Annotated in this window: 34 protein-coding genes; 13 read left to right on the top strand and 21 right to left on the bottom strand. The window is 61.6% G+C overall.

Annotation, left to right across the window (positions count from 1 at the left end; translation table 11 throughout):
• Positions 1-150: 150 nt before the first annotated feature.
• Both ACEK02_RS19405 and ACEK02_RS19400 read right to left on the bottom strand, forming a co-directional pair.
• Entirely contained in the window at positions 151-1,125 is a 975-nt protein-coding gene (locus tag ACEK02_RS19405; protein WP_371423202.1) for a DMT family transporter, read from the bottom strand.
• Positions 1,126-1,281: 156 nt separating this feature from the next.
• Complete coding sequence (locus tag ACEK02_RS19400; protein ID WP_371423201.1) at positions 1,282-2,208, bottom strand: c-type cytochrome; 927 nt, start codon at positions 2,206-2,208, stop codon at positions 1,282-1,284.
• Between the two features lie 157 nt (positions 2,209-2,365).
• Here ACEK02_RS19400 and ACEK02_RS19395 point away from each other — a divergent pair, with 157 nt between their 5' ends.
• From ACEK02_RS19395 to ACEK02_RS19385, 3 genes are all read left to right on the top strand, one after another.
• The gene (locus ACEK02_RS19395; protein WP_371423200.1) at positions 2,366-2,788 is read left to right on the top strand and encodes a CHRD domain-containing protein; all 423 of its coding nucleotides are present in this window, start codon (positions 2,366-2,368) and stop codon (positions 2,786-2,788) included.
• 144 nt (positions 2,789-2,932) lie between these two features.
• A complete protein-coding gene (locus ACEK02_RS19390) occupies positions 2,933-3,148 on the top strand; it encodes a type II toxin-antitoxin system PrlF family antitoxin (protein ID WP_371423199.1) in 216 nt (71 codons plus the stop codon).
• Positions 3,135-3,488 (top strand): type II toxin-antitoxin system PemK/MazF family toxin, encoded by a 354-nt coding sequence (locus tag ACEK02_RS19385; RefSeq protein WP_371423198.1) that lies wholly within the window; start codon positions 3,135-3,137, stop codon positions 3,486-3,488. The genes ACEK02_RS19390 and ACEK02_RS19385 overlap by 14 nt, the downstream gene beginning before the upstream one ends.
• Positions 3,489-3,496: 8 nt before the next feature.
• Here ACEK02_RS19385 and ACEK02_RS19380 read toward each other — a convergent pair whose 3' ends face one another.
• The 5 genes from ACEK02_RS19380 to ACEK02_RS19360 all read right to left on the bottom strand — a co-directional run bounded on the left by ACEK02_RS19380 (position 3,497) and on the right by ACEK02_RS19360 (position 10,237).
• A complete protein-coding gene (locus ACEK02_RS19380; protein WP_371423197.1) occupies positions 3,497-3,943 on the bottom strand; it encodes a cytochrome c in 447 nt (148 codons plus the stop codon).
• A gap of 92 nt (positions 3,944-4,035) precedes the next feature.
• A complete protein-coding gene (locus ACEK02_RS19375) occupies positions 4,036-6,333 on the bottom strand; it encodes a xanthine dehydrogenase family protein molybdopterin-binding subunit (RefSeq protein ID WP_371423196.1) in 2,298 nt (765 codons plus the stop codon).
• A 102-nt stretch (positions 6,334-6,435) separates the two neighbouring features.
• The gene (gene murJ / locus ACEK02_RS19370; RefSeq protein WP_371423195.1) at positions 6,436-7,968 is read right to left on the bottom strand and encodes a murein biosynthesis integral membrane protein MurJ; all 1,533 of its coding nucleotides are present in this window, start codon (positions 7,966-7,968) and stop codon (positions 6,436-6,438) included.
• A 43-nt stretch (positions 7,969-8,011) separates the two neighbouring features.
• Entirely contained in the window at positions 8,012-9,163 is a 1,152-nt protein-coding gene (locus tag ACEK02_RS19365; protein ID WP_371423194.1) for a DegT/DnrJ/EryC1/StrS family aminotransferase, read from the bottom strand.
• 78 nt (positions 9,164-9,241) lie between these two features.
• Entirely contained in the window at positions 9,242-10,237 is a 996-nt protein-coding gene (locus ACEK02_RS19360) for a Gfo/Idh/MocA family protein (protein WP_371423193.1), read from the bottom strand.
• A 286-nt stretch (positions 10,238-10,523) separates the two neighbouring features.
• Between ACEK02_RS19360 and ACEK02_RS19355 the strand changes: the two genes are divergently transcribed.
• Positions 10,524-11,003: a hypothetical protein gene (locus ACEK02_RS19355; RefSeq protein ID WP_371423192.1), complete on the top strand. Its 480-nt coding sequence runs from the start codon at positions 10,524-10,526 to the stop codon at positions 11,001-11,003.
• Positions 11,004-11,124: 121 nt separating this feature from the next.
• Here the strand turns inward: ACEK02_RS19355 and ACEK02_RS19350 are convergent, their stop codons facing one another.
• The 8 genes from ACEK02_RS19350 to ACEK02_RS19315 form a co-directional block, all read right to left on the bottom strand.
• Positions 11,125-30,471 (bottom strand): VCBS domain-containing protein, encoded by a 19,347-nt coding sequence (locus ACEK02_RS19350; protein WP_371423191.1) that lies wholly within the window; start codon positions 30,469-30,471, stop codon positions 11,125-11,127.
• A gap of 619 nt (positions 30,472-31,090) precedes the next feature.
• On the bottom strand, positions 31,091-31,435 hold the full coding sequence (locus tag ACEK02_RS19345) for a hypothetical protein (RefSeq protein WP_371423190.1): 345 nt from the start codon (positions 31,433-31,435) through the stop codon (positions 31,091-31,093).
• A gap of 124 nt (positions 31,436-31,559) precedes the next feature.
• Positions 31,560-32,597, bottom strand: a complete 1,038-nt coding sequence (locus tag ACEK02_RS19340; RefSeq protein ID WP_371423189.1) for a transglutaminase-like cysteine peptidase — start codon at positions 32,595-32,597, stop codon at positions 31,560-31,562.
• A 221-nt stretch (positions 32,598-32,818) separates the two neighbouring features.
• Positions 32,819-34,153: an HlyD family type I secretion periplasmic adaptor subunit gene (locus tag ACEK02_RS19335; protein ID WP_371423188.1), complete on the bottom strand. Its 1,335-nt coding sequence runs from the start codon at positions 34,151-34,153 to the stop codon at positions 32,819-32,821.
• Positions 34,140-36,326 (bottom strand): type I secretion system permease/ATPase, encoded by a 2,187-nt coding sequence (locus tag ACEK02_RS19330; protein WP_371423187.1) that lies wholly within the window; start codon positions 36,324-36,326, stop codon positions 34,140-34,142. The genes ACEK02_RS19335 and ACEK02_RS19330 overlap by 14 nt, the downstream gene beginning before the upstream one ends.
• Positions 36,327-36,542: 216 nt before the next feature.
• A complete protein-coding gene (locus ACEK02_RS19325) occupies positions 36,543-38,126 on the bottom strand; it encodes a TolC family outer membrane protein (protein ID WP_371423186.1) in 1,584 nt (527 codons plus the stop codon).
• 396 nt (positions 38,127-38,522) lie between these two features.
• A complete protein-coding gene (locus tag ACEK02_RS19320) occupies positions 38,523-39,935 on the bottom strand; it encodes a mannose-1-phosphate guanylyltransferase/mannose-6-phosphate isomerase (RefSeq protein ID WP_371423185.1) in 1,413 nt (470 codons plus the stop codon).
• 9 nt (positions 39,936-39,944) lie between these two features.
• Entirely contained in the window at positions 39,945-40,943 is a 999-nt protein-coding gene (locus ACEK02_RS19315) for an NAD-dependent epimerase (RefSeq protein WP_371423184.1), read from the bottom strand.
• Positions 40,944-40,976: 33 nt separating this feature from the next.
• On the opposite strand from ACEK02_RS19315, the gene ACEK02_RS19310 reads away from it, so the two are divergent.
• Positions 40,977-41,105, top strand: coding sequence for a hypothetical protein (locus tag ACEK02_RS19310; protein WP_371423183.1), 129 nt, complete (start codon positions 40,977-40,979; stop codon positions 41,103-41,105).
• 94 nt (positions 41,106-41,199) lie between these two features.
• Positions 41,200-42,213 (top strand): glycosyltransferase family 4 protein, encoded by a 1,014-nt coding sequence (locus ACEK02_RS19305; RefSeq protein WP_371423182.1) that lies wholly within the window; start codon positions 41,200-41,202, stop codon positions 42,211-42,213.
• Here ACEK02_RS19305 and ACEK02_RS19300 read toward each other — a convergent pair.
• From ACEK02_RS19300 to rfaD, 3 genes are read right to left on the bottom strand one after another with little or no spacing between them, the layout of a single operon-like run.
• Complete coding sequence (locus ACEK02_RS19300) at positions 42,196-44,130, bottom strand: SDR family NAD(P)-dependent oxidoreductase (protein WP_371423181.1); 1,935 nt, start codon at positions 44,128-44,130, stop codon at positions 42,196-42,198. The two genes, ACEK02_RS19305 and ACEK02_RS19300, sit on opposite strands and share 18 nt — an antisense overlap.
• Complete coding sequence (gene rfaE1, locus ACEK02_RS19295) at positions 44,127-45,596, bottom strand: D-glycero-beta-D-manno-heptose-7-phosphate kinase (RefSeq protein ID WP_371423180.1); 1,470 nt, start codon at positions 45,594-45,596, stop codon at positions 44,127-44,129. Before rfaE1 ends, ACEK02_RS19300 begins: the two co-directional genes overlap by 4 nt.
• 22 nt (positions 45,597-45,618) lie before the next feature.
• Complete coding sequence (gene rfaD, locus ACEK02_RS19290; RefSeq protein WP_371423179.1) at positions 45,619-46,599, bottom strand: ADP-glyceromanno-heptose 6-epimerase; 981 nt, start codon at positions 46,597-46,599, stop codon at positions 45,619-45,621.
• A gap of 191 nt (positions 46,600-46,790) precedes the next feature.
• Between rfaD and waaF the strand changes: the two genes are divergently transcribed.
• Positions 46,791-47,864 carry a lipopolysaccharide heptosyltransferase II gene (gene waaF, locus ACEK02_RS19285; RefSeq protein ID WP_371423178.1) on the top strand — a complete coding sequence of 358 codons (1,074 nt, stop codon included), beginning with the start codon at positions 46,791-46,793 and terminating at the stop codon, positions 47,862-47,864.
• Positions 47,861-48,391 (top strand): HAD family hydrolase, encoded by a 531-nt coding sequence (locus tag ACEK02_RS19280; protein WP_371423177.1) that lies wholly within the window; start codon positions 47,861-47,863, stop codon positions 48,389-48,391. The genes waaF and ACEK02_RS19280 overlap by 4 nt, the downstream gene beginning before the upstream one ends.
• On the opposite strand, the gene ACEK02_RS19275 is transcribed toward ACEK02_RS19280, so the two are convergent.
• On the bottom strand, positions 48,373-49,401 hold the full coding sequence (locus ACEK02_RS19275; protein ID WP_371423205.1) for a glycosyltransferase family 4 protein: 1,029 nt from the start codon (positions 49,399-49,401) through the stop codon (positions 48,373-48,375). The genes ACEK02_RS19280 and ACEK02_RS19275 overlap by 19 nt on opposite strands.
• Before the next feature lie 145 nt (positions 49,402-49,546).
• Between ACEK02_RS19275 and galE the strand changes: the two genes are divergently transcribed.
• Positions 49,547-50,560: a UDP-glucose 4-epimerase GalE gene (gene galE, locus ACEK02_RS19270; protein WP_371423176.1), complete on the top strand. Its 1,014-nt coding sequence runs from the start codon at positions 49,547-49,549 to the stop codon at positions 50,558-50,560.
• Between the two features lie 24 nt (positions 50,561-50,584).
• Here the strand turns inward: galE and ACEK02_RS19265 are convergent, their stop codons facing one another.
• The gene (locus ACEK02_RS19265; protein ID WP_371423204.1) at positions 50,585-51,469 is read right to left on the bottom strand and encodes an AraC family transcriptional regulator; all 885 of its coding nucleotides are present in this window, start codon (positions 51,467-51,469) and stop codon (positions 50,585-50,587) included.
• Positions 51,470-51,892: 423 nt separating this feature from the next.
• On the opposite strand from ACEK02_RS19265, the gene ACEK02_RS19260 reads away from it, so the two are divergent.
• The 4 genes from ACEK02_RS19260 to ACEK02_RS19245 all read left to right on the top strand — a co-directional run bounded on the left by ACEK02_RS19260 (position 51,893) and on the right by ACEK02_RS19245 (position 56,634).
• Entirely contained in the window at positions 51,893-52,702 is an 810-nt protein-coding gene (locus ACEK02_RS19260; protein ID WP_371423175.1) for an outer membrane protein, read from the top strand.
• A 247-nt stretch (positions 52,703-52,949) separates the two neighbouring features.
• Positions 52,950-54,752: an ABC transporter ATP-binding protein gene (locus ACEK02_RS19255; protein ID WP_371423174.1), complete on the top strand. Its 1,803-nt coding sequence runs from the start codon at positions 52,950-52,952 to the stop codon at positions 54,750-54,752.
• Between the two features lie 78 nt (positions 54,753-54,830).
• Positions 54,831-55,529 carry a fumarylacetoacetate hydrolase family protein gene (locus ACEK02_RS19250; RefSeq protein WP_371423173.1) on the top strand — a complete coding sequence of 233 codons (699 nt, stop codon included), beginning with the start codon at positions 54,831-54,833 and terminating at the stop codon, positions 55,527-55,529.
• Positions 55,530-55,608: 79 nt separating this feature from the next.
• Positions 55,609-56,634, top strand: a complete 1,026-nt coding sequence (locus ACEK02_RS19245) for an LLM class flavin-dependent oxidoreductase (RefSeq protein ID WP_371423172.1) — start codon at positions 55,609-55,611, stop codon at positions 56,632-56,634.
• A 229-nt stretch (positions 56,635-56,863) separates the two neighbouring features.
• Here ACEK02_RS19245 and ACEK02_RS19240 read toward each other — a convergent pair.
• On the bottom strand, positions 56,864-57,671 hold an 808-nt coding region (locus ACEK02_RS19240; RefSeq protein WP_371423171.1), incomplete at its 5' end, for an adenosylhomocysteinase.

Here is a 57,671-nt window from a genome sequence, read left to right as displayed (position 1 = left end):
CACGGGATGCCGCGTGAAAGCAGCAAATGCATATAAATCCAGCCGCGTGGCAGGAGCAAGGCCCTGTGATTTTGCGCGCTTTCTAAAATCGGGATGCCGCAATTTGCCACTTAAAACGCGGTGTGCATTGCAGCAAAATTGAACAGGACATCAGCGCGACTTGACGCGAACGGCGATGGGCGCATCCGGATCGGCCTCATCATCGGCCATGGTGGAAATCGGCGACATCGGTGTGTCGCGCAGCCGCTTCAGGCCAAGATGCCGCTCGCGCAGGATGACGAAGATACCCGCCCCTGCGACGATCACCGCGCCACCAACCACATAGGGCGTCGGCACTTCGCCGAACATCCAGAAGCCGAGCAGGAAGGCCCAGAGCATCGCCGTATAGTCGAACGGTGCCAGGAAGGACGCCGGCACGTAGCGATAGCTCTCGGTGAACAGCATCTGGCCGAGCCCGCCGGAAATGCCGATACCGACCAGCAGCGCCAGTTCGAAATCCGTCGGCCAGCGCCAGCCGAATGGCGCGGTCAGCAGCGATGCCGTCATCACGATCAGCGTCATGAAGATCACAATGGCCGAGGACGACTCTGTCGCGGTCAGCCTGCGAATCTGGATGGTCGCGCCACCCGACGAGAAGGCGTTCAGCAACGCCAGCGAGAGACCGACGATCATCGATGTGGTCAGTGCCGCATGGTCGTGGAAATACGGCGACAGCATCAGGATGACGCCGGAAAAGCCGATCGCCACCGCCGACCAGCGATAGGCATGGACCTGCTCTTTCAGGAAGATGGCGGCGAACACCACCGTGATCAGCGGGGCGATGAAGGCAATGGCGGTGACATCGGCGATCGGCAATCGCGCCAGGGCGCCAAAGGTGCAGAACGTCCCGACCACGCTGAACGAACCGCGCACCAGATGCGCGGAGGCGCGGTTGGTGCGCAGCGCCCCCCGCAACTGACCGCGCCAGCCGAAGAACAGCAAGATCGGGATCAGCGCGAACAACCCGCGGGCAAACACGATCTCGCCAAGCGGCACGTCGCTGCCGAGATAACGGCCCTGGGCGCCCATAATGGCAAACGCCATGGTGCTGGCAATCTTCAGCGACACGGCTTTGAAGATGTTCATGAGGTCGGGGAAATGGAGATCAGGGGAATCGCGGGGGCGCTCATATTGCAGCACACAATCACGTGAGGCCCATCACGAAAACCGCCGATGCGACATGGCTTGGCGGGTTTCCATGCAGGGCTGCACCCGCCGCACCCCCACCTTGCGCGGGCAGTTTTAGCCCTTCTTGGCAGGCCGCGGCGGCCCCTCCACCGCGGGCAGCGACTTTAGATAGGTCGCCATCGCCGAGCGGTCCGCGGCGCTCAACTGGGAAGTATTGCGGATCACACGGGCCATGGAGCCACCGGCGGTATCGCCATCCGGCGTCTGTCCGGTTTCGAGGAAATAGGCGATGTCCTTCTCGCTCCAGTTACCGAGGCGCTTCTGGGTGATGTTCGGCACCCAGCCCTCGCCGTCCGGATTGGGACCACCCGCAAAACGCTGCTGCGTAACGACGCCGCCCAGCGCGTTGCGCGGGCTGTGGCACTCGGCGCAGTGACCCAACGCATTGATCAGATAGCTGCCGCGATTCCACTGCGGCGATTTCGACGCATCCGCCGCGAACGACTTGCCGTCGAGGAACAGCCATTTCCAGACGCCGAGGTTGCGGCGGATGTTGAACGGGAATGGCACGGCATGATCCGGCGCCTTGCTCGTAACCGGTGCGAGCGTCTTCAGGTAGGCGAACAGATCGCGCGCATCCTCCACCTTCATCTGCTGGTAGGACGTGTAGGGAAAGGCCGGAAAGTAATGCGAACCGTTCGGCGATGTCCCCTCCAGCAGCGCCGTCACGAAATCCGCCTCGGTCCAGCGGCCGATACCGGCGGCAGGATCAGGCGAGATGTTCGGCACATAGAACGTACCGAACGGCGATGTCAGGGGCAGCCCGCCGCCGAGCTTGAGCCGATCCTGCTGCGCCGGCGTCGCATGGCAGGACGCGCAGCCACCGGCATTGAAGACCACCGCGCCATTACCGGGATTGGGCGTGCGTGCCGGGAGCGTGCTTGCAGCCACCGTCGCGGGAATCGTCAACCACCAGAACACGCCGAGGCCGATGACGGCCGCGACAAGTGCAAGAATCAAAAGCCGTTTCAGCACGTGCATGTCCCATCGGTATCCTGGTCAAACTTCAGCAAATGCAGCGCGTCGAACAGCCGCTACTGGAACGAAACCGTGATCCATCCCTTAGTCCTTCAGGGGAAAAATTGGCGCCTCGGATGTTTCCAGCCATGACGACCTCACCATCATCAGGGAGAAAACCATGTCACCTCGTTCGATCATGCTCGCGTCCCTCGCACTCGGCGCCGGCATCGCCCTCGCCGGCCCCGCTTCCGCCGACAAGATGAAGGCGACCCTCGACGGCGCCTCCGAAGTGCCCGCCACGACCAGCGCCGGCAAGGGCACCGCCGATATCGATTTCGATCCCGCTACCAAGAAGCTGACCTGGAAGTTGACCTATTCCGGCCTCACGGGCCCTGCGACCATGGCGCATTTCCACGGCCCCGCCGAACCTGGCAAGAATGCCGGGGTGGCCGTACCGATCACACCAGCCACGTCCGGCTCCGAAGGCAGCGCCACGCTGACCGACGCGCAGGCTGCCGACCTGTTGGCCGGCAAATACTATATCAACGTCCACACCGAGGCGAACAAAGGCGGCGAGATCCGCGGACAGGTGACGAAGTAACATTCGAACCGAGTATCGTTTGAATGGGAGGGCGAGCGCTGCGGCGTTCGCCCTCTTTCTTTTTAACGGCTTCGCATTTCGGGGGCTTACCGTCCCCTTGCAAAAAGTAAGGACTTTCCTTACCCTATAAGCAAAGGACGCCCCATGATTACCAGCAAGATCACCAGTAAGGCCCAGACGACGATCCCGCAGCCTGTTCGCGCGGCGCTCGGCCTCAAGGAAGGCGACGAAATTGCCTATGCGATCGAAGAAGGCCGCGTTGTTCTGACGCGAGCTGAACAGAGTAAATCTGAAGATCCTTTCGCCACATTCGACGAATGGGATAGCGCGGCTGACCGGAAGGCCTATGGTCGACTTTGAGCAAGGCGACATCATCCGAGTGCCATTTCCTTATACAGATAAGGATACGAGGCAACGCCGCCCAGCCTTGATTGTCTCTTCTGGCCCGATCGGAGAAGCCAACGCACTGCTTTGGGTCGTGATGATAACGTCCGCAGAGAACAGGCCGTGGCTCGGTGACGTGTCGATACCGAACCACGAACGCAGCGGCCTCCCTGTCCCATCGGTTGTTCGTCCATTCAAGATCGCGACGATCGAAGCTCGCCACGCCGATCGAATTGGCAAGATCGCAAAACCGGCACTGCGAAATGTCATGCGCCAACTTCACGCGATCTTGTCAGTAGCCAGTTCTGCCGACTGATATTTGCCTCAGATCTTCAAACGAAACGTCTCGTGGCAGCCACCGCATGCCTTGCCGATACCGCCGACATTCGCCTTGAGGGTGTCGAGATCCTTGATCTTGGCCTTGGCATCGGTGACGACCTTAGCGAAGGTGACGATGTGGGCATCGAAACCGGCCTTGTCTTCCCAGACCTTCGGCGACGTCGAATAGTCGCCTTCGGCCTTCACGCCCTTGGTGCTGTCGGGAAACAGCGTCGGCAGCTTTTTGGCGGTGTCGTCCAGCACGGTCAGCGCGGCTTCGACCGCGGCCTGATCATAGGGCTTGTCACCCTTGGCCATGGCGCTGAGCGTGCCGCCGAGAGCACGACCATTGGACTTCATCAGCGTCTGGCGTTCCTTGACGATCTCCTGCTGGGCCGAGACTGCCCCCACACCCAACAGCAAAGCTCCGACAACGAGAAGCGCACGTTTCATCAACCAATACCCCTGTTTGGAATTCGATTAGGACAATTTAGCAACAACGAGATGAACCCCGCCGCCATTGAGCTATTCCCGGCGGCGGCGCTTTACAGCGTATGGAGCCGTTCGTGCTCGCGGATCGCCATCCACACCCGCTCAGGGGTTGCAGGCATATCAATGTGCTCGATTTTGTATTCGCGATAGAGACCATCGACGATAGCGTTCATCACCGCGGGACAAGAGCCGATGGCGCCGGCCTCACCGGCTCCCTTCACCCCTAGCGGGTTGGTGACGCAGGGGATGTTGTGGGTCTCGAACGAGATCGGCGCACCGTCGGCCGCGCGCGGCAGCGCATAGTCCATGAAAGTGCCGGTGACAAGCTGGCCATCCTCGGGATCATAGATCGCCTGTTCCATCAATGCCTGACCGATACCCTGCATGGTGCCGCCATGAACCTGGCCGGCCAGCAGCAATGGATTCAGCGTGACACCGAAATCATCGACGATGACGTAATTGACAATAGCGATCTTGCCGGTCGCGGGATCGATCTCGACTTCGACCAGATGCGTGCCGTTCGGGAACGTCCCGTCCGCGCTGCTGAAGGTCTCCGATGCACTGAGCTTCGACGGATCGGCCTTCCTGGCGAGATCTGCGAATGACACCGAGCGATCGGTGCCGGCGATGCGGACAACTCCTCCGTCGATCTCAAGGTCTGCCGCGCTGGTCTCCAACACGTCGGCGGCGAGCTCTTTCAGATTGATGCCGAGCTGCCTGGTGGCACGCTGTACGCTGACGCCGCCGGTCGGGATCGACGCCGAGCCGCCCGTGCCGAGACCGGTCGCCACCTTCGCCGTATCGCCCTGGACGATGTGGACGCGATCCGGCGTCACGCCGAACTGTTCGGCGACGATCTGGGCATAGGCCGTGTGATGGCCCTGCCCGGTCGACTGCGTGCCGATCAGGATGGTGATGTCGCCATCGGCGCCAACAGCAACATTGGCGGTCTCATCGCCCATGGTGCCGCAGACTTCCACATAGGTGGCCATGCCGATACCGCGAACCAGGCCATCCTTCTTCGCGGCCTTGGCGCGCTTCGGAAACTCCTTCCAGCCCGCGACATCCATCGCGCGTTTCATATGCGCGGCGAAATCGCCGGAGTCGTACACCTTGCCCGTCGCGGTCTTGTACGGCATCGCTTTCGGCGAGATGAAGTTCTTGCGGCGGATCGCATCCGGCGACATGCCGAGCTTGCGCGCGCATTGATCGACCAGACGCTCAACGACATAGGCCGCCTCGGGACGGCCGGCGCCGCGATAGGCATCCACCGGCACGGAGTTGGTGAACACCGTGCGCACGCGGCAATGGAAAGCCTGGATATCGTAGAGGCCCGGCAACATGCCGGCACCGCCATGCGGGATGTACGGGCCGAAGGTCGACAGATACGCGCCCATATCGGCCATCAGGTCGACATCCATCGCGAGAAACTTGCCATCCTTGTCCAAAGCCATGCGGGCATGGGTGACGTTGTCACGGCCCTGCGCGTCGCCGAGGAAATGATCGGTGCGGTCCGCCGCCCACTTCACATTCTTGCCGAGCTTCTTGGCGGCAAAGGCCACCAGCGCATATTCGCGATAGGGAAACAGTCGCGTGCCGAAACCGCCACCGACATCGGGACAGATCACGCGCATCTTGTCCTTGGGCATCTTCAGCACGTTGTCACAAAGGATATCGCGCAGACGATGGCTGCCCTGACTGCCGATGGTCAGCGTCATGTGATCGCGCTTGGCGTCGTATTCACAGATCGCCGCACGGGTCTCCATATAATTGATGATGACGCGCGGATTGACGATCTTCACTTCGGCGATCACGGGCGCCTTGGCGAAGACGGCATCGACCGCCTTCTTGTCGCCGATCGGCACATCGAACAGGATGTTGCCGGGATGTTTGGCCCACACCTGCGGCGCGCCATTGGCGACGGCATTGACCAGACCATTCACTGACGGCAGCGGCTTCCAGTCGACCTCGATCGCCTCAATCGCATCGCGCGCCTGCGCGACAGTCTCCGCAACGACGAAGGCCACGGCATCGCCGACATGGCGCACTTCCTTGGCGGCTAGGATCGGATAATCCGGTCCGGTGAAAGGGTGATCTTCGAGATTGAACAGACACGGCAGACCGCCAAGATCCTTGGTGTCCTCCCCCGTCAGGATCGCGGCGACGCCTGGAAGCGTGCGCGCCTTGGACACATCGATCGTAAAACTGGCGTGGGCATGCGGCGAGCGTAGCACAAGGGCATGCAGCGTGGCGGGCGCGTGATCGTCGGTATAGCGGCCACGGCCCCGAATGAGGGCGTCGTCTTCTTTACGCAGGACACTCTGTCCGACGCCGAATTTGATGGGAGCCATCGTTCCTCCGCTTGCAGTTTAGACTCAATCTACACTGCGGGAGGATGGCGGCAAGTGGTACGGGGCGCCGCACTGCCCGACTTTGGGACACGATGAAGCGAGCTATCTGGCGCGCAGCAGCGTGCGCAGCCAGGTTTTGCCGAAAAGCATCAGGACCAAAGTCGAATAGACCGGGACGGTCACGATGATGAGAACGCCCAGCGTCGCTTCGTCGCGGAGGCTGGCGAGGCCCGCAAGCTGCTCCGCCGCCAGGCGCCCAGCCCCCCACAACACCGCGGCGAGGACCACGCCAGTCAACGCGAATTTGCCGAGTGCCAGCAGGAACGCGCGATCAAATTCGAGATAGCCGGCCCGCATGGCGAAGAAGATGACCAGCAGCAGATTGATCCAGGCACCAGCTGCAGTGCCAAGTGCGAGGCCGATCTGCGCCAGAGGTCCCATCAGCAGAATCTTCAGGACGACGTTGACCGCGATGCCGGTCAGCGCGGCGATCATCGGCGTCTTGGTGTCCTTACGGGCATTGAAGGTCGCCACGGCGCTGCGGATCATCACAAAGGGGATGAGCGCAATGGCATAGGCGGCGAGCGTCGCCGCAGCGACTGCAGCATCCGCCTTGGTGAAGGCCCCGCGGGCAAACATCGCGCGCATGATGATGTCGGGCACCACGAGGAATGCGGCGACGAAGGGCAGCGAGAACAACAGCGTAAACAGGAAGGCGCGGCGTTGCGCGCCCATGGCGCCGACGTGATCGTCTGCCGCCATCCGCCGCGACATTTCCGGCAAAAGCACCGTGCCGATGGCAATGCCGATCACCCCGATCGGTAACTGGTTGAGACGGTCCGCATAATACAGCGCCGACAGCGCGCCGACCGGCAGGAAGGTCGCGATGATGGTGTCGGCAAACAGTGCGACTTGCGTGCCCATGGAGCCCAGCGTCGCCGGGCCGAGCGCACGGAAGAAGCCGCGCACGTCCTCGTCGAGACGCAGCGGCGCAAAACGTGGCAGCCCACCATGGCGCTGCAAGTCTCCGGCGAGCAGGAAATATTGCAGAAAGCCCGAAATCAGCACGCCCCAAGCCGCCGCGTGACCTGCACTCGGGAAGAATGCAGCCAGCGCCAGTGTCGCCATCATTGAAATATTGAGGAAGATCGAGGCCGCCGCAGCACTGGCAAAGCGCTGCATGACGTTCAGCATGCCGCCATAGAGCGTCACCAGCGTGATCAGCAGCAAATAGGGAAAGGTGATGCGTGTCAGCTCGATGGCAAGATGACGTTGCACGGGATCATCGGTGAAGCCCGGTGCCAGGACGCTCATCGCCTGCGGCATGAACAGGATGGCCAGGATGAGCAGCACGACCTGCGATGCAAACAACAGAGTGAAAATGCGGTCGGCGAACAAATGGGCCGATTGCGGGCCGCCCTTCCCCGTCACATGGGCATAGGCCGGGACGAAGGCGGCATTGAACGCGCCTTCGGCGAAAATGGCGCGAAAATGATTGGGCAGTCGCAGCGCCACGAAGAAGGCGTCTGCCACCGGACCGGCGCCAAGGATCGCCGCAAGCATGATGTCGCGCGCAAATCCCGTGATCCGCGAGAGCAGCGTATATCCGCCGACGGTGAAAATGCGTCCCAGCATCAGCCGCTTCTACAGCATGAAGCGGCGGTGCAAAACGCTCAACTTAGGCCGCCAGCGCGTCGCGCACAGCCTGGATGACGCGGTCCTGCGTGGCTTCGTCGAGATAGGCATGCACCGGAAGGCTGATGACATCGGCCGACAGCGCCTCGCAGACCGGCAGACCGCCATCGACGACCGGATAATCCTTATAGGCGGTCTGCATATGCATCGACTTCGCGTAATAGATCGCAGTCGGCACGCCCTGCGCCTTCAGCGCATTGGCAAAGGCGTCACGGTCCGTGCCCTTCGGCAGGCGGATCACGTAGCAGGCCCAGATCGACGTATTGCCCTCGGCGACCCGCGGCACCATGACAAGGTTGCCGAGGCTGCGGGCGTAGCGGTCGGCTACTTTGTTGCGGGCGGCGATTTCGTCGTCGAAGATCTTCAGCTTTTCCAGCAGCACCGCGGCCTGGATGGTATCGAGGCGCCCGGTGATACCGAGGCGGACATTGTCGTATTTGTCGGAGCCCTGACCGTGGATGCGGATGCTGCGCAGGTCCTCGGCGAGCTGGTCGTCATCGGTGAAGATGGCGCCGCCGTCGCCGAAGCAACCGAGCGGCTTGGCCGGGAAGAAGCTGGTGGTGGTGGCGAGCGCCGAGGTACCGACGCGCTTGCCCTTGTAAGTCGCACCGAAGGCCTGCGCGGCGTCTTCCAGTACGAACATCCCCTCGGCCCCGGCAATCGCGGAGATCGCATCGAGATCGGCCGGCTGGCCGAACAGATCGACCGGAATGATCGCCCGGGGCTTGAGGCCGGCCTTTTTAGCGGTGGCAATGCCACGTTTCACGGACTCAGGGCTGATGTTGAACGTGACTTCGTCGACCTCGACAAACACAGGCGACGCGCCGACCAGTGCCACGGCCTCGCCGGTTGCGCAGAAGGTGAAGGACGGGCACAGCACGGCATCGCCCGGGCCGATCTTTTTAGCCATCAGCACCATCATCAGCGCGTCGGTGCCGCTGGCGCAGCTGATCACATGCTTGGCACCGCAATATTTGGCGAGCTCGGCCTCCAACTTGGCGACTTCCGGACCATTGATGAACTGGCAGTGATTGAGCACGCGGGTGACCGCCTCATCGATCGACGTACCCAGCCGCTGACGCTGCGCATTGAGGTCGATGAAAGGAACGGGATCGATGCGCGTGTGCTGGTTCATAATGCCTGGCCTGCAGAGTGTCGTGTTGAAGTCTGGATACCGGAAACCGGCGCATGTTTGCGCCGGGTCGCGCTTGCGTCAGCCGACCACCTTGCGGGGGGCTGGGTGTGATGCTGTGGCCGCGCGCTTCTTCGGCGCTTCCAGGCATTGGATCGCGATCTCGAGGGAGGCGACGCCCTCCTCGCCGGTCACAGCGGGCACGCCGCCGGTCCGCACCGCATCGAGAAACGCCATCAATTCGGCGCGCAACGGCTCGTCCTGTCCGACCGGCAGATGACGCATCGAATAGCTGCCGTCGGTCTTGAAACCGAAACATTCGGTGACCTGACGGGTCAACAGATCGCCCATCACATACTTTCCGCGCGTCGCGACCGTGACCGTACGCGCCTTGAACGGCGTCAGCCAGTTGGTGTTGATATGGGCGAGCACGCCCGACGCCGTGCGGAACTGCAGCAGCGCGATGTCTTCGCGCTCGGCGACGGCGGAGGCCAGCTGCGGCTGCACCTCGACGATGTCGCTTTCGGTGAACCAGCGGATCAGGTCGATGTCATGCACGGCGAGATCGATGACAACGCCGACATTGGACATGCGCGGCGGAAACGGGCCGACACGGGTGATGCCGATGGAGAGAATGTCCTCGCCCTCGATCGCCTTCTTGATGGTGGCGACCGCCGGATTGAAACGCTCGACATGGCCGATCATCAGCATGACCTTGGCGTTGCGCGCGGCTTCAACGATCTCGCGTCCCTCTTCCACGGTCGATGCTATCGGCTTCTCGACCAGGACATGGATGCCCTTGGCGATGCAGGCCAGCGCGACTTCGTGATGCAGGTGTGTGGGCGCTGCAATGGTCACGGCATCGACGCCGGCGGCCAGCAGCGCGTCCAGATCCACGAAGGTCTTGCAGCCGATCAGTTTCTCGGCGCGGATGCGATGTTCGAGCATGGGATCGACGATGCCGATCATCTCGATGCCCGGCAGCCCGGCCAGCACGCGGCCATGATTGGTGCCCATGACACCTGCGCCTACGACGCCGACACGCAGCGTGCGAGCCGCATCCTTTGCTGCGGACATTTCTTTCGACACCATTCAATAAACCCCGGAATTCTTAAGGGCGCGCGGCGATTCACCATACCGGCGCCGGGAGTCTCCTAGCATGCCCGCCACAGATGTGGCGATTGCCCCGCGGAGCTACCCAAACACGTTTTGATTCAAAGAATTACACCATGTCGTGAGACCGGCCAACCGCCCCTCCTCGACACGGCCAATGGGCCTGCGATTCATTGATATGACAGCACTTTTGCTGCATCCTTGGGGTGTCGCGACGCGCTGTTTCCACCTGCCGATCGAGAGAAATTCCATGTTTCGCAAGCCGGTCGTCGCGCTGAGTCTCGTTGTCAGCACTCTGGCGGGAACCGCCGTCTGGGCGCAGACGCCCTCGCCAGCGCCGCCTGCCACGACACCGACTGTCGTCGAACGGACGGCCAAGGGACCGACCGCGCGCAACTTCCAGGTCGGCGTTTATCTCAATGTCCAGCCCGACTGCACCTCGGGCACCCTGCCCGCCTTGCGCATGGTCATCCCACCCGCGAACGGCACGATCAGCATCAAGCGCGGCAAGGTTAGCGCCACTAACTACAAGCAGTGCCTCGCGCTCGAAGTGCCCGGGTTCATCGCCTTCTATCAATCGAAGGCGGATTTCGTCGGCAGCGACGAAGTGACCATCGAAGTGAAGTATCCGGCCGGGCGCACGGAGGTGCAGCGGATCAGGATTGATGTGGGCGGAAGTGGCGGTGGAGCGCCCGCGGGGCCGAAGGCACCGGCGGGGCAGAAGATCTGACAGGCAAGTCCGCTCTCACCGCCCCCGTGCGGTCATTCCTTCAATTTACAACGCCCAACAAGATAAAATCGCCGGAGGTTATCCTCCGGCGATTTCTTTGTACTTTGCGGCTGTCGCAAAATCAGGCTGCGTTCGTCAACTGACGGGCCTGGCTTTCGAGCTGGACCAGCACGTGGTTGCTGACATCGCTGCTGATGTGGAAGTCAGCAGTCGAATACTGCCCGGCAAACGCGATGTTGGCCGTGTGAGCACCATCCGTCACCGTCAGAACACCGCCGGTGCCCTGAGCGTTTTCGGTGTAGTTCATCGACGCCGTGCTCCCGAGGATGTCGGCGAGATCAATGGTGTCGTTGCCATCGAAGCCCGAGAGCATGCCGTGGAAATCGGCGGAGTGATCGATCACCAGCGTGCCTTCGGCCGAGCTGTCGAAAGTGATCTGCTCGCTGAAGGAACCGCCAAGTTCGAGGCTGGCATGGCCCGACAGCAGCGCCGAACCACTGCCGCTGACATTGCCGTCGATATCGAGGTTGGCACCGTTCGCCCATAGCAGACCGTCATTGACGACGTCGCTGTGAACATCGAGACCACCGGTACCGGTTGCCTCCAATATACCGGCGTTGATCACCGCGTTGTCGCCCGTATCGATGACAAGCGCATTGCTGCCGGTGGCGTTGATCGTGCCCTCGTTGACCAGCGTGAGATGCCCATCGCCGAGATGGCCGGCACCCGCGATCACGTTGTCCACGTTCGTCAGCGTGACATCGTCGGCGCTGCCGAAGATGACATTCGACGAATTGTCGGAGAGCGTCACCGTTCCGCCACCAAGCAGCGTGAGACCACGCTGCACGATTTCGAAGGCGGTTTCACCACCGGTCGAAGCGAGGTGGATGCTGCCGGTGTTGTCGAGTACGCCGCTGAACGGCATCAATGAGCCATCGCTGAGCACGATATCGCCGGCATTGTGCGTGACCGGCGTCTCGTTGAACAAGAAGTCGTCCGCGCTGAGCGACGCAGCGCTGACACCGTTCAACGTGATTGTTTGACCATCGCCAAGCGTGATGATGGCGTTACCTGCCGCATCGGTGCCGAGATGCGCCTGAACGTCCGCGAAGCTTGAGAAGCCGGCGAAGCCGATCAGGTCGATCTTGTCGTGCACGGTATCGAAGTGGTGCACGACGTCGGTGCCGATCTTGTTGGCGAACACCAGCGTATCGGCGCCGCTCGACGCGGTCAGCGTATCGTCGCCCGACCAGGCAAAGATCGGCGCACCCTTCGCATAGGCCTCAACATTGTCGGCGACATAGACAGTGCCGGTCGAGCCATCGGCGTTGGTCCAGGTTTCCGTGACCTGGAGAACCAGCGCGCCGGTGTAACCGTCAGGCGACGTGACCGACAGCGACGACGGATCGCTGGTCAGGATCGACCAGGTGCCGTCAGCGTTGTGCGTGCCTTCGCTCAGCGTCCAGCCGGCGGCAAGACCCGCGATGGTGAGCGAGACCAAGCCCACGTGATCGGTCGGAGCGGTCAACGCGAGGTTGATGGCCTCGCCGGAGGTGCCGGCGGGACCCTTTCCAGTTGCGGTAGCGACATTGCCGGCCGCATCCGTCGCAGTAACGGTCAGATTGTGACCATTGTGGCTTGTTTGTGAGCTTCTGCTCCAAGTCGATCCGGAGCTGTTAAGGGCGCTGAACGATCCGCCACTACTATCAACCACATTGACCGACACGACACCCGATCCGCCGGTATCAGTCACATTGACCGAGAACGTGCCACCGGACGAGATCAGATTGTTGAAGTCCGATGCAGTGATTACGGGCGCCACCGTGTCGACCTTATAGTTGCCATTGTCCGTCACGCTCGCTGCGGCCAGCGTCGCATCGTTGCCCGCGGCGTCGCGAATTGTGCCTCCGTTCAGGCTCAACCCATTATTGTTGATGCTGATACCGTTACTATCGTTCTGAGTTGCCAAGATCGTGTACGTGAACACCAGCGCCGAGCTACCGCTGCCCGAAGCGTAGGTCGCCAGCACCGGCGTACTGCCGATCGTAAGCGAAAGCTGTGGCGTACCCGTTACCGTAACAACCTCACTCATGTTGACAGTGATGCTCACGACATCGCCGGCATTGAGATAACCATTTTGGATACCGGTCGCACCGGTGATGGCCTCGCTGCTCACCGTCGGCTTGGTCGTATCGATCGTCACATCATGGGCACCGCTCGTGGACAACGCCCCGACGTTACCTGCTACGTCTGTAATCGCCGCCCTCAGGTTGTAGGACGCCCCGTTGGTCAGCGTCGGCGTCGTGATATCGACGAAGCCCGCGATGATATTCGCGCTCGTCAACGTCACCGCACTGCCCAGCGCGGTGGTGTTATTCGAGAGTTGCACCGTGTCGCCCGCAACAGCCCCTGTACCCGTCAGACTGACATGCACCACAAGCTGCGTATCGTCGCTGAACGCGCCGTCGGCCAGGTTCGTGCTCTGGATATTGCCGACATCGTCGATGACGCTGATGCTCGGGGCACTCGGCGCTGTCGTATCTTCCGTCACCGTCAGCGTGCCGCCAGGGATGCCGGGATTGCCGGCCTTGTCGACCAACTGCACAGTGAAATTGTGCGCACCATCGGCAAGGGTCGTCAGGATGATGTCCTTGACGCCGCCGGCACCGCCGCCGGCGCTGTTCCATTGGCTGCTGCCATTCAGATCGCTTGCCTGGACGGTGTAGCTGCCGACCACGGCGTTGCCGTGGTCGGTATCAATGATCTGGATGACGTCACCAATTGACATTGGGGTACCGTTGAGATGCCCCACCGTGATGGTCGGCGTCGTGACCTTGGTGATGTTGTCGCTGGTGTTCGCCCCGCTGTCGCTGGCAGTGGCCAGGTCGAGCGACGTCCCAGCCAGGCTGCTGGGCGCGGTCGTGTCGATCGTCAGCGTGTAGTTGGCGGAAGCAGCACTGACGTGCCCCGCGGTATCGGTCGCGGTCGCAGTGATGGCGGTGTGCGTGGTCGACGACAGCGCATGTGCCGCGTCCGGCGTAAATATCCACGCACCGGTCGCGTCTGCGGTCGTGGTGCCGAGGACCGTGGCCCCGTCCCTGACCGTGACGGTCGAGAACGCCTGGGCCGTGCCGACAAAGGACGGCGTCGTATCGTTGGTGATGTTGTCACCGATCGTACCGCTATCGCTGGCGGCGGTGATCCCGGTGATGACGGGAGCTCCTGGCAAGCCGCTCACCGTGACGGTAACATCCTTGGTGACGACGCCGCCATGATGATCGTCGAGCGTCAGCGTGTAGGTTTCGTTGACGCTTTGGCCAACGGCGAGGCCCGCAATCTCGGAATCCTTCACCACGAAGGTCCAGTTCACCTGATGCGTGACCTCATCGACGATCGCGGTCATGTAGCCGTAGGGATTCGCGGTCTTGCTCGCCACGGATACCGTATGCGCGTTGTCGGTCAGATCGACGTCACTGAAGCTGATCGAGCCCTGCGCGACTTCGGCCCGGACCAGCGAGACGCTGTCGATGCGCAGGTCCTGGTTCTTCGCGTCAAAGGCAAAGGTCAGCACGTCAGAGTTGCCATCACCCGTGACCAGATAGGTATAGGGCGAACCGACACCGCTATCGGTGTTGGTATTCTGAATACCGCTCAACGAGATGATCTGAGTGCCAGCCCAGGAAACCTTCAGCGTAGAATCCGGGGATAGGCCGTAAGCGCCTGCATAATCGAATGCCAGCAGATAGTGCTGACCAGCGACCGTGCTGATCGACTGCGAGATTGTCGCGATGCCCTCCTTAGTCGCGGGGTTGGTGCCGTAGACGTCGAAGTTCCACGTATTGCCGCTGGCGAAGTGAAAGCTGCTGTCGGCCTGCGCGTAAGTATCGGCCCCCTTCACAATCGTCCAGCCGCTGGTATTGCCGGTATCGAAACCGCCATTCGTCAGGAGATTGCCGGTCGGCAAGGTCGATTGTGCCACGACCCCCATGGCAGTGCCAGATCCGAACACCGGAGCGTCGTTGACGCCGGTCAGCGTCACCGTGACTTCCTTGATGGAGGCGTTGGCATGGCTGTCGGTGACGGCAACCTCATAGGTCTGGGTCACCGCCTGCCCGGCAGCGAGGGACTGCAAGGCGCTATTATCTGCCGAGAAGTGCCAGCCAAGCGAGTCAGTGCCGCTCGTTTCCGTCACGCTATCGAGGCTGAACGTGCCGAGATAGGCCGTCCCTGCAGAGTTGAGCGCACTACCCTGCGTGAAGCTGGCCGTATGGGTATCGGCAGCTTCATCAGTAAAGTGAAGCACACCCGACGCGGTCTGCGTCGCGTTGGCGGTGAACTTCGTCACCGAGACGTCATCCATCCGCATGCCCGCGTAACTCGGATCGTCGGCGAGGAAGGTCAGCGTATCGCTGCCTGTTCCGGTCACCACGATCCTGTATTCTTTCCAACTGCTGCTGCTGTCGTTGACTGACGCGACCGTGTTGCCGTCCCACTGGACGTACAGCGTCGCCGCGCTCGAGTATTGGTAGACCCAGAAATCGATCAGATAGCTCGTCCCGGCCGTGGTCGCGATTCCGCCCTGGCTGAAGCTGGTCGCGCCGCCGTATTCGGCCATCCCCAGAAAGCCCGAGCTTGTGTGGTTCGCAAACCAAGCCGGGCTCCAGAAGCCTCCGGAACTGGATGGTGTCCAGTTCGCGGCAAAGGAGTTGGAATAGTCATAGTTTTCGAAGTTGCCGTTCTGGATAAGGGTTGCGCCTTGTGTTGTTCCGGCATCTTCGAAAACACCGCCAGCAACATCGCTGGTCGTAAACACCGGCGCATTGTTGGCGCTAATCACCGCCGCCGTCTGCGCGGTGGTTGCCGTAGTGTCGTGGAAGCCCTGGCCGTCAATATAGGTCGCGTAGGCCGAGATAGCGTGCCCGGCATCGCTTGATCCAAGCGTATAGGAGGACGATGTCCCGCTCGACACCTCGGTGCCGTCACGGAGCCAATGATAGACGATGCTGGACGCTGCGCCGTCAGGATCGGCACCGAGCGTCGCATTCAACACGTCACCAACCTTCGGCGCAGTGGCGGTCTGCGTGATATCAACGATCGTCAATGGCGCCACGCCATCATCCACGGGGCTCACAGTGAAGGTGAACAGACCGGGCGTCGGTGGCGAATTGTCCTGGTTACCATCCTCGACTGTCACCGAGAATGTCGCCTGAGGTCCTTCCGAACCGTCATGGGTGAAAGAGATCAACCCGTTGGCCAGTTCGGCGGCTGTGAACGACGTCGCCGGAGCGCCGCCGTTCGTGATGGTGCCGTGCTGGACATCCGACACATGGAAGACAACCCCGGATGGACCATTGTCCGGATCGGTATAGCCGAGCTCCGCTGCGGTGAGCGTATGGGCCTGCCCTTCCACGACCGTTGCCGTCAGCGTGCCACCCAGCACTGGCGGATCGTTAACCGGCTGCACATGCACCGTCGCAGTATGCGTGATGCTGTTATCCAGACCGTCATTGACGACCACGGTCACGATGCGGTCGCCCGTGCTCGGGGCATCGCCGGTGTACTGATAGACGACACCGCGCATGATGGTCTGGTAGGTGGCCGTCGACGCATCACCGGTCACGGTGAGGACGCCGGTGGTCGCGTCATAGCCATAGGTCAGGCCAGCTGTCGTTAGAGCGTTCGTCGCGCTCGTATTGAACGACAGACCCTCGACGCCAAGTCCATCCGGCTGCATTGTCAAAGTGACCTTCATCGAATGCATCGTCGTGGAATCCACGTCGGTGATGGCTGCGCTGCTCAGAATCCACTGAGGCAACTGCTCGACAGCGGTGACCGCGATGTCATTGCCTTCCGTCGCGGCGCCGTTCAAATCGACCACCGGCGCATCGTTGGTGCCATGGATCTTGATCTCGACCACATGGGTGTCCATGCCGCCGTGACCATCCGAGACCTGGATGGTGTAGGAGATCTTCGATTCCCAGCCATTCGGCAGGAAGTCAAACGCTTCGCTCTGCGAGTTGAACGTCCAAGCGATGTCACCCGTCGTGCTACCAGCCGCCTTCACCTGGCTCGCGCCGAGCGAGAAGAAGCTCAGCAACTGCGCTGACGTGAAGAGGCCCTCTATTCCCGATCCCGACGCCGAGACGGAGAGGACACTCGCCGTCACAGTGTCGGAGACGTCAACATCGGTCACGCTCAGTGTGCCGCTGGCGGTCAGGCCTGCGTTGGTTTCGGTCAGGAACTTCGCGTCGCTGTCGCCAGCGTCGACATGAATGACCGGCGCATCATTGGTGCCGTGGATCGTGACGGTCACGGTCTGGTTCGCCGTCGCGCCGTGCTCGTCGGTCACGGTTGCCGTGAAGACCTGCGTCTTGGTTTCACCTTCGGCAAGCGCCTGCGTCGCGGCATTGCCGTTGTCGAGCGTATAGCTCCACGCGCCGGTCACCGGATCAATGGCCATATTGCCGTAGGTGGCCGGGCCGTTGATCGACCAGGTCAGCACTGCTCCATGATCCACATCCGTGGCCGTCATCTGGCCGCTGGCGACCGGCAGGAAGCCATGCGCCTGATCCCAGGCCAGAGCGTTGTTAGCAACACCTTCGTTGCCGCTAAAGATCGGACGATCGGTCAGGCCCGCGTCTGCGATCTGTACCTTCAGGTCGGCCAGCAGCGTCGGATTGGTCGAGAATTTGTCGTTGATCGACGGGGTGTCAACCGCGCCAAGAAGGTTGTCGTGCAGCGACTGCACACGATCCGGCGCTCCGCTTAAGTCATTGTCCGGCGTATACTTGACGACGACGTCGAGCAATGGACGGCCATCGTGCTGCAGGTAGTCGGCATAGACGAGGCCGAGCAGTACGCCTGCCTTGTTCAGGGCCGGCGCATAGTAGGCTTCATTGGTGCCGTTGATCAGCAGACGCGTGTCGTCCAGATAATCCCAAACCGCGGCGATCGCGTCCGCGACGGTGGCGCCGCCACCGAGAGCTGCCTGGACACTTGCCACGACGGCCTTCATATCGGCCGCCGTGTTCACGCTCGCGTCGATCGCATGCTCCGCCACCCCATCCACGTTCCGGGCGGGTTCGAAGCGGTGATCAGCGGCTACATCCGCCGTGACCACGTTGTTCAGGCCGCCGGCTTCAAATACCGTCACAGATGCCGCGCCCGATGTAATCACCGGCGCATCATTGGTGCCGGTGATCGTCACCGTCACCGTCTGCTTGCCAGTCGCGCCGTGCTCGTCGGTTACTGTTGCCGTGAAGACCTGCTGGACGGACTCCCCCTGTGCCAGCGCTTGGGTCTCAAGGAGCGCATCGTCCAGCGTATAAGTCCATTTGCCGGTCGTCGCTTCGATTGCCATCGTTCCATAAGGCGACTGACCGCTGATCGACCACTGCAACACTGCACCGTGATCGACGTCCGACGCCGTCAGTTGCCCGCTCACATGCGTGGCATAGCCGTGCGCCATATCCCAAGCATGGGCTTGATCGGCCAAGCCTGCAGGATCGCTCGCAGTGCCGGTCACCGGAACCGGGGTTCGCGTCAGCAGCGATGCATCATGCGATACTACAAGGTCGTGCATTTGCGTGTACAGACCAGCCGCGTCGTAACGCTGATGCAGGGCGTAATCCGTCACGTTGCTCAGCAAGTTTTCGTGCAGGGACTGCAAACGGTCCGGAAGCGTGTCCGCATCCGCGCCATCCGCCGTGAACTTCGCCACCACATCCACCAGCGGTTTGCCGCCAGCCTGCAGATAATCCGCATATTCGAGGCCGAGCGCCGTGAACGCCGCATTGACGTTCACCTTGTCCGGACCGACGGAGCCGTAGATCGCGTCCAAATGCTGCCAAACTACGGCGATCGCCGTCGCCATGTCGCTCACCGTCGCGATTGTGATAATGGCCGCATGCACGTCCGCTACGCTCGGCAGCGGCGGCAGCGGATTGCCAATCACGTGGCCATCGAGCGTCGCAAGCGACGCAGTGACTACGGAATTGCTCGCTAGCGATGCCGCAACCTGCAGCGGACCACCGATGCCAGCCTCGTGGATCTGCGCCAAATCACCAGCTTCACTAACCGCGCCCTGAGCCGCGGCCGCGTTCGACGTGATCACCGGCGCGTCGTTCGCCCCCTTGATGGTGATCGTCACCGGAATAGTGTCGGTCGCACCGTGCTCATCGGTGACCGTGGCCGTAAAGGTCTCGGTGACCGTCTCGCCCTCGCCAAGCTTATTGGCCTCGCCGGTCTGGTTCAGCGTATAGGTCCACGCGCCGCCTGGCGTAATGACAAAACTGCCGTAAGCGGTGGTCAGGTCGCCCGACCATGTCAGCACGGCGCCATGATCGACATCCGTTGCTGCCAGCTGGCCACCCGCAACCGGCACCAGGCCATGCTGCTGGTCCCAGGCCAGCGCGCTGTTCGCCGCCCCTTCGTCGCCGCTGTAGATCGGCCGCGACGTCAGATCCGACAGGCCATAGCCCGACAGCAGCGTCAGCAGCGCATTGTAGACGCTCGGGATCGGGTTCGGGTTCGAGCCTTGCCCCGCACCCAGCATCTTGTCGATCAATGACGGGCCGTGCAGGTTGCCCAGCAGGTTGTCGTGCAGCGACTGCGCGCGGTCCGGAGTTCCGTTGTTGTTGTTGTCCGCCGTGTACTTCGCCAGCACGTCCAGCAGCGGCTTGCCGCCGGCCTCCAGATAACGCGCATATTCAATGCCAAGGCGGGCGGACATCTCGTTGAGCAAATTGTTGTAGTAGCCACCGTTGTCGTCGATGTAATCCCAGACCGTTGCGATCGCATCCGCAAGGCTCGCCTGCGGACCGATGGCTGCCTGGACCTGCGTCAGGAGCGTCGCCATATCGACGCCCGTGACGAGATGATTCTGCAGATAGGTGTCGACATTGACGTTCGGCTCGAAGCGGAAGTTCGCGGCATGATCTGCCCCGACTGCATCGAGATCGCCGTTCTCGAACACGACAGCCGAAGCGGACGTGGTCGTGATCACCGGCGAGTCGTTGGTGCCGACCAGCGTGACGGTGATCACACGCGAGGTCGTGCTGCCATGGCCATCGTCAACCGTGATCGTGAACTTCTCGACCTTGGTTTCGCCTTGCGCCAGCGGATTCAGGTCGGCATCGGTGACGTGATACTGCCAGTTAACGAAGCCCGCACCGTCGTTGACCGTTTCTTCCGAGACGACTGCGGTCAGGTGACCGAGGTAGCCCGTGGCCGGCGGCGTCACGGTGACCGTATGGGTATCGCCCTGATCGTCGTAGATCCAGAAGCCGCCGCCGTTGTAGCCGGCATTCCCCGAAGGATCGTCGAAATATGTGCGATCGGTCGTCGATCCGGCGCGCGGATCGGTTTCGCCATATTCCGTCATCGTCCCGCTATCGGGGAAACCTGGTGAGGTCCCGACAGCGTCATTGCTGCCGTGAATCGTGAACTGATAGACCCCGGACTTGCTGTCGCCATCGGAGTCCGTGACGGTGAACGGCACCGACAGGGTTGCAATCTCACCTTCGCTCAGGCCGTTGAAGCCCCAGCCCGGATCGACAGTCAGCTTACCGGTGACCGGATCATAGGACAGCGTCGGCATGCCGAGCGTCGTTCCTATCGGGGTGGACATGGTGGCGTGCGCGGTGTCGAACGCGACCGCACCCGGGCCATCTGCGCCAAAGTGGAAATCGACCCCGTTGACCAGCGTTACGACAGAAGCACCGTCCTCGTTGATGTCTGCATGGAAGACAGGTAGCGACGCCGACGCCTGAACGAGGCTGACATTCGCCAAATAGGTGCCGGTGTTATCGCCCGCGCTGCCGATCTCCTTGAAGGAGACGATGTTAGCACCCGCGATTGCCGTCAGATCGAGCATCTGAAGCGTCATTGACCCGGTCGGCTGGTAGGTGTGGACCAGCCCGCCGTTCCAATAGACCTCGAGGCCGGCCGAAGACGGATTCGCAGCACCGATTTCGAAGCTCAGCGTGTAGTGCTGACCGACCGTCAGACCGTTGACGGTCTGCGAAATCGCAATGTCGCCCGGCGAGGCCTCAAGATCGACCATCGGGCTGCCATCGGACGAATGCATCCCGTTATAGCCGTCGACAACGCGCTCAAGCTGCACGCCGGTCTGGCCCGGAGCCGTCCCGGTAATCTTCCAACCCGTGCCATCCGTGGCCCAGCCGCCCCAGCTCTCGACATGCGGGAAGCTGCCGCTTACGAAATTGCCATCGGTGAGCAGGTTCACCGACGTCGCCGTTCCGGCGATCACCGGCACGTCGTCGCCGACCGTCACGGTGAACGTGCTGGTGGCGATGTCGCCGTCCCCGTCGGTCACGACGTAACCGAACTGCAGTGCCACACTATCGGTGCCTGGAGCCGGATGATCGATCTGATGCGCCAACACGAAGTTGTAGCCGCCGGTCGCCGGATCCAGCGTGACCGTAAAGATCACCTGACCGCCCGCAGTGACGCCTTCCAGCGTGTGGCTATCCACCACGTGATAGCGCACAGCCTGGTGACCGGAGGTGACAATCTGATTGCTGCTGTCGGTAACGGTGCTGCCATCGACGATGCCGCCGAAGGTCAGCGATCCCAGGCCGTCGGCCCCCGCATTGATGTGCAGCGAGCCCGCGACCGAGGTCGCCGAGGTGCTGTCGTCGTGCTGCGTCAGCGAGACATTGTCGATCGCGATGCCGTTGGCAACGTCGACATTGGTGAACCAGCCGTAGCGATGACCGCCGGTGTCGGAGATCAGATCGCCCGAGGCGAGCGTCTGGGTAAACACCACCGCACCCGATGCATCCCGCACCACCATATCCACCGCCAGGTGACCGGTGCCATCATCGTGGAACGTCTGCGTGAAGGTGTACCAGCCGGCCGCGCTGGCCGGGATGTTGCTCTTGATGACCGTCGCAGCCCATTGCGCATCGGTGAGCGGATCGAAGCCGGTGTTGTTGCCGGCCGAAATATAGAGGTTGCCCTGTGAATCTTCACCAACGTGGAAAATGAAGTCGCGCAGGAACGAGCCATCTGTCTTGTTCACCGCAACCGAGTAGTCGAAGCCCTCACCGGAGCCGATCTTGTTCGGATCCAGATAGATATCGACCGATGCCTTGAAGCCACCATCAAACGTGGAATCGTAGCCGCCAAAGCGCGTGAACGGCGCCGACTCGTCCGCCGTCTGCGTTACCAGCGCGTAATTGCCACTATGCGTCTTGGTGACGATGCCGTCGGTCCCCGACGCCTTGATCACCAGTTGGCCGTAGTCGCCGCCATCGACAAACCCGGCCGTCGTACTGTCCGTCGCATTCTCGAAGCCTTGGCCGAACCCGGTCTGCGTCGTCAGCAGGTGTTCGCTCACCGCCCCGGCATCGCCTGGACCGGCTGTGGGCACGCTATCGACAATGACAACCGAGATCGGCACGTTCAGCGAGTCACCGTCGGCATCCGTGGCGATGACTGTGAAGCCAAGCGTCAGCGGATCGCTTCCGGGAGCGTGGTCGAGCGGACCGAACAGCGCCACCGTGTAATACGGGTTGCCCGGTTCATAGAGCGTGATGCTGAACACCGCCGAATGGGACGGATCATCGACACGATAGGCAACGAGCCGCTCGTTATCGCTTCCAGGCGATTCCGGCTCAACGCGATAAGCCAGCAGAACACCGTCAGAGTGCAGCACGGGTCCGATAACCGCGCCATTGCCATCCTTCGCGAAGTTCAAATGCTTGGCAGCGCCCTTGTCGGCACCCCAGTTGACATTGAGGAAACCAGTATGGGCATCGACAAGGGGAAGGCCAACTTCACTGACCGTCACGGTCTGAGCCGCCCCGGTCGCCACCGGCACACTGTCGACCACGACAACCGAGATCGGCACGTTCAGTGAGTCACCGTCGGCATCTGTGGCGATGACTGTGAAGCCAAGCGTCAGCGGATCGCTTCCGGGAGCGTGGTCGAGCGGACCGAACAGCGCCACCGTGTAATACGGGTTGCCCGGTTCATAGAGCGTGATGCTGAACACCGCCGAATGGGACGGATCATCGACACGATAGGCAACGAGCCGCTCGTTATCGCTTCCAGGCGATTCCGGCTCAACGCGATAAGCCAGCAGAACACCGTTCGAGTGCAGCACAGGTCCGATGACCGCGCCATTGCTGTCCTTCGCGAAGTTCAAATGCTTGCCGGCGCCATTGTCAGCCCCCCAGCTCACATTGAGGAAACCGGTATGGGCATCGACGAGAGGCAGGCCAGTTTCGCTGACCGTCACCACATCTGCAGGAGCAATCGCTACGGGCGTGTCATCATTGATCGTAATATTGAAGGAGCCCGATACCGTGTCGCCATCGAAATCGCGAGCGGTGTAGCCGAAGCTGAGCGTGACGTTGTCTTCACTGCCGGCAACGGGATGATCAATAGGCTTCAGCAACGTGAAAGTGTAGCTGCCATTGGCTTCGTCGGAAAGTGAAGCCTTGAAGACCCAGTTCGACGTATTGCCAGCAACGAACGTTCCGGTATAGCCGACCGCCGTCGTGCCGTTCTCGAGCACCTGATAGTGCACGGCCTGGCCTTGCGACGACAGCGTGATCGCAGTTGCCCCCGCGATGGCCGAGATCGCGGGCTGCAGTCCGGCGGTGACGGAATCCGAGTCTGTAAAGTAAACGGCGCGTCCGGTGAGGGCAGCCACGTTCTCGGAAACATTATTCGCTGCGCCAGCGCCGTCCTGGACGCCACCGCTGTCAGACGTGTCGCTGCTGTCAGCGCCCCAATGGATGCCGAGGCTGCCGGTGGCAACCGCAGTACCGGGCGTGTCGCCCTGCCCGCCGGCATTTCCGCCATGGAGCGCGTCCTCATCGACGATTGACGCCGTCGTATGCAACTGGACGTTCGCCAGGAACGTACCGCCATTGTCAGCGACGCCAACTTCACGGAATTCGAGCGTGTTCGGTCCTGCGACAGCGGTGAACGTGAAGCTGAACTGCTGGAAGCCGCTGGCGCTCGGGTTGACGGTGCCGACCAGCACGCCGTTCCACCAGACCTGCGCCGTGGCGTCGAAGCCGAGCGGCTTGGCGGCGTCGAAGCTCAACGTATAGCTTTCACCCGCTGTCAGATTGGTCAGGGTCTGCGCGATCGTGACGTTGCCGGGAGATGCGTCGAGATCGACGACGCGACCGCCGTTGACCGGATCGGCCACATACCAGCCCGACGGATTCCGTTCGAGGCCGACACCGCTGATGGTCCAGCCCAGGATCGAGCCGGTCGCGGTCTCGCCGCCCCAGCCCGGCTGGGGCGGACCAAAACCGGTATTGTCGAGGAACTGACCATTCGTGATCAGATTCGCGCCCAGCGTGGAGCTCGCGATCGTCGGTGCATCGTCGCGGATGTCGATCTGCAACATGCCTTCATTAAAGGCCGCCGTCTTGTCGCCGTCGCCGTCGGTGACCTGGAAATCGAACACCATGGTCAGGGCATCGTCTGCCCCGCTCTGGTCGATATCCGGGTGATCGATCGGACCACTCAGCGTGTAGATATAGGCACCCGTCGTTTGGTTCACCACCAGAGTGAATACGACCTGGCCGCCGGCAGTACCGGTCAGCGTAATCGAACCCTGGCCACCAAACGCCGTTCCGTCTGTAACCGTACCGATCACGACGGCAACGCCGTGCGATGTGAGCGCCGGGAAGCTCTGTGGATCGCCCGCGCCTTCGGCCTGCTCCATGATCGAATTGCCGAACCGGTAGACGACGCTGGTGATCTGGCCGCCATCCGCGCCCGCGCTGAATGCCAGAGTACCGGTGCTGACGGACGGGATGAAGACGCCTGCGAGATCGGTGCTCTCGGTCACGGGCTGGGCACCCAACCATGATGCCACCGGTGTATCGTCATTGACATTGACCGACAGCGAACCGCTGGCGGTGTCACCGTCACCGTCGGTGACGGTGAAGTTGATCTTGATGGTCGCGTTCTCTTCCACCGGGTTTGCCCCCGACGTCGCGGTCGGCTGAACCACCGGCGCGGAGGCGGTGTAGGTGTAGGAGCCGTCGGCACCAATCACCAGCGTCGCCGCCGTCGCATAATGCACGCTCGTCGCCGTGAACGTCGTGTTACCGTTGGTATCCGGGACGCCCGCTCCCCACGTCACGCTTTCCGTATGCGCAACGCCACTCGCGTCCTTGTAGACGACCTGGAACGCACCGCCCGAGATCGTCACCGACTTGACACCGTCCGCGCCCGCGCTGAACAGCGCGCCCGCATCGCCATGCGCGACATTGTTATCCGCAACGTCGCCCGTGCCGCCGGCATTCCCCGCAAACACCGTCTGCTTCTCGTCGTCGAGCACCGTGCTGGCGGTGACGACCTTGGCCGTCGGGACGTCGTCGTTGACACTGACCGAGAGCGAACCAATGGCGGCGTCGCCGTCGCCGTCCTTGGCCGTATAAGTGAAGGTCAGCGTCTTGGTGTCTTCGATGCCCGGGAGCTGCAGATCATGGGCGATCGGCTCCGACAGCGTGAAGCTGTAGGAACCGTCGGCCTTGATCACCAGCACGCCGACCGTATTGCCCGACACATGGCCGGTTGCGGTGAAGGTGGTGACACCGCCTGCGCTGCGGACGCCATTGCTCCAGTCGACGCTTTCGACCTTGGCAAAACCGTCGGCCTTGTAGATCGCATTGAAGCCCGGCAGTCCCACCGACAGGGAGCCAAGGCCGTCGGCCCCCATGCTGAACAGCGCACCGGCACCGCCGGAGACCACGCCGACATTCGGCGATACGTCGCCGATGCCACCGTTGTTGACCGGGGTGAACAGAGTCTGGGCCTCGTCGTCCATGACCTGCGCGGCAAATACGATCGAAGCGACCGGGACCGGCGTGTCGTCATTGACATCGACCCGAAGGGTTGCCGTCGCCTGGTCGCCGTCGCCGTCCGTCACCGTCACGCCGAACGACAGCGTCTTGTTCTCCTCGATCCCGGCAAGCTGGATATCCTGCACGAGCGGCGCGAACAGCGTCAGCGTATAGGAGCCATCGACGCCGACCACCAGCGTCGCCGCACCGGTCGCGCCCGCATAATGCGCGCTCGTCGCCGTGAACGTCGTGTGGCCGCTGCCGTCGGGGACGCCTGCCCCCCACGTCACGCTCTCCTGCTGCGCGAAGCCCTGCGCATCCTTGTAGATGACACTGAAAGCCGGCCCGGCAAGCGTCACCGACTTGACGCCATCGGCACCTGCGGTGAACAGCGACCCTGCTGCGCCGGTGACAGAATTATAGTTCGGGGACACGTCGCCCAGGTTCAGGAACCCCGTCCCCGGATTGGTCGGCGTGAACACCGTCTGCGCTTCGTCGTCGAGCACGCGCGATGCCGTCACGCTATGCGCCACCGGCGTATCGTCATTGACATTGACCGACAGCGAGCCGCTGGCGGTGTCGCCGTCACCGTCGGTGACGATGAAGTTGATCTTGATGGTCGCGTTCTCTTCCGCCGTGCCGGACGTCGCCTGAACCACCGGCGCAAAAGCCGTATAGGTGTAGGAACCGTCGGCGCCGATCACCAGCGTCGCCGCAACGCTGGTTCCGTCAGCGCCCGTATAATGCACGCTCGTCGCCGTGAACGTCGTCGTGCCGTCCGTCCCCTGGACGCCCACCCCCCACGTCACGCTCTCCGTCAGCGCAAAGCCGCTCGCGTCCTTGTAGACGACCTGGAACGCACCGCCCGAGATCGTCACCGACCTGACGCCGTCCGCGCCCGCGCTGAACAGCGCGCCCGCATCGCCATGCGCGACATTGGTGTTCGGCACACCGTCAGCCGGCGTGTCGTTGCCCGCAAACACCGTCTGCGCCTCGTCGTCAAGAACCGTCGCAGCGGTCACGACATGCGCAACCGGGACGTCGTCGTTGACGGTCACAAACAGGCTGCCGCCTGCGGCATCCCCGTCACCGTCCGTCACCGTGTAGAGGAAGCTCAGGACCTTGTTGTCCTCGCCATTGCCCGACTGCACGACCGGCGCATCCAGCTCGAACGAGTACGAGCCGTCTGCCTTGATGATCAGTATGCCAACCGTGTCGCCGGAGGTGTGGCCCGTCGCCGTGAACGTCGTCGTGCCATTCGCGCTGCGCGCGCCGGCGCTCCAGTCAACGCTTTCCGTCTTCGCAAAGCCGCCATCGCTGTAGATCACGCTGAAACTCGGAAGAGCGACCGACAGCGAACCGAGGCCGTCGGCCCCCATGCTGAACAGCGTACCGGCCGCGCCCGTCACAAGCTTGCTGTTCGCAACGTGATCATCCGGCGTGTTGTTGCCCGGGAACAGGGTCTGCGCCTCGTCGTCCAGCGCATAGGAGGCAACCACGATCGAGGCAATCGGGACCGGCGTGTCGTCATTGACGCTGACACGCAACGTTGCCGTCGCCTGATCGCCGTCGCCGTCCGTCACCGTCACGCCGAACGACAGCGTCTTGTTCTCTTCGATCCCGGCAAGCTGGATATCCTGCACGAGCGGCGCGAACAGCGTCAGCGTGTATGAGCCATCGACGCCGACCACCAGCGTCGCCGCACCGGTCGCGCCCGCATAATGCGCGCTCGTCGCCGTGAACGTCGTGTGGCCGCTGCCGTCGGGGACGCCTGCCCCCCACGTCACGCTCTCCTGCTGCGCGAAGCCCTGCGCATCCTTGTAGATGACACTGAAAGCCGGCCCGGCAAGCGTCACCGACTTGACGCCATCGGCACCTGCGGTGAACAGCGACCCTGCTGCGCCGGTGACAGAATTATAGTTCGGGGACACGTCGCCCAGGTTCAGGAACCCCGTCCCCGGATTGGTCGGCGTGAACACCGTCTGCGCTTCGTCGTCGAGCACGCGCGATGCCGTCACGCTATGCGCCACCGGCGTATCGTCATTGACATTGACCGACAGCGAGCCGCTGGCGGTGTCGCCGTCACCGTCGGTGACGATGAAGTTGATCTTGATGGTCGCGTTCTCTTCCGCCGTGCCGGACGTCGCCTGAACCACCGGCGCAGAGGCCGTATAGGTGTACGATCCGTCAGCACCGATCACCAGCGTCGCCGCAACGCTGGTCCCGTCAGCGCCCGTATAATGCGCACTCGTCGCCGTGAACGTCGTCGTGCCGTCCGTCCCCTGGACGCCCACACCCCACGTCACGCTCTCCGTCAGCGCAAATCCGCTCGCGTCCTTGTAGATGACCTGGAACGCGCCGCCCGAGATCGTCACCGACTTGACGCCGTCCGCGCCGGCGCTGAACAGCGTACCAGCCGTGCCCTGCACGGAATTGTAGTCCGGAGACACATCGCCCGTGCCGCCACTATTGGTCGGCGTGAATACTGACTGAGCTTCGTCGTCGAGCACACGGGACGCCGTCACGGCATGCGCCACCGGCACGTCATCCTCGACATTGACAACGAAGCTCGTATTGATCGTATCGCCGTCGGCGTCGGCTGCCTGCACTGTGAAGGTCAGGCCGATCGAGTTCGATTCCGCCCCATGATCAAGCTCGCCTAGCAGCGTAAAAGTGTAGCTGCCATTGGTCGAAGTCGGATCCAGCACCAGTGTAAAGACCGCGCTACCCTCACCCGGCGTACCCTTATAGGCGGTCAGCGTTTCACCGCCGTCCGCATTGGCCGTCACCACATATCGCAGCGCGACACCGCCGGACATCAGAGCCGTACCGGCTTCACCGGTGATCGTCAGATTGAGGTTGCTGATCGCCGCCGAACCGCCGGCAATTGCCGTCGGCGTCTCGCCGCTCGTCAAGAACGACAGCGTGCGACCATAAGTATCGCCATCGTGGCGAATGTCGCTGTCCGCGTTCCAGTTGATATTCAGTGCGCCGGTGACCGACGCGTTGTTCGCTGCATCGAAGCCACCTTCCGGACCACTGACATTCGCGCCGGGCAAACCATCTTCGCCAACAGTATGCGCTGCAACGGATTCGCCGAGAGTCGGCACCGTGTCGGTAACAACGGTGGTCACCGTGCCGGAGACGGAATCGCCATCGCTATCGGTCGCGGTGTACTGGAAGGTCAGATTGAGCGATGCGAGCGTCTGATCGCCAGAGACGTGATCGAGCGGCTGATACTGAGTAATTGTATAGCTTCCGGTGCTGCTCGCATCGGATAGCGTAACGACGAAGACGATATTGCTGGCGACTTCGCTGCCGGGCAACGCCGACGGTACGGTATCGCCGGTATAGGCAACGAGCGCCGTGCCATTATTCAGCAGAACGTAGTGAACGGTTTCGCCGTTGGACGTCAGCGATGCGATTCCATTGCCGCTCGCGTCCGTCACAGCCACGCTGGCAGCGCCGAAGATCACAGAGCGATCGCCCGTTCCGCCGGTGGTCGCGGATACGCCGCCATCGACATGATCGTTGTAGCGGTCGGCACCCCAGGAGATTCCCAGCGAGCCGGTCTGCGTCGCGGGATTACCCGACAGCGGATCCGTCAGCACGGCTTCGGTCGGCGTTCCGATAACCGGCGTATCGTCGTTGATGCCAATCGAGATCGTCACGGGCGCGGTGTCGCCGCTACCATCCGTGGCGATCACGTTAATCGAGAGATTGATCGTATCTTCGGTGCCATGAATCGGATGATCGAGCGGGCGCAGCAGCGTGAATGTGTAGCTGCCCTGCAGCGACGAGGCATCGAGCGACACCGTGAAGACCTGATTGGCTGCCACGGTGAAATCGCCGCCAACATAACCGATCATCACCGGCTGGCCGTTTACGGTGGTGAAGGCAAGTTGGACCGTCTGACCGTCCGAGGTCAGGCCCGCCAGCGTCGGCTGATTGAGCGAGAACGCGAAGCTGCGATTTACAAAGTCGGTCCCGAAATCGACATTGAGCGAACCGGTCACCGATGTTGCGGTGCCGCCTGTATCGCCCGTGCCACCGAGATTGCCTTCCGCAAAGCCATCTTCGTTCAGCGTGACAGGCACAACGCCCCCCGGGATCGGCGCGGGATTGGGCGTGGCATCGTCGAGCGTGCTGAAGCCTCCGGCACCATCCTCGCCAGCGAGCAGCGCAAGCCGCGCACCCGAGGCACCGAGCGCACCAACCGACGCATCACCGAAATTCGCGCCGCCCGTGGGGCCCGTGGCGCCGCCGGCAGCAGGGAGAACCGATTGATCGGTCGTGATCGGAAATGTCTGCGCGAATTGATCGCCCGTCAGCGTGCGATCCGAACCCATGTCGAAAGCGAGGTCGGTGAGCGGCTTGCCCATCGAGTCGAACACCGGATCGACAGTCACCGTCGACTGATTGTCGAAGAGGATGATCAGCTTTTCGCCGACGCGTACGAAGGTCAGCTTCTCGCTCGCGACATCAGCAAAATCGAGCTTGGTATTGCCGTCGAGATGGACGGTCACCGCCTGCCCATTCTGCGGCTTCTCAAGCTTCAAGTTCTTCGGCGACGATGGCGTCTGTGCTGGGGAACCGGCGAGCTGTGCGAGCAATACGGGAGCGTTCATAACTACAACCTCAAGCTGATCGGACTGAAAAACGTCCAAGTCCTGCAAGGGTTAAAATATTCTTAAGAACGCATAGACGTCAATGAATACCTGTAAAATTTAAAGCGTTTGTGTTGCATTGGTTAAGTTCAAAAATGAAACAACCTATTAATAAATGCAACTCGTCAGATAGTAATACTTGTCTTATGCAGTCTATTTTTGGGAATGCCCGCAAAAATCCACATATGTGGACGTATCTATTGTAGAAAATAAAATATATACGAATAATCGAATTATTTTATACTTGTGGATACGACTTCTCATATCAAGCAGAACAACGAAATCAGCTCACAACCACGGGCACATGCGCCAATATTAGACGAGCGTTTGCATTTGCTTTCGCGAGCCGACATGGACAGTGGGCCGAGGCGCCGCTTCATGGCCGCCCGTCGCGAGTAAATTCCGAAATGGGACAGGTGCCTGAAGCGCATTCTTGTCACCGCCTGATGGCAGGACACCATTGCAGTCGCGAAGTTCGCGATTCTCGATCGCGGATTTGCTCTCTGAGCACAGACGCGCGTCCGCAGGCTGCGCACATGCGCAACCCACTATCGCAGGAATCTATCGATTGGATAAAAGTCTATATGCGCGTCACAACGCAGGCGACCGGATTATACTTGGCCCGATACAGCAGCGCGCGCTCGCGAATGCCATCCAGCCACACGCCATGGCCTGCATAGCGATATCCCTCACCCATCGGGATCAGGCGAACCGGCATGGCGCGATGCGGGGTCAGGTAGAGATGGCCGGTGACGATATCACCGGGAAAGGTCACCCGACCGGAGGTCAGCTTGTACACGGCCCCATTCTGGCAATCGACGGAGAAGGCAGCGCCTGGAAGCAGGCCTTCGGCGTGCGAGACAGTTGCAGCAGCACCCATGCCGGCCGCCACGAACAAACCCAACAGCGTGTGCTTGAAGCGCATCTCAATCCCCTCGTCAGCCTCACCCTGGTGCATTAAGAGCCCAAGATGCGCGCAAGTACAAGATCGCGAAGCGCATAAAACGTCGATATCAAGCCGATTGTCGACGTTGTGTTGTCGAACTATCTCAGAGCGCCAGCGGCAGGGACGAGCCGCCGCCGAAGCTGTCAGCCTCCGCCGCGGGCAACATGTCGGTCTCGCTCTCGTGGTGCGGGCGAGCGGCATAGGGCGCTGCAAACAGGCTGACGCCTTTGTGGTCAATGGCGAAAAGCGGCATGAAATGCGGCAGATCACGTGTTTCCGACAGTCGGGAGTAACGATTGTCGAGCACCAGCCAGCGGCCATCGACACGAACCGTCAGCACAGCATGGTCCTGGCGCACCGCCATGTCACGCACCAGCATCAACTTGATATCGGCTTCCGGCACGCCCGTTGCAACGAGCATGGCGAGCTTTGCGATCGCATAGTCCTCGCAATCGCCAATGCCTGCAGACAGCGTCTCGAGCGGCGAACTCCAAAGATCGGCGACACCGTGCTGCTGATAGTCCCCGACATAGCGGATCGCATAGTTGACGTCGCGATTGATCGCCTCGACGCGCATGCGCAGAGCCATATCTGCGGCTGGCCGCGTGACCGCGGCGAACTTGCGCGCGCCGGCGGCGCAACTCTCGCTATCGGCCTTGCAGTTCTCGACCGACTTCAAGTCGGCGCGCATACGCGCTTCGACACCGCGCCATTTCGTCCACAACAGCCCTTCGGGCGCGCGGAAGGTGAACAGACCGAACGGCTCCTCGCTGGCGGCAGGCAGGATTGCGGCGGGCGATGGAGCGTCGCTGGTAACGCTGCCATCGGATCCCTGCGACGCATCCAGGGATGCGAGTTCGATATTGCCGGGCTTTGCACGGTTCTCGCTGTCACGCTTGGCCATGACCTGGTTGATCGTGAAGAACCGGACCGGCGGCGCGGTCATCCCTGCGATCGCCGATTCCATGACGGGACGCTCGAGCACGGTCTTCTTCGCGCGTGATTTTGCGAATGCCCCGTCGCAAGCGCTGACGCTTACGACACCGGCGAGCACGAACCCCAGCGCACGCGGGAATGCCCGCGCCTGATCGATACGCAACATGACTGACGCCCCGTTGTCCGGAGCATCGGCCGACGTCATTGCGTCGATCCCCGTCCGGATCTTGTGGCATCAGGGATAGTTCGGGGGCTGCTTCAGGCCGGTTAAAACACGTCAACCTGTGCCTGTATGTCGTTGAACGCGCTCAATCGCCTACCAACGCATTCGCTCGAATTTTATCGAACCGCGCGTTTTAAGAGTTCGTTGACTCTGGTGGAACGGAGCAAGGTAACATACGGAGCAGCGGTGACGCTCCGTAGCTATCAGCGCTCGCGGAATGCTTCGTCACGCAACATGCGGGCAGGCTTCACGAGATAATCCAGCACCGACTTCTTGCCGGTCAGGATTTCTACAGTCGCCACCATGCCAGGAATGATCGGCAGTGGATTCTCGGTGGTTCCGAGGTGGTTCTTCTCGGTACGCACCATCACGCGGTAGAATGTCTCGCCGCGCTCATTCTTGTCACCCTTCTCGTCGGTGATGGTATCGGCGCTGATACGTTCGACCCGGCCATGAAGCGATCCATACACCGAGGAATCATAGGCGCTGAGCTTGACCACCGCTTCATGGTCCGGACGGATGAAGGCGATGTCCTGCGGACGAATACGCCCCTCGACCAGCAACGTATCCTCGAGCGGCACGATCTCCATCACGCTGGCACCAGGTGCAACGACCGCACCAATGGTGGTGACATTAAGTCTGTTAACGATGCCGTAGACCGGCGAGCGCAGTTCGGTGCGTCGAACGCGGTCCTGCGCAGACTTGATGTTTTCGTCGAGGACCGCGAGATCGCCGCGCGATTTCGCGAGATCATCTTCCGCCGCGGAACGAAATGCCGTGGTGATATTCAAAAGCCGTGACTGCGCTTCCTTCACGGCGGCCTCGGTCTTGACCATGGTCGCCTGCACCACCGCAAGCTGGCCACGCATGTCAGTGGCCTGCCTGTCGGAGCGCAACATCTCGATCTCGGGAACGACCTTCTGTTCATATAGCCGGCGCGTCAGCAGGGTTTCGCGCGTCAGCAGCGTCAGCGTCTCGGAGAAGCGGGTCTCGGACGCACGGAGTTCGTCGATTTCCTTTTTCTTCTGCCATTCCTGCTGGGCAATCACATCGATGTCCTGCGCCAGCTTGCGCATGTGGGCGTCGAAGACACTGCGTTCGGTCTGCACTGCACGCGGTGCAAGCTTAATGAGATCTTCCGGAAACTCGACGCTGGTCTTGCCGAAGGTTTCGGCTTCCAGCCGGATCACGCGGGCAGCCATGGCACTGCGCCGCTCGCGGATTTCGCCGAACTGTGCTGCGAAATTGGTATCCTCAATGCGCGCAAGCGGCTGATCCTTTCTGACGATCGCGCCTTCCTGGATCAGCAATTCGCTGATGATGCCGCCTTCGAGCGATTGCACCACCTGGGTCTGGCGCGACGGCACGACCTTGCCATTGCCGCGCTTCACCTCATCCAGCACGGCGAAGTGTGCCCACAGCAGGAACACGACGAGCAGACCCGTGACGGTCATCAACAACATCCGCGCCGTGCGCGGCGTGCGCATTTCCATGGCCGCGCGAACGTCGTTCGAAAATGCGAAATCAGACTGCGACATTGACCGGCCTCCCCGCGGCTTGAGGAGCCTGCTGCTGCGGACGCAAGCGCGTCAGGATCTGATCGGCGGGACCGTCGGCGACGATCTTGCCGTTGTCGAACACGAGAATGCGATCGACCAGCGACAGTAGCGACGGGCGATGCGTCGAGACGATGATCGACATCTCGCCCTTGGCGAGCGTCTTGAGACGTTCGAGGAACTCACCTTCACTGCGCACATCGAAATGTGCCGTGGGTTCGTCGAGAAACAACACGCGCGGCTTGCGGATCAGCACGCGCGCGAGGCCGATCGCCTGTTTCTGGCCGCCCGACAGGCTGCGTCCGCCCTCCGCGACCATCATGTCATAGCCCTGCGGATGACCGGCGATGAAGGTTTCGACGCCGGACAGCCGTGCAGCCGCGAGCACTTCCTCATCGGTCGCATCGGGACGGCCCAGCGTAATGTTGTCGCGCAGCTTGCCGTAGAACAGATCCGTGTCCTGCAGCACGAAACCGATGCCCGCGCGCAAATCCGCCGGATCGTATTGCCGGATGTCGATGCCGTCGATCAGGATGCTGCCTTCGCTCGGCGGATAGAACGCTGTTGCCAGACGACCCACCGTCGTCTTGCCTGAGCCGACCCGGCCGATAATGCCGATCTTCTCGCCGGGCTTCACATGGAAAGAGATGCCGTCGAGCGCTTTGGCCGGGCTGTTCGGATAGGAAAAGCTGACATTGCGGAATTCAATGCTGCCCTTGGTGATCTCGCGGGCCACGAAGATCTTTTCCGGCGGCCGCTCGCGCTCCATCGCCATCAGGCGATCAATCGACCGCAGCGCCGACATGGTCTGCGTCGCGCGCGTCATCACAGCCGCGATGCCCGCGATGGGACCGAGAATGCGGCCCGACAACATATTGGCCGCAACCAGCGCACCGACCGACAGCTTGCCGTCGAGAATGAGGAACACACCGACCACGACCAGCAACAGGCTGCACAGCTGCGTCGCCACGCTCGCGCTGGTCATCGCCAGCGACGACCAGAACTGTACGCCTTCGCTCGAACGCGCCGTCGCGGCGACAGAACGCTCCCACACCGTCTGCACGCGGCTTTCACCGGCGACAGCGCGAACGGTCTCGATGCCGTTCAGCGATTCGATGAGAATGCCGTGGCGTGCGGCAGATTCCGCCTGCAGGCGCTTCATCGCGCGATCGAGCGGCCGCTGAATCAGGAAGCCGACGATGATCATGACGGGCAGCATCGCCAGGGGGATCCAGGCCAGCGGTCCGGCAATCACGAACAACACCGCAATGAAGATGATCGCGAATATCATATCGGTCGCCGACACGACCGTGCCTGACGTGAAGAATTCGCGTACCGAGTCGAAGTCGCGCATCTGATTGGCGAGAATGCCGACCGAGGGCGGACGCTTGTCCATCTTCAGCGCCATCACATGTTCGAAGATGTTCGACGCCAGTACCACGTCGATCTTCTTGCCGGTCATGTCGATAATGCGGCTGCGGACCACCTTGAGCAGAAAGTCGAAGGCGATCGCCAGCGACAGGCCGATACCGAGTGCGACCAGTGAGGGGATCGCACCATTCGGAATGACGCGGTCATAGACGCTCATGGTGAACAGCGGCGCGGCGAGCGCCAGCATGTTCACGATGAATGCTGCAATGGCGACATGGCTGTAGTTGGAGCCGAACCGGCTGACGACGGACCAGAACCAGTGCGCCTTCGGCAGATCGCCGGTGGCAACCGCACGCGGATCGCTGACCGTTGCCGGCCGGGCGAAATAGACGAAGCCGGCATACTTCTCCTCGACCGCTTCGATGCGCTCGATGGCGATCGCGCCGTCGCCCGCCGGGTTTGCCAGCGTGAGACGGCCACTCGCCAGATCGATGCCGCGCAGGATCCGCGTCGAACCATCGTGAAACAGAAGCACAGCAGGCAGGACCAGCGCAGGGATATCCTTGAGCGGCCGCTCGTTCAGCTCGGCCTCGAGACCCGCCCGCTGCGCGGCACGCTCATACAGTGCGGTTGTCAGCACGCCGCGTTCGACCGGGAGACCGGCCAGCAATGCACTTCGGCTGACAGCCCGGCCGTGATGCGCGGCGAGGTAAAGCAGGCTGTCAGTCAGCGGATCGGCATGCTGATGCTCGACCTCCGCTACGGGCGCAGCCGGCAGGTTCATTGCAATATCGAACTGGGGTGAGCGAATGTTCAATGCAGCCTCGGAAATTCCAGGCGCCTTGTATGACCCGAACGCGGATCTACTGGCCTTACAAAATACGACTTGCCAGCTTTACAGGCGATCCTTGCGGAGCGCCTGTCCTATTTCGCGGTTCAGCCAAATTGCTGAACTTACGGTAAACCCGACCGCGAATTATAAATCCGCGTGCTCAATTGGTTAACGGCGCCCCGCGGACGCATCGGCCGATACGCTGCCCTGCCCGACCTGCCCCGACGTCATGAACAATGCGTTGGCGTTCGACAGATCCTGCGAGGCCCAGCGATCACCGAACAACACGGCTTTCGGTTCCAGCGCCGGTGCGAAAGGCGAATTCCAGGTCTGGAAGGGCAGAACCGTATTGAGCGGTTCGGAGCCAGGCTCCGGCGCCGTCAGCAGGATTGGCGGCAGGCGATACGGGATCAGGCCGGATGCACGGCTCTCGATCGGCTCCGACTCCGGCGGCTTGCCGGTCTTCAGATAGGACAGCAACTGCCCCATGGCCGCAAGCAACTGATAGTCCGCGAACACGGTGACGCCGCGTGCAGACACCAACGAGACGTTGGCGTTGAAGTACTGGTTCTGCGAGTTCAGCAGATCGATCAGCGTGCGCTGACCGAGCTCGTATTCCTTGTTATAGGCCACGAAAGTACGGCGCGCGGCTTCAACTTCACGCACCAGCGCCGCTGCACGCTCCGTCGTGATCGTGCGCGCAGCCCATGCCTTGTCGAGCGACTCCAGCGCATCGCGCTGCAGACGCGCATGCTTCTGCTGCTGCTCGATCATCCGTTCGCCAGCCTCGGCGCGCTTCCACGCATCCTGACCGCCGCGGAAGATATCCCAGCTGACAACAACCTTGCCGCTGACTTCGTCGCGATTGCCCGGATAGGTGATCGAGTCCTTGCCGCGCAGCGCGCGACCTTCCAGCGCGACGTTCGGAACGAATGCACCGGCGGTCGAGTCGAAAGCACGCTTGGCCGCATCGACATCTGCGCCGGCGGCGCGGATCGTCGGATTGTACTTGAAGGCGACGTCGAGCGACTCGTTCTTGGTTGCCGGCATATCCGGCAAACGACCGGGGAAGCGCACATTGAACGGCTCAAGACCAACGGTCTTGCGATACTTGGCGCGCGCAAAATCGAGGCTGAGGCGGAAATCCGACAGCACGGCTTCGGCGGCAGCCACCCGCTCTTCCGCCTGCTGGGTATCGCCCTCACCGGCACGACCGCCAGCGAAACGCGCACGGACATTGGCGCGCAGTTCGAGATGAACCTTGAGATTTTGTTCGGCCAAAGCGACCAGACGCAAATAGCGCGTCACATCCACATAGGCTTCGGCAGCATCGAGCGCGATCAGTTCGGTCCGTTCAAGCACCCGGAACGCAGCAGCATCGACACGCGCAGCCTGACGCCAGATGTCGTTGATCGACGCAAAGCCGTCGAACACCAGCTGGCGCACCGTTACCGACGCCTCGCTGCCATTGACATAGGAGCCATTTCCGGCCGGCGCAGGAACGATCGCCCGGTTCAACATCTCGGGGCCGGTATTCGCTTGCAGCCTGATCTGAGGCAGCAAAGTACCCTGGCTCTGGCGAAGTTCGGCTTCGGTGGCGCGGCGATTGGCAGACGCCTCGCCGACACCCGGGTTCGTCTTTACCGCCTGATTAATGGCGTCAAGAATGAAAAATGGCTCGGCTGCATGAGCGAGCTGGCCGCTCGACCCCAGCGATACAACTACAAGGAAAATCTTTGCAATCTGCTTCATGGATTGAGCGCTAACAAGAAATGGAACTTGCCGCAATCCGAAAGCCACATTTTGGAGCGAAAACTGACTCATTGTTGCAAGAATACATTACCTCGGTCGGGGCACAGGGGTCCCACGCGACCGTCGCACAAACGTCGTTTTAGCTCTTAATTTCAGCTATTTACTAATACCTAACAACAGGTTAACACGATTTCGTGAACCTTGAGACCAAACCCGGAGGCCACAACCGCCTCCTCGCGGCCTTCCGGGTGCCCAATTGTGGCAAAGGTCGCCATTTCGTAAAATGGAATGAGATACGGCATAAGGGGAATCGTGGCAGCCCTTCACCGGCGCCAAATTCAGGCGAATGCACGCTTTGGGTGCATCGATTCGGGTGAGTACCCCCCCCCCGGTCCGCTAGCTCCGCTTGTAGTCGTCCTCAATGCGAACGATGTCGTCCTCGCCAAGATAGCTTCCCGTCTGCACCTCGATCAGCTCGAGCGGAATCTTGCCGGGGTTTTCCAGACGATGCGTTGCACCGAGCGGGATGTAGATCGACTCGTTCTCGTGAACGGTCTTGATCAGATCGTTGATCGTCACCTTCGCGGTACCACGCACAACGATCCAGTGTTCGGAGCGATGGTGGTGCTTCTGGAGTGACAGCCGCTCTCCGGCTTTCACCACAAGGCGCTTCACCTGATAGCGCTCGCCATCCTCAAGGGCCTGCACAGATCCCCACGGGCGATGCACCTTTAGATGATCTTCGGTGACCCGGGGTGCCGCAACCTTCAGCTTCGCCACAAGCCGTTTCAAGCCGTTAGCATCCTTCTGGCGGGAGACCAGCACAGCGTCGTGCGTCGCCACCACCACGAGATCGTCGACGCCCTCCAGGGCCACCACCGGACCATCGCTGGCCACGTTGCAGTTACGCGAGTCCTCGAACACCGCCACGCCTTGCGCGGCATTGCCCTGCGCATCCTTGTTGGAGAGCTCCCACACTGCGAGCCACGAACCCACATCCGACCAGCCGCAGGACACCGGCACCACGGCCGCCTTCGTCGTCTTCTCCATCACGGCGTAGTCGACAGAAATCGATTTTGCCTTCCCGAAAGCGTCCGCATCGAGCGTAAAGAAGCCGAGATCGCGGCCGGCCTTCGCCACAGCGCTGGTGATGGTCTCGACACTATCGCTGTCAACACGCCGATATTCATCGAGCAGCATCCCCGCCCGAAACATGAAGTTGCCGCTGTTCCAGAGATAGCCGGCCTCGATATAACCGGCTGCCGTCTGCAGGTCCGGCTTCTCGACAAATTTGGCGACACTCTTTACCTCGCCGGAAATGGCCTGCCCCGGTGAAATATAGCCATATTCGATGGCCGGACGCTCCGGCTGCACGCCGAACGTCACAATGTGGCCGGCATCGGCAACCACCAGACCCGCCCGGCACGCCGTCACGAAAGCCGGCACGTCGCGGACCACGTGATCGGCGGCGAGCGCGAGCACGACCGCGTCCTCATCCCGAGCCTGTGCAAAAGCAGCGCCGGCGGCAATGGCCGGCCCGGAATCGCGCCGCGCGGGCTCGAGCAGAATGTCAGCCTCGAGCCCGATCTCGGCGAGTTGTTCGCGCACCATGAAACGATAGGCGGCGCTGGTGATGACAATGGGACGATCGAACAAGCCGGCGTCGGACACGCGAATCACGGTGTCCTGAAAGGTCGAGCGCGGCCCGAACAATGGCAGAAATTGCTTCGGGCGTCCCTCACGCGACGACGGCCACAGGCGCGTACCGGCACCGCCGCACATGATCAGGGGAATAATGCGCTTGCTCATCAGCCGTTCTCAACCCTTCGCGTTCAGATTACCGTAGTGGTTGCGATACCACGCCACGAATTGCCGAATCCCCTCCTCGATCGAGGTATCCGGTTTGAAGCCGACGTCACGCATCAGATCATCCACATCGGCAAAAGTCTCAGGCACATCGCCCGGCTGCATCGGCAGCATCGTCTTGATCGCTTCAAGCCCCAGCTCCTTCTCAAGAACCGAGACCACATGCAAAAGGTCCTCTGGCTTGTGGTTACCGACATTGTAGATTCGCGCCGGTGCCTGATCCTCGCTGCCGGTCGGCACATGATCGATCAGCCGCCCGATAGCACCGACAACGTCGTCGACATAGGTAAAGTCGCGTCGCATGTTGCCGTGATTGAAGAGCTTGATCGGCTGCTTGTCGAGGATCGCCTTGGTAAACAGGAAGATCGCCATATCCGGCCGCCCCCACGGACCATAGACGGTGAAGAAACGCAGTCCGGTAGTCGGCAGGCGATAGAGATGGCTGTAGGAATGCGCCATCAACTCGTTGGCCTTTTTCGTCGCTGCATAAAGGCTGATCGGATTGTCGACCCTGTCGCTGACGGAGAACGGCTTCTTCTTGTTGGCGCCATAGACAGACGATGACGACGCATAAAGCAGATGCTCACAGCCATTGTGCCGGCATCCTTCGAGGATATTGAGAAAACCCTCGAGATTGGCATCGGCATAGGCGTGCGGCTGCTCGATCGAATAGCGAACACCGGCTTGCGCTGCGAGATGGACGACGACCGGGAATTTGTATTCGCCAAACAGTGCCGAGATCGCGGGGCGATCTGCCAGATTCGCCCTCACAAAGGTAAAGCGGGGCTGGCCCTCCAGCAGCTTCAGCCGCGCCTCCTTCAGCGCCGGGTCGTAATAGCTATTGACGCTATCGAGGCCAACGACCGTATGGCCTTCAGCCAGCAAGTGCTGCGTCACATGGAAACCGATGAAGCCGGCAGCACCAGTGACAAGGATGGGTTGTTCAGACATCGTGTCCCCAGACATTCGCCAGGAATCGCCACGTTGCGTGACGATCCGCGTCGCATTCCATTAGCCATCCAGACGATGATGCTGAAATACTTCGGTATCGCAACACCCGATTGCGTCAGAAGCGCGGCCTTCGCCGCTAGCTATGCCGTAAAAACAGGCTAAGAAGAGGCGCCCTGCATAACTCCAAACTATTTGTCCCATAGCGCCCCAAATCTTCCCTGCAACGCATGTCATTCCTGGGACCAGTGTCATCCCGATGTCGTCATTCGAATTGATTACAACCCTCGTCGCTCTGGTTGTAGCCGCCGTTCTGTCCGCGGTTTGCATCAAGGCCATTCATCCGCTGCTGATCCGCTACGCAATGGCGCGACCGAATGCCCGATCGTCCCACAAGGTGCCGACACCACAAGGCGCCGGCATCGCGGTGATATCAGTCACACTGCTGGTTGCCGCGGGCTCGATTGCCAGTCTTTCGATTTCAGCGACACCGACACTATGGGTGCTGTTTGGTGCAACGATCCTGATCGCAACCATCGGCGCGATTGATGATCTGCGTCCGATTTCCGTGACGCCGCGACTGCTGCTGCAAGCCGTCAGTATTGCCGCGATCCTGTTTGCCCTGTCCCCAACACTGCAGATCACACCGGACCTGCCTCTCTGGATCGAACGCGGCTTGCTGCTGCTGGCCGCACTCTGGTTCGTCAATCTCGTGAATTTCATGGATGGGCTCGACTGGATCACGGTGGCCGAAGTGATTCCGATCACCGCGGCACTGGTGCTGATCGGCTTCTCCGGGCAACTGCCGTTATCGACGGCACTCATTGCCGCTGCGCTTTGCGGCGCCACACTCGGCTTCGCGCCATTCAATCGGCCCGTTGCAAAGATGTTTCTGGGCGACGTCGGCAGCCTCCCCATCGGGTTGTTGCTGGCCTGGTGCTTCCTGCAACTGGCCTATGCGCACCATCTGGCTGCCGCCATCCTGCTGCCGCTGTATTACCTTGCCGACGCGACCATCACCCTGCTCCGGCGGCTGGTAAAGCGCGAGCCGGTATGGCTGGCGCATCGCTCACACTTCTATCAGCGCGCGACGGACAATGGCTTCGCCGTGATCGAGGTGGTGCGAACGGTGTTCGTGCTCAATATCGGCCTGGCGGCACTGGCCGGGCTGTCGATCTATCTCCGTTCAGGCGTCGCCGACGCAGCTCTGCTTGTACTTGCCGGCGCCGGCGTCGCCGCGGTATTGCGGGCATTCTCAACCCCGCGCCGCTAACGCAGCCTCACTGTGCATCGCCCGATATTCCGGGACCGCATCCTTCAACGTTGCCACAGCGACTTCGTGCTCGTCCGCATCAATGGCTTTCCGCAAGATCGCAAGCCAGCTGTTCAGCGTCTCCAGCGGTAGCTCGTTCGGGCGTGCGGCAAGGATGCCGGCAATACCGATCTCGCTGGTTGGCTCCTGCTCGGCGAACAATATCTCGTTGAGCCGCTCGCCCGGTCGAACACCGGTGAACACGATATCGATATCGTAGCCGGGCTGAAGACCGGACAGCCGGATCATGCGGTCGGCGAGATCGACGATCTTCACCGGCTGTCCCATGCTGAGTACATAGACCGATGCATCGGCGTGCTGCGCATTCATCGCATGGGTGGCCGCAGTGACGACCAGATCGCAGGCCTCGCGGATGGTCATGAAGTAGCGCACCATATCAGGGTGCGTCACCGTCACCGGCCCACCGGCTTCGATCTGCGCCTTGAACTTCGGCACGACGGACCCATTCGACGCCAGAACATTACCGAACCGCACCGAGATCAGCCGCATGGGCGACTTGGCGGCACTGCCGCTGATGGCGTCACCATCGAGCGCCTGGCAATACATCTCGGCGAAACGCTTGGTCAGCCCGAGCATTGACACCGGCTCGATGGCCTTGTCGGTCGAAATCATGACCATCGCGTCAGCGCCCGATGCGAGCGCCGCATCGGCGACATTCACAGAGCCGAAGATGTTGGTCTTGACGCCCTCGCCCCAGTCGCGCTCCAGAATCGGCACATGTTTCAGCGCGGCTGCGTGAAACACTGCATCCGGCTTGAAGGCGATCATCAGTTGATGAATTCGCTCGCGGTCCCTGACATCGGCGATGCGGCCCTCGATCTCCGCGCTGGTGACCTTGGCCGCCAGCTTTTCCATAGCCGCATGAAGCGCCGGCTCCGAATTCTCGATAATAAGCAGCCGGGCGGCGCCAAAAGTAATGACGCGGTCGCAGATCTCGTAGCCGATCGAGCCGCCACCACCGGTCACGACGATCGCCTTGCCACGCACGAAATTCTCCAACCGGGCATAGTCGATCTTGACGCTTGGCCGCAGCAACAGATCCTCGACCGCCACCGGCGCCAGTTGCGGCGTATCGCGGCTTTCCTCAAGCGACGGGATGCGACTGACCGTCAGCCCGAGCTTGCGCGCGCGCATCAATACCGACTCGGGCAACGCTTCTGCCTCAAATGCCGACGGCGTCATCACGATCCGTTCGATCGGGCGTTGCCGCGTGCTGAAGTCATCAACGACATTGCCGAGATCGTCGATACCGCCGAGCACCGGAACACCTCGGATCGCCTGTCCACGATCGGACATCGCCGGCGACAAGATGCCAACCGGCCACATGCGCTTGACGGCACCACTCTCGATGCCCCGCAAGAACACCTCGGCATCGGCCGCACGACCAATCAGCAGTGCCGGTGACGCATCCATCGCGCGCGCCTGATTGCGTGTGCGCGTGTAGCGGAAATAACGATAAGCCAGTCGCGTTCCGCTGAGAAAGAAGATCTCGATGAACCAGTAGATGACGATCGTGGTCTTGCCGAGAAAGAAGGTGCCATACACGTTCGGCGCCAGGAAGATGTAGTCGAGCACCAGAAGCGCGCCCGTCAGCACCGTGGATGCCTTGATGATATTCAGCAGATCGGGCAGCGAGATGAAGCGCCACTTCGTCGTCGTCAGATTGAAGAGGTAGCAGACGAAAAAGCTGAAGATGACAAAGTACGGCAGGATATTCAGAAGCAGCGGCAGCCGATCCCACAGGTTCTCGCCGTCGAACCGCAGCACGAAGCTGAGAACGACCGCAGCCGCTGTGACGATGGCGTCATGCGTCGCAATCATCCAGTTGCGCGCAGAAAACTGTGTGATGCGTGTCATGACTGTCCGCTGCGCGCGCGCTCGACCAGCGACGTCGTGCTGTGGCCTTGCAGGATATCGATCAGGATCACCTCTCCGCCCGAGGCAGCAACGACCTCATGGCCGACCACCTGCTCTCGCGTGTAATCGCCGCCTTTGACCAGCGTAGCCGGCGCGATCTGCGTAATCAGGTTCAGGGGAGTATCCTCTTCGAAAATCACGACCAGATCGACTGCCTCCAGCGCCGCAAGCACTTCGGCACGGGCGCGTTCATCCTGCACCGGGCGCCCTTCGCCCTTCAGCCGCTTCACGGACGCGTCACTGTTGAGGCCCACGATCAGGCGATCGCAGGTCGCGCGCGCTGCCGTCAGAACCTTCACATGGCCGGGATGCAGGATGTCGAAACAGCCATTGGTGAAACCGATCCGCAACTGCTGCTTGCGCCAGTCGGCCAGTTGCGCATTGAGTTCGGTCGATGCCACGATTTTCTCTTCGGCGGCCAGAAACGCATGCGGCAAAATCCGGCGGCGCAATTCGGACGGTGTGACCACCGCCGTCCCCTTCTTGCTGACGGCGACCGCTGCCGCGGCGGTTGCCGCGCGCAATGCCGCTTCCCAGTCAGCCCCGGCCGCCAGCGCCACAGCCAGCATCGCCGCCACCGTGTCGCCGGCCCCCGAAACGTCACGCACCTTGACCGGCAGCGCCGGCACATGGATCGGCTCGCCGTCGCGTGGCACCAGCGTCATGCCATGCTCGCTCTGGGTCACCAGCATCGCGGCGCAATCCGCCAGGATCATCGCTTCCTGCGCGGCGGTCGCGATGTTGATGTCGCTGTCGGCACGGCTGCGCGTTGCTTCGGCAAATTCCTTGCGGTTCGGCGTCAGCAAGGTCGCGCCACGATAGATCGCAAAATTTGCGCTCTTGGGATCGACGATGACGCGCTTGCCGAGCTTCTTCGCCGCATCGATGACGTTGCGGATCACCCGCGCGGTCAGCACACCCTTGGCATAGTCGGATAGCAGTACGATGTCGGCGCGCGCAAGTTGCGGCAAAATCGTATCGATCAATTGCTTCTCGATGGCCGCGGACGCAGGCGCAGCCAGTTCCCAGTCGGCACGCAGCATATGCGTCGAGAAATGCTCTGACACGAAGCGCACCTTGCGCGTCGTCGGACGCGACGGATCCGCGACCAGCAGTGCTTCGATCAGAGGTTCCTGCGCGAGCGCATTCTTTAGCGTTACGCCTGCATCGTCCTCACCGACCAGACCGACAAAAATGCATTTCGCGCGGAGGGCGGCAATATTGCGTGCGACATTGCCGGCGCCGCCGATATTGATCTCGCTGCGCTGGACCGCGATGACCGGCGCAGGTGCTTCCGGCGAAATCCGCGACACCTCGCCATAGACGAATTCGTCGAGCATCAGATCGCCGACGCAGAGCACCGTCTGGTCGGCAATCGCATGCGACAGGGCATCGAAATCAAACATCACACCGGTACCTGTTGCGCCGTTAGCGGAAGCGATCGGGCTGGTCGAGGAAGCCCTTCACATAGTGCGAGACGGCATCTTCCAATGTTGTAAACCCGCCATTGTAGCCGGCGCCGCGCAACCGATCGACTTCGCTCTGCGTGAAGTATTGATAGCTGCCGCGAATCTGCTCTGGCATGTCGATATAGTCGATGTTCGGCCTGGTGCCGAGTGCAGCATAGGCAGCCAGCATCAGATCCTTGAAGCTGCGCGCGGTTCCGGTGCCGACATTGAAGATGCCGCTGACACCGGGTGACGCCAGCAGCCACATCATCACGCGCACGACGTCCTCGACATAGATGAAGTCGCGGCGCTGGTCGCCGTCCGCAATACCCTCGCGATGCGACTTGAACAACTGGATGCCGCGGCCGGCCTTGATATCGTCGAAGCGCCGCGTCAGCACGCTCATCATCGAGCCCTTGTGGTACTCGTTCGGCCCGAAGACGTTGAAGAACTTCAGACCTGCCCATTGCGGCGGCATCTTTTCGCCCTGAGCGACGCGCTCGGCCACCGCGAGATCGAACAGATGCTTGCTCCAGCCGTAGAGATTCATCGGCCGAAGCTTTTTCAGCTCCGGCACAGTCTGCTCGTCGCGAAAGCCCTGATTGCCGTCGCCATAGGTCGCAGCCGAGGATGCGTAGATCAACGGCGTCGCATTGGCCGTGCACCAGTCCAGCAGGCGCATCGACAGCCGGAAGTTCGTCTCGATGACCAGATCACCGTCAGTCGCGGTGGTTTCCGAAATCGCGCCGAGATGAATGATCCCATCGAGCTTGCGGCCCTGCAGCCAGTCCATCAGCTCGGCTGGTGGCACCACGTCCGCAAGTTGCCGCTTGGCCAGATTGCGCCATTTTCCGTCATGACCGAGCACGTCGCAGACGGCCACGTCCGCCCGGCCGGCATCGTTCAGCGCGGCCACGACATTCGATCCGATAAAACCGGCTCCTCCGGTCACAAGCAGCATGAAGTCCCCGATCTCATGATTGACCCACCTTTGCCTCAACCCTGCCCCACAGGCAACTTGGGCGACGGGATGTCGTCAACGCCGCGGGAACATGGTTGGAAACATCCCAAATGGCTTTACCTGCGGGGATGGAGCGGGTACCGAATTGACCCCGATATTGCCCGCGGCAGAACAGCGAAGTCCTTGAAAGAATGAACGTAAATTCCCCATACCAGGGCGTGAGGGTCGATCCGGACGATACCCGGCCGATCCTGATCGTGCCCTATATGTGGATCGGCGATTTCGTTCGGGGTCATACGGTCGTTCGGGTCCTGAAAGAGCGCTGGCCGAACCGGCCGGTTGATTTGCTGGTGACCAAACTGGTCGCCCCGCTGGTCGACTACATGCCGGGCGTGCGCTCAGGCATCGTCTGGGACCTGCCCCGCAGCCAGCTCGCGCTCGCCAGGCAATGGGAACTGGCGGCCACCCTGCGTGCACGCAACTATGGCACCGCGCTGGTGATGCCGCGGACCTGGAAATCGGCCCTGGCACCCGCTTTGGCCGGCATTCCGGAACGCATCGGCTTTGTCGGAGAGGCCCGCTTCGGCCTCATCAATCAGTGGCGCTGGGGCGAAAAGAAGCTGCCGCGCATGATCGACAAGAAATGCGCGCTGGCATTGCCGGCGGGCACGCCACTGCCGCCGGAATGGCCGGTGCCCCAGTTCCGCGTGCCCGCCGATGAGATCGCGCGCTGGCGGCAGGCCAATGGGCTGGGAACCGGTCCGGCCGTCGCGCTCGGCCCCGGCTCGGTCGGTTCCTCCAAGCGCTGGACCTATTATGCCGAGGCGGCAAAACTGCTGGTCGAGCGCGGGCTGGATGTCTGGGTCATCGGCGGCCCCGGCGAGAAGGACCTTGCCAACGAGATCGTGGCTGCGGCCGGTCCCCGCGCCCGCGATCTGACGACCAACGACCTGCGCAATGGCGTGATCGGCATGGCCGCGGCCAATGTCGCCGTGGCCAATGATTCCGGCCTGATGCATATCGCGGCCGCCGTGGGCACACCGACCATCGGCATTTTCGGACCGACCAGCCCGCAGCTATGGGGCCCCCTCAATCCGCTGGCGGCCACCGTGCAGACCAAGACCATCGTCCCGTGCCAACCCTGCCACAGGCCGATTTGCTCCATGAACGACCACGCCTGCATGCGCGACATCCCGGCCGAAGACGTCGCCGGAATCATTCAAGGCGTGATGGCCGAGGCGTCCAACAGAAGCGCGCAGATATGACGACCACTCAAGCAAAGCCCGCAGCGTTTCTGGATCGCGACGGCGTGATCAATTACGACGACGGCTACATGGGCACATCCGATCGCATCCGCTGGATGCCGAACGCTGCCAAGGCCATTCGCCGGCTCAACGATGCCGGCTATTTCGTCTTCCTGTTTTCCAACCAGTCCGGCGTCGCACGCGGTTACTTCACCGAAGACGAACTCAATGCGCTTTTTAAGTGGATGCGTTCCGAACTTGCCGCACAAGGCGCCCGCATCGATGACGTCCGCTATTGCCCACACCATCCGGCCGGATCGGTCGCGGGTTATCTGGAAGATCATCACTGGCGCAAGCCGAGCCCCGGCATGATCCTCGATCTGATGCAGCACTGGCCGGTACAACGCCAAGGCAGTTTTGCCATCGGCGACCGCGACACAGATATCGAAGCGGCCAAGGCCGCACATCTACCCGGCTTTCTGTTTACCGGCGGCGATCTTGATGCGTTTGTCGCGGATATCCTGCAGGGTCAGAGCAGCCTGCGATAGACTTCAGCGATTCCGCGCGCTTCTGCATCGAGGCTGAATCTATCGAGGACCCGCTGACGCGCACGCGCGCCCATGGCTGTCGCGGCATCGGGATCGCGCATCAGCGGCTCCAATGCCAGCGTCAGTGCCGCCGCATCACCCGTCGGCACGAGCTTCCCGGTCACGCCCTCCTCGACCACGATCTCCGCGGCGCCCGCACGCGTCGCGACCAACGCGGCACCCACTGACATCGCCTCGATGAGCGTCAGACCGAAGCCTTCATTGCGCGAGGTGAAGGCATAGATCGTCAGGCGTCGATACCATCGCTCGACCTCTTCGATCGGCAACTCGCCGGTGATGACGATGCGCGACTGCAAACCGGCATCGGCGATCTTCTGTTTGAGCTCGTTTGCAAAGCCGATCTGGTCCGGCGTGATTGCCCCCACAATGACAGCCGTGAAATCGGGATAGCGCGGCAACAGTTCGCACATTGCATCGACGAACAGATCGGTACCCTTCTGCGCGCGCACGCGGCCAAAGCAACCAATCGCATAACGCCCCGGCAACTTCGCTTCCGCAAATGCCGCCGCGCGATCGACGGGCGGCGCATAGCGATCAGTATCGACCCCATGCGTCACCACGGTCGCGGAACGCTTCAGATATGATGCGGAGATATCGCTGGTGGCAATGATGGCGTCCATCCGGCTGATCAGCCAGCGCGTGATCCAGGTATGATGGCGCTGCGCGGCCGAGGTGAAGAGCAGTTTCAGCGGCCACCCGAGCGCCTTCAGCAGAACGCCGGCAATCATCTCGTTGTTGCGCCGCGCGTGCCAGATCACAGGCTTGCGGCGGAGCCACAATTTCATGAGATCGCCGATATCCATGCGCGCGATGCCAGCGGGCGCATCGGATCCAAGCCATGCTGCGTCGAACATGTCTGCGAGTTTCGGCGCCACCATGCGATTGGTTGCCGTCACACCGGAGTAGCGCCAGTGCAGATTCGTGACGATCAGCTGCAGTTTATCGGCCATTTTGCCAGCAATCGGCACAGGTAACTCCATTTCGCCTGATTTCCTATACGCAACATTAAGCATAGTGGCCAGTTGCCGGCCGCCGAAACCCACTCTTCATCCTGGACACGATAGCGTTCTCAAAACGGGAGAGTGAGTAGATCCAATGACCGTCCTTGTCACCGGCGGCGCCGGTTATATCGGAAGTCACATGGTCCATGCGCTGGTGGAAGCCGGCGAGAGCGTGGTCGTGATCGACAATTTGTCGACGGGTTTCTCAACATATCTCCCTGAGGGCGTTCCACTGTTCATCGGCGATGTCGCTGACGAGAATCTCGTTGAGGGCGTCATCGCCGCCCATGGCATCGACGCGATCATCCATTTCGCAGGTTCTGTCGTCGTGCCGGAATCGATGCGCGACCCGCTCAGCTATTACCGCAACAACACGATGACGACGCGCAACCTGCTCAGCGCAGCGGTGAAATGCGGCGTCAAGCGCTTCATTTTCTCGTCGACCGCTGCCGTTTACGGCAACCCCGATTTCACGCCAGTGGCCGAAGATGCGGCGACGCGGCCGCTGTCGCCTTACGGCTCATCGAAGCTGATGACCGAGATCATGCTGCATGATATCGCACCGGCATATGGGATGGACTTCGTCGCGCTGCGTTACTTCAACGTCGCCGGCGCCGATCCGCAGGGCCGCACCGGTCTCGCCACCATGGGTGCGACGCATCTTCTCAAGATCGCCGTGGAAGCCGCCACCGGTCAGCGCAGCAAGATCGACGTGTTCGGAACCGATTACCCCACGCCCGATGGAAGCTGCATCCGCGACTTCATCCATGTGAGCGATCTCGTTCAGGCGCATCGCGCCGCACTGAGCTACCTGCGCGAAGGCGGCGCGTCGACCACCCTGAATTGCGGCTATGGCCGCGGCTACTCCGTGCTGGAAACCATCGAGGCCGTGCGGCGTGCGTCGGGTCGCAATTTCGCGGTTCAGTACGCCCCGCGCCGCGATGGCGATATCATGACCATGATTGCTGATACCTCCCGTATCCGCGCGACGCTGAACTGGACGCCACAATACGACGATCTCGAAACCATCGCCCGGCACGCGCTCGCTTGGGAAGAGAAGCTCGCCCGCGAGCGCCATGGCATTGAATTATTGGCGAAGTCAGCCTGAACGATCCGAGCGCCCCCGCTCGCATCAACGGCGGCATTGCGTCGGCGTCTCGCCGAAACGCCGTCGAAACCGCTGATTAAAGTATGAGATCTCGCTGAAGCCGCTGGCCAGCGCGATTTCACTGATCTTCAGCCGATCACCCTGCTCGCTCGTCAGCAAACGCATTGCGTGGTGCAGACGGCGCTCCAGAAGGCGTTCGGTGAAGCTCGCTCCCGTATCCTGCAGGAGATCCTGGAGATAGCGCGGCGACAAACCCAGCCGGCGCGCGACCTGCCCCACGGAGAAACCCGGATCCGCGAAATGGCGATCGATCTCTGCGATGATTTCCTGCGTTCGCGACGCGCGCAGACCGCGCATCGACGCAAGTTGCGCAGCCTCGCCGCGGGCACCTAGCGCGAGCGCCGTCAGATCCAGCAATGTCGTACTGATATGGCTGTCGAGTTCCGCATCATGCGGATCGCGCAGCAGATCGACCGAGATTTCAATGTAGCGCCGCAAATGAGCCACGACTGGGCGCCGTTCATCGAGCGGCCGAATGAGGAGATCGTCGACATTGCCAATGAGAGGCAACAGGCGCTCCCTGCTGACGGTCAATGTCGTCGACGAGAAATCCGCATCTGATTGCAAATCGGCCGGGCGTCCGTTCGTGCCAAGAAATGCGCGGCCTGATGACAAGGCCGTCTCGCGTCCGACCTGATCGACAACCAGCGTCCCTTCGCCTCGATGAAACATCAGACAGAAATCATCGTCTGGCCCGCGCGAGATTGCCGTTCTGGATCTCCGGATTCGACTGAAGGTGCCGCCAAACCGGGTGACCCGTACATTCGAATAATCTGCCCAGTGCACGAAGGCCGAGAATGGCCGATTTTCAGCACGTGTGATGTCCACGCAGCAGGTGAGCGCTTCCATGTTTTCGCACCATAGTGCGAATTTCTGGTGATCCGGCAATTCCAGATCAAATCCATCTGAGACGAAGCTGGCCCGATGCATATGCCCAACTCATTTTCGACGAATAATGTACCGGCACAGAATAAACTCCTCACGCAAAATCTCTGCAGTGCGACGTTCTGTAGCTGTATTTGTATAGTGCGCGTATGTGCTGTTGCGACGACGCCACATCGACGTGAAGTTTGGTGACAGTGCGCGAGAACTAAAATCTGCTGCGCGCGTGAACAAGACCTCTCCGCCAGCCCTGTCATTGTGCACGAGGAAGCCGCGAGTCCCGGCATCATTCGCAGATGCCTCGGCTCAGCGACACTTCACATGCGATCGCTGATGACGGCGACGCATCGGAAATCACTTGCCGTGCGCAAAAAACTGAGGGGCCTGATCATGAAGAGAGTATTCGCTGGCGCAGCACTGCTTATCGGTGCGGCCGTTCCTGCCGTCGCGGCCGACATGCCCTATCCGGTGAAGGCGCCAGTCGCGCCCGTCCCGGTGTTCTCCTGGACCGGTTTCTATGTCGGCGCCAATGTCGGCTTCGGCGGCGACAAGTTCGACTATCCGTTCCAGGCTACGCAGCGACAGTTGCAGGCCGAAGCACCCCCGCTCGTTGCCAGCACGAGCGGCAATCTCAGCCTGACCTCGAGCGGCTTCGTCGGCGGTGGACAGACTGGCTACAACTATCAATACAATGGCGGCTTCGTCATTGGCATCGAGACCGATTTCCAATGGTCCGGCATCAAGGGCCGCTTCGAGGGCAATCAGACGCTGAACAATAACGGCGTGACCACGTCCGCGGCATTCGGCACCGGCTCCGAAGTCGAATGGTACGGCACGATTCGCGGACGGCTCGGCTATGCATGGGACCGCGTGTTCCTGTACGGCACCGGCGGCGGCGCCTATGGCCGGGTCAACACCAACGGGAACTTTGCTCTGACCGGCCCGAATGGTGTTCTCGGCCAGGTTGCAGCGTTGTCCGCCGGCCAGACGCAGTGGGGCTGGACCGCCGGCGCGGGCCTCGAATACGCATTCGCCCCGCAGTGGTCTTTCAAGACCGAATATCTCTATGTGGATCTTGGCCGGAGCACGCTGTTCTCCACTGCCGTCAACGACGTCGCCAATGGCTTCTCCTCCAACGCCAGCATCGCGGTCGATACCAGGTTCCACACCATGAAAGCAGGGGTGAATTACCGGTTCTGATTGGGCGACATCCTGCCGTCCGGAAGTACGGCGCGTACCCGTTGCGTGCCGTGCTTTTCGAGAGATTCCGGGACAAAATCGGCCCGAATCCGGCGGCGAACATCGCCGGGCCAACGGGTTAACAAAGTCTTGGCAAGCCCGATTTTGGCTTGAAAAACCGCGATTTAACGGGCAATCAGGCGGCTGTTTCGCAAGCTGACCCTGACGCCTCGGCAAATCCCTGCCCGGCGCCGTCGCTGGACCGCGGATGGCCAAGATTACTCGCAAAGTCACTGACGATCCGTACGGCGCCTGGGCGCTGATCCGCCGTTTGGTCGCCGAACAGGCAATCACCTATTGGCGGCGCTATCTCCTGGCCTTCCTGCTGATGGCGGTCTCCGCCGCGACGACCGCCGGCGCCGCCTATATGCTCGGCGAGGTCATCAACCAGGCTTATGTGGACAAGAGCATCGAGCGTATCGCGCTGTTCTCGGGCTTCGTGGTGGTGATCTTCCTGATCAAGGGCGCATCGACCTACGGCCACACCGTCATTCTCTCGAAGATCTCCAACGCGATCGTCGCGAACAATCAGCGCCGGCTGTTCGCCAAGCTGATGAACGAAAGCATCGGCTTCTTCTCGGAGCGGCATTCGTCGGAGTTCCTGCAGCGGCTTACTGCCGGCGCCAATTCGGTGACGCAGGTGCTCAGCCTTCTGATCAATGCCGTCGGCCGCGACCTTCTGTCCCTGATCGCGCTGGTCAGCGTGATGGTGATGCAGGACCCCTATATGGCGCTGTTCGGCTTCCTGGTGGCGCCGCCCGCGATGCTGGTGCTGCGCAAGCTGGTCCGCCGCATCAAGGGTCTCGCCCGCAACCAGTTCACCGGTACCACCGAGATTCTGGAAGTGATGCAGGAATCGCTGCAGGGCATCCGCACGGTGAAGGCGTTCACGCTCGAACAGACCATGCAGCAGCGTATGGAAGCGAGCATCACCGCCGTCGAGCAGAACGCCAACAAGATGGCGCGCGTCTCCAGCCGCTCCAGCCCGCTGATGGAAACGCTCGGCGGCTTCGCCATCGCCGCGTCGCTGATGTATGGCGGCTATCGCGTGGTGGCGATGGGCGCGACGCCCGGCCAGTTCTTCTCCTTCGTCACCGCCTTCCTGCTGGCCTATGAGCCCGCCAAGCGACTGGCGCGGCTGAACATCGATCTCAACAGCCAGATCATCGGCGCGCATACGCTCTTGGAGATCGTGGACAGCCCGGCTTCCGAACCCAACGACGATCACAAGCCGGCGCTGAAGCTGACCGATGCGCGCGTCGAACTGCATGACGTCACGTTCCGTTATCGCCCCAACGAGGTCGTGCTGAACCGCATGAGTTTCGTCGCCGAGCCCGGCAAGGTCACCGCGCTGGTCGGGCCGTCCGGCGGCGGCAAGTCCACGGTGCTGGCGCTGCTGCTGCGGCTCTACGAAGTCAGCGAAGGCGACATCACCATCGATGGTCAGTCGATCGGTCAGGTCTCGCGGCGCTCGCTGCGTGGCCAGACCGCCTATGTCGGCCAGGACGTCTATCTGTTCCGCGGCACCATCCGCGAGAACGTCGCCTTCGGCAAACCGGGCGCTACCGAAGACGAGATCGTTGCGGCAGCCAAGGCTGCCTGCGCCCATGATTTCATCCTCGGCTTCCCGCTCGGCTACGAAACGCCGGTCGGCGAGCACGGTGCGCAACTCTCCGGCGGCCAGCGCCAGCGCATCGCCATCGCACGCGCACTGGTGAAGAACGCGCCGATCATCCTGCTGGACGAAGCCACCGCAGCACTCGATTCCGAATCCGAGAAATCGGTGCAGGAAGCCATCGAGCACCTCTGTCAGAACCGCACCACGATCGTGATCGCACACCGCCTGCACACCATCATGCATGCCGACGCCATCCTGGTGGTCGAAGGCGGCGAGATCGTCGAGCGCGGTCGCCACGACGACCTGCTGCGCCGTGGCGGACGTTACGCCTCGTTCTTCCGCTTGCAACATCGTGATGCCTCGCCGCTGGCACCGCTCGAGGCGTCGGCGTAAAACTTGCCTCTGTTTTCTGCCGCGCAAGCGCGGCATCCGTTTTGATCCCCGCCTTCACAACCAGCCCGAGAGCCGTCCATGACCGCATCGTTCGTTATCGCTCCTCCGCCGCAGGCCGCCATCGCCGTTCAGGGCGAGACTACGAAATTCCCGGTGCGCCGCGTCTGGTGCGTGGGCCGCAATTATCTCGAGCACATCCGCGAACTCGGCAATGACGAGCGCAACCCTCCCTTCTTCTTCGCCAAGCATGCCGACATGATCGTGCCGGATGGCAGCGAGATTCCCTATCCGACCCTGACCAAGGACATGCAGCACGAGGTCGAGCTCGTCGTCGCGCTGAAGAGCGGCGGCCTCAACATCTCGCCGGAGCAGGCGCTCGACCATGTCTGGGGCTATGGCGTCAGCGTCGACCTCACCCGCCGCGATCTGCAGACCATCTCGCGCAAGAAAGAGCAGCCCTGGGAAATCGGCAAGTCGTTCGACATGTCGGCGCCCACCGGCGCGCTGGTGCCCGCTTCGAAGGTCGGTCATCCCTCGAAGGGCAAGATCTGGCTCTCGGTGAACGGTACCGAACGTCAGAAGGGCGACCTGTCCGAGATGATCTGGAACATCGCCGAGATCATTTCCAAGCTGTCGCTGCAGGTCGAACTCGGCGCCGGCGACGTGATCCTGACCGGCACCCCGGCCGGCGTTGCCGCGCTTCAGCCGGGCGACAAGGTCGAATGCGGCGTCGATGGCATCGGCACCTTGAAGTTCGAAATCACCAAACCCAAGTAAGTCAGGCACGCCTTTACTGCGAAAGGCCGCGCGTCATGCGCGGCCTTTTTCGTTTCAGCACTTGTCAGGGAAACGGCTCATGTCTCTCGAACTCGGTCTCGATACATTTGGCGACGTCACGCGCGGCACGGACGGCGCGATGCTGTCGCATGCACAGGTGATCCGGAATGTGATCGACGAAGCGGTATTGGCTGACCAGCTTGGCGTCGATTTTTTCGGCGTCGGCGAGCATCACCGCGCCGACTTCGCGGTGTCGGCACCGGAAGTCGTGCTGGCGGCGATCGCCACGCGCACGAAGCGCATCCGCCTCGGATCCGCCGTGACCGTGCTGAGCTCTGACGATCCGATCCGCGTCTTCCAGCGCTTCGCCACCGTGGATGCCGCATCGAACGGCCGCGCCGAGGTCATCCTCGGCCGCGGCTCGTTCACCGAATCCTTCCCTCTGTTCGGCTTCAAGCTCGACCAGTACGAGACGCTGTTCGAGGACAAGCTCGATCTGTTCGCTGCGCTGGCGTCTGAGCCGGAAGTGACCTGGAGCGGCACGACCCGCCCGCCCCTCAAAAATCAGCGTGTCTATCCGCCGATCGAGACCGGCCAACTGCGAACCTGGATCGGTGTCGGCGGCAGCCCTGAGTCAGTCGTCCGCGCCGTGCGCTATGACCTGCCCTTAATGCTGGCGATCATCGGCGGCGAGCCCGAGCGGTTCAAACCCTATGTCGATCTCTATCACCGAGCCTATGCCGAGATTAAGCGGCCCGTTAAGCCGATCGGCGTCCACTCACCCGGTTATGTCGCCGCCAGTAACGAACAGGCCCGCGAGGAACTGTGGCCCGACTACAAGCAGATGCGCGACCGCATCGGCAAAGAGCGCGGCTGGCCGCCGATGCAGCGAAAGGAATTCGACCAGGAGGCCGATCACGGCTCACTCTACGTGGGATCGCCCGAGACCGTTGCGAAGAAAATCTCGAAGACGGCGAAGGCGCTCGGCATCTCGCGCTTCGATATGAAATACAGTGCGGGCGCCCTGCCGCATGAGAAGCTGATGACGTGCATCGATCTCTATGGCCGCAAGGTCATTCCCATGGTGCGGGAGATGTTGGCCTAATATCCAACCGCACCACAAACTCCGCCCTCATGGTGAGGAGCGCGCCGTGGCGCGCGTCTCGAACCATGGATGCGGCGCACATCCTTCGAGACGCGGTCGAAGACGACCGCTTCTCTAGCCAGAACGCAATCGCGTTCTGGCGGGGATGAGGGCACAGTATGGATCAGACGACAACAAAAAAGCCCCGGATCGCTCCGGGGCTTTTCTTATTCAAACCGTCAAACCGAACTCAGTAGCGATAGTGGTCCGCCTTGAACGGGCCTTCGGTCTTCACACCGATATAAGCGGCCTGCTCCTTGCTGAGCGTGCTCAGCTTGACGCCGATCTTGGCGAGATGCAGACGGGCGACCTTTTCGTCGAGGGACTTCGGCAGCACGTACACTTCCTTCTTGTACTTGCCGTCCTTGTTGTTGGCGTAGAGTTCGATCTGCGCCAGCGTCTGGTTGGTGAACGACGCCGACATCACGAAAGACGGATGGCCGGTGGCGTTGCCGAGGTTCACGAGGCGACCTTCCGACAGCAGGATCATGCGCTTGCCGTCCGGAAAGGTGATCTCGTCGACCTGCGGCTTGATGTTGTCCCACTTCAGGTTCTTCAGCGCCGCAATCTGGATCTCGTTGTCGAAGTGACCGATGTTGCAAACGATGGCCCGATCCTTCATCGCGCGCATGTGCTCGATGGTGATGATGTCCTTGTTGCCAGTCGCGGTGACAAAGATGTCGGCGCGCGGTGCGGCGTCTTCCATGGTCACGACTTCATAGCCTTCCATCGCCGCCTGCAATGCGCAGATCGGATCGATTTCCGACACCAGCACGCGGCAGCCGGCCTGGCGCAGCGAAGCAGCCGAACCCTTGCCGACGTCGCCGAAGCCGGCGACCATGGCGACCTTGCCGGACATCATGACGTCGGTGCCGCGGCGGATGCCGTCGACCAGCGATTCACGGCAACCATAGAGGTTGTCGAACTTCGACTTGGTGACGCTGTCGTTGACGTTGATCGCGGGCCACAGCAGCGTGCCGGCCTTCTGCATGTCGTAC

This window comes from Tardiphaga sp., assembly GCF_041424195.1.
GTDB lineage: Bacteria > Pseudomonadota > Alphaproteobacteria > Rhizobiales > Xanthobacteraceae > Tardiphaga.
Note: the sequence above shows the minus strand (reverse complement) of the source record. Positions and strands in the feature narration are given on the sequence as shown.

Bases quoted from the DNA above. Each gene is read 5' to 3' on its own strand.
- ACEK02_RS19305 (WP_371423182.1), top strand. From the start codon at position 41,200: ATGTCGTCATTCGAATTGATTACAACCCTCGTCGCTCTGGTTGTAGCC.
- ACEK02_RS19335 (WP_371423188.1), bottom strand. From the start codon at position 34,153: ATGTCGCAGTCTGATTTCGCATTTTCGAACGACGTTCGCGCGGCCATG.
- ACEK02_RS19265 (WP_371423204.1), bottom strand. From the start codon at position 51,469: ATGGAAGCGCTCACCTGCTGCGTGGACATCACACGTGCTGAAAATCGG.
- ACEK02_RS19405 (WP_371423202.1), bottom strand. From the start codon at position 1,125: ATGAACATCTTCAAAGCCGTGTCGCTGAAGATTGCCAGCACCATGGCG.
- rfaD (WP_371423179.1), bottom strand. From the start codon at position 46,599: ATGCTGCTTGTGACCGGAGGAGCCGGTTTTATCGGATCGAATGTCGTG.
- ACEK02_RS19245 (WP_371423172.1), top strand. From the start codon at position 55,609: ATGTCTCTCGAACTCGGTCTCGATACATTTGGCGACGTCACGCGCGGC.
- ACEK02_RS19350 (WP_371423191.1), bottom strand. From the start codon at position 30,471: ATGAACGCTCCCGTATTGCTCGCACAGCTCGCCGGTTCCCCAGCACAG.
- ACEK02_RS19385 (WP_371423198.1), top strand. From the start codon at position 3,135: ATGGTCGACTTTGAGCAAGGCGACATCATCCGAGTGCCATTTCCTTAT.
- ACEK02_RS19260 (WP_371423175.1), top strand. From the start codon at position 51,893: ATGAAGAGAGTATTCGCTGGCGCAGCACTGCTTATCGGTGCGGCCGTT.
- ACEK02_RS19280 (WP_371423177.1), top strand. From the start codon at position 47,861: ATGACGACCACTCAAGCAAAGCCCGCAGCGTTTCTGGATCGCGACGGC.
- ACEK02_RS19330 (WP_371423187.1), bottom strand. From the start codon at position 36,326: ATGAACCTGCCGGCTGCGCCCGTAGCGGAGGTCGAGCATCAGCATGCC.
- galE (WP_371423176.1), top strand. From the start codon at position 49,547: ATGACCGTCCTTGTCACCGGCGGCGCCGGTTATATCGGAAGTCACATG.
- ACEK02_RS19325 (WP_371423186.1), bottom strand. From the start codon at position 38,126: ATGAAGCAGATTGCAAAGATTTTCCTTGTAGTTGTATCGCTGGGGTCG.
- ACEK02_RS19250 (WP_371423173.1), top strand. From the start codon at position 54,831: ATGACCGCATCGTTCGTTATCGCTCCTCCGCCGCAGGCCGCCATCGCC.
- ACEK02_RS19380 (WP_371423197.1), bottom strand. From the start codon at position 3,943: ATGAAACGTGCGCTTCTCGTTGTCGGAGCTTTGCTGTTGGGTGTGGGG.
- ACEK02_RS19375 (WP_371423196.1), bottom strand. From the start codon at position 6,333: ATGGCTCCCATCAAATTCGGCGTCGGACAGAGTGTCCTGCGTAAAGAA.
- ACEK02_RS19390 (WP_371423199.1), top strand. From the start codon at position 2,933: ATGATTACCAGCAAGATCACCAGTAAGGCCCAGACGACGATCCCGCAG.
- ACEK02_RS19365 (WP_371423194.1), bottom strand. From the start codon at position 9,163: ATGAACCAGCACACGCGCATCGATCCCGTTCCTTTCATCGACCTCAAT.
- ACEK02_RS19395 (WP_371423200.1), top strand. From the start codon at position 2,366: ATGTCACCTCGTTCGATCATGCTCGCGTCCCTCGCACTCGGCGCCGGC.
- ACEK02_RS19355 (WP_371423192.1), top strand. From the start codon at position 10,524: ATGTTTCGCAAGCCGGTCGTCGCGCTGAGTCTCGTTGTCAGCACTCTG.
- ACEK02_RS19275 (WP_371423205.1), bottom strand. From the start codon at position 49,401: ATGGCCGATAAACTGCAGCTGATCGTCACGAATCTGCACTGGCGCTAC.
- murJ (WP_371423195.1), bottom strand. From the start codon at position 7,968: ATGCTGGGACGCATTTTCACCGTCGGCGGATATACGCTGCTCTCGCGG.
- ACEK02_RS19255 (WP_371423174.1), top strand. From the start codon at position 52,950: ATGGCCAAGATTACTCGCAAAGTCACTGACGATCCGTACGGCGCCTGG.
- waaF (WP_371423178.1), top strand. From the start codon at position 46,791: ATGAACGTAAATTCCCCATACCAGGGCGTGAGGGTCGATCCGGACGAT.
- ACEK02_RS19340 (WP_371423189.1), bottom strand. From the start codon at position 32,597: ATGACGTCGGCCGATGCTCCGGACAACGGGGCGTCAGTCATGTTGCGT.
- ACEK02_RS19400 (WP_371423201.1), bottom strand. From the start codon at position 2,208: ATGCACGTGCTGAAACGGCTTTTGATTCTTGCACTTGTCGCGGCCGTC.
- rfaE1 (WP_371423180.1), bottom strand. From the start codon at position 45,596: ATGTTTGATTTCGATGCCCTGTCGCATGCGATTGCCGACCAGACGGTG.
- ACEK02_RS19315 (WP_371423184.1), bottom strand. From the start codon at position 40,943: ATGTCTGAACAACCCATCCTTGTCACTGGTGCTGCCGGCTTCATCGGT.
- ACEK02_RS19360 (WP_371423193.1), bottom strand. From the start codon at position 10,237: ATGTCCGCAGCAAAGGATGCGGCTCGCACGCTGCGTGTCGGCGTCGTA.
- ACEK02_RS19320 (WP_371423185.1), bottom strand. From the start codon at position 39,935: ATGAGCAAGCGCATTATTCCCCTGATCATGTGCGGCGGTGCCGGTACG.
- ACEK02_RS19300 (WP_371423181.1), bottom strand. From the start codon at position 44,130: ATGACACGCATCACACAGTTTTCTGCGCGCAACTGGATGATTGCGACG.
- ACEK02_RS19345 (WP_371423190.1), bottom strand. From the start codon at position 31,435: ATGCGCTTCAAGCACACGCTGTTGGGTTTGTTCGTGGCGGCCGGCATG.